Origin of the sequence: Plantactinospora endophytica (genome assembly GCF_016862915.1) — a bacterium.
Classification (GTDB): Bacteria; Actinomycetota; Actinomycetes; order Mycobacteriales; family Micromonosporaceae; genus Plantactinospora; species Plantactinospora endophytica.
Genome location: NZ_BONW01000009.1, coordinates 1 through 57671, shown reverse-complemented (window position 1 = coordinate 57671; position 57671 = coordinate 1). Strand labels below are relative to the sequence as shown.

Below are 57671 nucleotides of genomic sequence, written 5' to 3'. Positions count from 1 at the left end.
ACGTCCGCCACGCAGCCGTCGACCAGCTCGTCGAAGGCGTCCATCGGGATCGGCAGCCGGGCGGCGGCGTCGGCGAGTGCGACCAGCACCGGATCGTCGCCCGCCGCCGGCAGCCGGTGCAGCGCCGCCCGGATCTGGTCGAGCCGGGCCAGCTTGGTCGCGGCGGGCAGGTCGCCGTCGCCGATGTCGTCGATGCGCCGGGCGACGGCGTACACCGCGCAGAGGGCGGCGCGCCGGTCGGGGCGGAGCAGGCGGATGCCGTACGAGAAGTTGCGGGCCTGGCTGCGGGTCACCCGGGCACATTCGCGGTAGGCGCGTTCCAGCCCCGCGTCGGCGGTCATCCCCGCGCTCCGCTCGGGTGCGGGGCGGCCCGGGACGTCCGGTACGACCTGACCCAGGCGGCGGCGATCCCGGCCCGGGTCGGCTTGGGCGGTCCGGGCAGCGGGTCGTATCCGGCCCGGGCCAGTGCGGTGAGCGCCGCCCGGCCACCGGCGACGTAGCCACCGACGGCGATCCTGGCCCAGCCGCGCAGGTCGCCGAGCAGGGGTGCACCGGCGTCGAGCAGGTCGGCCGCCCGCTGCGCCTGGCGCCGGACAACCGTACGCAGCCGCTCGCCGGCCCGGGGCGCGTCGAGGTCCTCTTCGGGTACCCCGGCCGCGGCGAGGTCCTCGGTCGGCAGGTAGATCCGACCCCGGCGCCGGTCCTCGGCGACGTCCTGGAGGTGCTCGACGACCTGCAACGCCGTACAGATCCGGTCGGAGAGCCGGATCCGGTCCGGCGACGCGGCGCCGAAGACGTGCAGCACCAGTTCGCCGACGGGATCGGCGGAGAGGTGGCAGTAGTCGACCAGGGCACCGAAGGTCGGATAGCGCGACACCGTCTGGTCGCGCCGGTTCGCCTCGATCAGCCGGAGCAGCGGGTCGATCGGCAACCGGCAGTCGACCACGGTGGGTGCCAGCTTGACCAGCACCGGGTGCCGGGGCAGCCGGCCGTGGTAGAGCGCGCGCACCTCCGCGTCGAACCGGTCCAGCGCGGCGAGCCGGACGGCCGGCGTCTCGTTCCGGCCGCTCCGGTCCGGCTCGTCGCCGAGGTCGTCGACGTGCCGGGCGTACCAGTAGAGGGCGAGCAGGTGCCGGCGGATCCGGGACGGCAGGACACGCAGCGCGACCGGAAAGTTCTCGCCGGCCAGTACGGTGTCCGGCTGCCGGCGCCCACCCGGCCGATCCGTTGACGGATGGTCGGGAGCGTCGTCGGTCAGATCAAGCACGCTGCCGCCTCTCGCGACGTCCAGCCGGCTCAGCGGAGCCGAGCCAGACCGCCGCGCCGGATTGGAAGTAACCCATCGCTCGCGCTAAGTAATCTTCACCGAGCGTACCCAACTTCCCACGCTCGGCGGTGCGGCCTGCCGAATTCCTCTCGGCGTGTTCGATCAGCCGTCGCGCCGTACCCGCCGGTCGGACCAACCGACCGTAAGGATCGACGGAACGGCCTCCGGCGTGTCAGCTTGACCGGGTACGTCGGGCCATGAAGATGCCGGTACTCATCGCTGCCACGGCGACCAGGCCGGCCACCAGCCGCCACCCGTCCAGCGACAGTCTCTCCTCGAAGGCGAAGACCCCGATCAGCACGCTGGCGAACGGGTCGAGCAGGGCGATCGCGGTCAGCGGGGCGGCGATCGGGCCGCCCTGGAAGGCGTTCTGGTTCAGCACCAGTGCGGTGCCCCCGACCACGATCAGGGCGTAGAGGTGCCAGTCCGTGAACACCTGCACCGGGTGGTCCGGCAGCTTCTCGATGACGCTCTTGACCAGGGCGGCGGCCACCGAGTAGAGCAGTCCGGTGGCGATGCCCAGCATCAGTCCCCGGGTCGCGTCCTGGGTACGCCAGGCGACCAGCAGGCAGACCGTGACCAGCGCCCCGATCACGGCGCCGACGCCGATCCAGGCCCACGTCTTCGGTTCCTGCACCCCGCCGCGCGGGTTGGCGGCGAGCAGGAATCCGGTGAGCCCGATGACCCCGACCACCACCACCAGCATGTCCCGGCGGTGCGGCCGGCGCCGCTCGATCGCGGCCTCCAGCGGGATCGCCATGAAGAGCCCGCTCACCAGCAGCGGTTCGACCAGGGCGAGCGCGCCGAAGCGCAGCGCCAGCGCCTGGAGGAAGGTGCCGAGTGCGTCGGGCAGCCAGCCGAGCAGCCACAGCCGCCGGTGCAGCAGCCGGATCAGCAGTCGCGGGTCGATGGTCCGGGTCGGCCGTTCCTGTTTGGCGGCGTGCTGTTCCAGTACCGAACTGACCGCGAAGCAGGCGGCCGAGGCCAGTCCGAGCAGGATGGCGATGCCGTTCACCGGACGGCACCTCCGGGCCGGATCCGCCGCACCGGACCGGCACCCGGCCGCGCCGAACCGATGCCGGGTCGCGCCGGACGAGCGACGAGCCGAACAGAACGAGCGACGAGCCGAATCGGGCCGGTGCCGGGCCGCCCGGCCACCGCCCGCACGAGGGTACGGGCGGCGCGATGTCGAGCCGCCACCTCAGCCTTGCCGGTCCGGACGGTTCACCGGGTGCGTACCGTCGGTCCGGGGCTGGTCGGCACCGATCCGAAGCTTGGCGACCCCCGCGCGCAGTCCCACCCACCGGGTCAGCGTCCGGCGGGCCGGCGCGGCGGCCACCCCCGCCGGCACCTCGGCGGGCACCTCCGGATCAGCCACCGCGTCGTCGACCGGTGTGGACGGCTGCCAACCCCCGATCGGCAGCCCGGTACCCGGTTCGGCCAGCGGGCCGCCCCGGGCCACGTCGGCGACCACCGCCGCCGGATCCGTCTCGAACAGGGCCAGCCCGGCGGCGCGCTGCCGCTGGCCGGGCGTACCGTCGGCGAGCTGGACCAGCGTCGGGCCCAGCTCGGCGGAGTGGCGTACCCAGGTCGCCACCCCGGCCCGGGCCATGGTCGCGGCGTTCGCCCGGCCGTGCCCGGGGATCGGCCGGTAGGTGGCGACCGGCAGGCCGCAGGCCATCGCCTCCAGCGCGGTGAGCCCGCCGGCGTTCTCCACCAGGACGTCGGCGGCGCGCAGCAGTTCCGGCATGTCCTCGACCCAGCCGAAGACGTGGCCGGTGCGCCGCCGGGTCAGCCGGCGGAACAGCGCCTCGTTCCGGCCGCAGACCACCACCGGGACGGCCACCCCGGTACGCGCGATCTCGGCCGCCGTCCGGGCCACCGCGCCGACCCCCCAGGACCCGGCGACCAGCAGGGCCAGCCGGGCGTCCACGGGCAGGCCGAGGCGCTCCCGGGCACGGCGTTTCTCCTCCGCCGACCCGGGACGGAAGCCGGCCGCGACCAGCCGGCCGGCCACCCGGACCTCGCCGGCACCGAGCGCCCGGGCCTCGGCCCGGGTGGTGCGGTGCGCGGCGCAGTGCACGTCGATGCCGGGCGACACCCAGATCGGGTTCACCGCGAAGTCGGTCAGATAGGTGATCACCGGTACGGCGAGCCGCCCCTCCCGGCGCAGCGGCCCGACGATCTGGCTGACAACCGGGTACGTCGACACCACCGCCCTGGTGTCCGGGGGCAGCATCCGCAGCACCCGGGGCCAGACCGGCCGCAGCAGTGCCCGGGTGATCGGGGCGGCCCGGCTGAAGTTCCCGCCGATCGCGAAGAGCAGTCCGTAGATCCACGGCAGCCGGCTCAGCATCCCGTGGTAGGTGCCCCGGAGCAGCCGGCCCAGTCCCCACGGGAAGATGTCGGCCAGGTCCACGCAGTCCGCCTGGAGGCCGCGTTCACGCAGCCGGCCGGCGAGTTCCCGGCTCGCGCCGTCGTGGCCGGCTCCCGCACTGGCGTAGATGATCATCACGCGCGGGCGCCGTCCGCCGACGCCGCCGACGGGCGGCTCGGACGCCTCCTTGCGGTTCGCCTCGTACCGCCCGGATCTGAACGTCATCCGGCCATCTACCCGCAGGAGGTGCGAAGAATCCTCGAAAGGGCGTACCGGCTTCCGGAGCGCGGCAGCGGAGCCCTACCGACGCCACTTCCGCACGCCGGAGGCGTCGGGTCCGGGCGAAGAACCGCTGCCGGCGCCGGTCGGGCCGTAGACTCCGGATACCCCGCGAGACTCCGGATACCCCGCGACGGGCGGCCGACGCGTCGGGCGGCAGCCGGTGCCGCACCCAGAGCAGTGACCGCGTGCCGCCGGTCGATGTCCCCGGCCCACCGGGAGGTCGCCATGCGGGTCCTGATCGTCACCGCCGGCTCCCTCGGTGACGTCGCGCCGTACACCGGGCTCGGTGCCCGGCTGCGGGACGCCGGTCACCGGGTGGCGGTCGCCGCCCCGGGCCCGTACGCCGACCTGGTCTCCGGGGCCGGCCTGGAGTTCCGGCCGATCGCCGGTGACCTGTCCGCGCTCCGCGCCGCCACCGCCGGGCGGCACCGGTCCTGGCCCGTACCGGGCGCCCCGGGGCTGGTCGACTTCGTCCGGCTCGGCGGCCGGTTCGTCGGCGACCTCGGCACCGGCATCGCCACCGCCGCCGGGGCGGGCACCGACGTACTGTTGCTGTCCAGCACGACCGCGCCGCTGGGGTACTCGGTGGCGCAGTACCACCGCATCCCGAGCCTCGGGGTCTTCCTCCAGCCGACCTCGCCCACCGGGGCGTTCCCGCCGGTCGTGCTCGGTGTGCGGTCGCTGGGCCGGTGGGGAAACCGGCTCGCCGGTCGACTCGGCCGGCTCCTCGCCGACCGGGTGTACGCCGACGCCTCCCGCCGGCTGCGCGACCTGCTCGGACTGCCGCCGGTCGGGCTCGGCAGCCTGCAACGCCGGGCGACGGCCGACGGCTGGGCGGTCCAGCACGGGTTCAGCCCGACGGTGCTGCCCCGGCCGCCGGACTGGCCGGCGGGGCTGGACGTGGTCGGCTACTGGTGGCCGCTGACGGATGCCGGGTGGCGGCCACCCGCCGACCTGGTCGACTTCCTCGCCGCCGGCCCGCCGCCGGTCTACGTCGGTTTCGGCAGCCTCGCCGACACCGGGAACGGGCTGCACCGTCTGGTCGTCGGCGCACTGCGCCGGGCCGGGGTACGCGGCGTGCTCCAAGGGCTCGACGGTGCCGGTGCCGGGGCGGTCCCGGGCGAGGACGGTGCCGGTGCCGGGGTGTTCCAGGGACCGGAGGGTGCCGAGGCCGCAGTGCTCCGGGGGCCGGCGGGTGCAGGTGCCGGGGCGGGCGGGCTCCGGGAGCCGGACGTGTTCACCGTCGGGGACGTACCGCACGACTGGCTCTTTCCCCGGATGGCCGCGCTGGTGCACCACGCCGGTTGCGGCACCACCGCCGCCGGGCTTCGGGCCGGGGTGCCGGCCGTACCGGTGCCGATCCTCGCCGACCAGCCGTTCTGGGCCGCCCGGCTGGCCGCCCTCGGGGTCGGCCCGGCGGTGCTGCCGTTCCGCCGGCTCGACGAAGCCCGGCTGGCCGACGCCATCCGGGCGGCGGTGGCCGGACCGGACTTCCGGCACCGGTCCCGCCGGCTCGCCGACCGACTGTCCACCGAGGACGGTGCCGGCGCGGTGGTGGCCGCGGTCGACCGGCTGGCCCGTTGACCGGCCGACCGCGGCCCGCTCGATCCCGGCCCCTACGGCGGGGTCGGCGCCGCGTCGGTCAGAGCTTCTCGTAACAGGGCCGGTCCAGGTCGTACCCCGTGGCGGTCGGCCCGGCGGTCAACGGCCGGACCTGGATCACCCCGGTCGGGGCGGCCCGGTCCGGCCGGTACACCGCGGTGACCCGGACGGCGCCGTCGTTCGGACCGGCGGCATAGTTGCCGGCGCCGCTCGGCAGCATCCCCTCGTAGTCCACGGTGGACAGCGACTTGACCGCTTTCAGCAGCCCGGCCCGGGTCAGGTCACCGTCGGCCGCCGCCTTGGTCAGCGCGGCCTTCAGCGGGTACGACCACACCCAGCCCGAGGTGTAGCCGTCGTTCGGGGTGATCTGACCCAGTGCCTGGCGCAGCGCCTGGTGGCCCGGGGTGTCGGCGCTGTAGGTGTCCCACGGCGCGGTCTGCTCGTAGCGGGCCAGCAGGGCCGGTGCGGCGGCGCTCTGCAACAGCGCCGGGTTCCAGGTCGGACTGGTGCCGATGAACCGGCCGGTGAAGCCCCGTGCTGCGGCCTGGCCCACGATCGCCGCCGCGTCGGCCGGTCCCATGGTCAGGATCACCAGGTCGGGGCGGCCGGTGAGGATCGCCTGGATCGCGCCGGCCTGCTTGTCCGCGCCCGAGTCGGTCTTCACCGCGTTGAAGGTCATCCCGAGGGACTGTGCGGCGAGCTTGGCGCCGGCCGCCGCGTCGTCGCCGTAGTCACCGGCCAGGTGCACCGCCAGTACCGACTTCACGCCGTGCGCCTGCCTGGCGTAGTCGAGCGCGTTCATCGACTCCAGGCAGTAGTTGGCGCCGGACTCGACGATCACGTCCTCGAAGGCGTACGCCGAGGTCCAGGCGGCCGGCGCCGCGACCACGCTGCTGGCCTTCATGTCGGCCAGGATGGCGGCGGTGGTCGGCGAGCCGAGGGTCTGGGCCAGGGCCAGCACGTTCGGCTTCATCTCCTGGTACACCTGGTTGTGCGTCTGCGGGTTGTACTTGTTGTCCCGGATCCACCGGGTCACGTCGACCTCGTAGTTCCCGATCCCGCCGGCGGTGTTCACCCGCTTCCAGAACGCCTTCTGCGCGTCGGTGATCGGCACCGCCAGCGCCCGGAACGGTCCCTCGGTCAGGTCGGAGATGATGCCGAGGTAGATGCATCCCTTGTTCCGGTCCACCGCCTCCGGGCACGGCTCGGCGGTGACGCCGACGTCGGTCTTCACCCCGGACGCGTCGGTCTCGGTGTCCCCGCCGCGACAGGCGGTGGTCGCGGCGCAGAGCAGCAGGGCGACGGTCGCGGCGGCGATCCGGCGCGGCCCGGTGCCGGACGGTCTGTTCCTTCCCATGGCTACCTCACAGTCCGTTGGAGCAGCTCGACAGGAGAACGCTGTGGTCGGTTCGACGACGGCGGTCAGTAGGAGAACGGCCAGGCCTTCCAGTAGTTGCGGACCCGTACCCAGATCCCGAACAGGCCCCGGGGCTCGAAGATGAGGAAGACGATCAGGAGTACGCCGTAGAGGATCGTCTCCACCTGGAAGACGTTCGGCACCTCGTTCGGCTGGGCGCTGAGGAACGGCACCCACGCCTGCAACTCCCGGGTGAACCGGGGCAGCAGGGTGATGAAGAACGCCCCGGCGATCGCGCCGGAGATGGTGCCCGCACCGCCGATCAGCACCATCGCGATGTACTGCACCGACAGCAGCAGGCTGAACGAGCTCGGGTCGAAGAATCCGGTGATCGTGTAGAGCAGTGCGCCGGCGCAGCCGGCGTACGCCGACGAGACGGCGAAGGCGATCGTCTTGTACCGGGCCAGGTTCACCCCGATCACCCCGGCCGCGATGTCGCGGTCCCGGATCGCGGTGAACGCCCGCCCCACCTTCGAGCGGGCCAGGTTGGCGGCGGCGAGCGCGAAGCCGAGCAGGAGCAGCAGCATCAGCCAGTAGAGCTTCTGGTCCCGGGTGCCGAGCGGGCCGGTGGCGGCGATCGGCTGCCCGAAGAACTCCAGGGTGGCCGCCGGCCGGCCGACCCCGGCCCCGCCGGTCAACGCCGACCACTCGCTGAACACGTGCTGGCCGATGAAGACCAGGCCGAGGGTGACGATCGCCAGGTAGAGGCCCCGCAGCCGGGTGGCGAGCGGGGCGACGAGCACCCCGGCCAGCCCGGCCAGCAGGCCGGCGGCGGGCAGCCAGACCGCGATGTTGGTGATCCCGAAGCCGATCACCCGGCCGTCCGGGTCGCCGCTGATCACCGCCGCCGTGTACGCGCCGACGGCGAGGAAGAACGCGTGCCCCAGCGAGACCTGCCCGGCGTACCCGGTGACCAGTCCCAGCCCGATCGCCCCGATCGCCGCCACGCAGCAGACCGCCAGCAGTTGCAGCACCTCGTCGGTGAGCAGGAAGGGCAGCGCGAGCGCGACGACCAGCAGCCCGGCCACCGCCACCCGCTTGGCCCGGGTGTCGAAGAGGGTCAACTCCTGCGCGTACGAGGTGTGCAGGTCGGGACGTCCGCGCAGTCGGGTACGCCGTCCGGTGGTGTTCACACCCGTTCCACCTCCCTCGTGCCGAACAGCCCGTACGGGCGGACCAGCAGGACCAGCAGCATCAGCACGTACGGGGTGATCACCGAGACGTTGCCGCCGAGCCAGGGCGCGTGCTGCTGGTAGGTGGCGGTGAGTTCCTGGATCGTTCCGACGGCGAGTCCGCCGACCACCGCGCCGGGCAGCGAGTCGAGTCCACCCAGGATGATCACCGGCAGGGCGGTCAGCGCGATCAGCCAGAGCGCCGCGTCGACGCTCGCCCCGGCGGCGGCGAAGGTGCCGGCCACCGCCGCCAGCCCACCGGCCAGTCCCCAGGACAGCGCGAAGACGGCACCGACCGAGACGCCCATGGCCAGTGCTGCCTCCTGGTCGTACGCGGCGGCCCGCATCGCCAGCCCCATCCGGGTGTAGCGGAAGAAGGCGAACATCCCGCCGATCAGCACGGTGGTGGCGAGCAGCGCGGCGAGGTGCCGCTGTTGCAGGTCGATCCCGGTACCGGGAATCGTCACCGTACGCAGCCCCCACGGGTCACCGACGTGCCGGACGTCCAGCCCGATGAATCCGTTGACCACCACCCGGACGGCGACGTCCACCCCGAGGGTGATGATCGCGACCACGAACGCCGGCCGACCGACCATCGGGCGTACCGCCACCCGTTCCACCCCGAGCGCCAGCCCCGCGGTGAGCACGGCGGCGACCGGCACCGCCACCCAGAAGCCGAGCGGCCCGGCCAGGTAGGTGACGAGTACCGCGCCGGCCAGCATGAAGGCGGGCTGGGCGAAGCTGATCACCCGGGTCGCCTTGTAGACGATGACGAAGCCGAGGGCGAGCAGGGCGTAGACGCTGCCGGTGCCCAGGCCGCGCAGCAGGCTCTCGACCAGCTCGGTCATCCCGCCGCCCCCGCCCCGGGCTCCCCGGCTCCGGCCCGCGCCCCGGACTCTGCCGCTCCGCCCATCGCCCCGACTTCCCCTGCTCCGGACCTCGCCGACCGGCGGGTGTACAGGTCGTCGATCAGCTCGGCGAAGCGATCCGCGACGGCGGCCCGGCGTACCTTCTGGGTGGCGGTCAGCTCGCCGTCGTCGTGGTCGAGTTCCTTGGGCAGCAGCGCGAACCGTTTGACCTGCTCGACCGGGGCGCGTCCGGCGTTCACCGCCGCGACCAGCGTCTCGACCAGGGCCCGGACCTCGGGCTTCTCGGCCAGGTCCCGGTAGGTCGTGTACGCCAGCCCGCGCCGCTGCGCCCACTCCCCCACGGTCTCCAACTCGATCCCGACCAGCGCGGTCAGGTACGGCCGGCGGTCGCCGACCAGGATCGCCTCCTTGACGTACGGCGACGCCTTCAGCGCGTTCTCGATCTCGGACGGGGCGACGTTCTTGCCACCGGCAGTGATCATGATGTCCTTGGCCCGGTCGGTGATCCGCACGTACGTGCCGTCGACCCACTCGCCGACGTCGCCGGTACGCAGCCACCCGTCCGCGTCGACGGCGGCCTCGGTCGCCGCCGGGTCCCGGTAGTAGCCGGCGAAGACACCTCCGTGCCGGGTCAGGATCTCCCCGGTCTGCTCGTCGATCCGCAACTCCACCCCGGGGTGCGGTTCGCCGACGGTGCCGAGCCGGACCCGGCCCGGCCGGTTGCCGGTGGCGACGGCGGTGTTCTCGGTCATCCCGTACACCTCGTGCATGGGCACGCCGATGCCCATGAAGAAGCGCAGCACGTCCGGGGCGATCGGGGCAGCACCGGAGGCGGCGTACCGGACCCGTCGCATCCCGATCCGCACCCGCAGCGCGCGGTAGCAGAACAGCCAGCCGATCCCGTACGCCAGCCGGGTGCCGGCGGTGTGCCGACCGCCGTTCCGGACCAAGGTGCCGGCGATCCGGTCGGCGACGCCGAGCCAGATCCGGGCGTTCCACCGTTTGACCGCCGAGGCGTTGGCCAGCCGGATCGTCACGCCTGCGAGGATCTTCTCCCAGATCCGGGGTACCCCGAACAGGATGCTCGGCTGCACCTCGCGCAGGTTCGCCTGCACGGTGTCGATCGACTCGGCGAACGCGACCTGCACCCCGGCGCCGGCGTTGAACCAGGTGGTGAAGATCCGTTCCGCCACATGGCACAACGGCAGGTACGACAGCAGCAGGTCGGACGGCCCGGGCGGCGGATCGGTGAACCCGCCACCGTCGACCAGTACCCGGATCGCGAAGTCCACGTTGGCGACGGTCAGCATCGCGCCCTTGGCCGGGCCGGTGGTGCCGGAGGTGTAGATCAGCGTGGCGACGTCGTCGGCGGTCGCCGCCGCCATCCGGGCGGCCACCGCCTCTGGCTCGGCGGCCCGGTGCTCGGCGCCGAGGGCCAGCAGTTCGTCCCAGCCGAGCAGGGCGGGGTGCCGGTAGCGGTGCCGGATGCCGCGCGGTTCGAGGTAGACGATCCGCTCCAGGTCCGGGCAGTCGTCGATCACCTCCAGCGCCTTGTCGACCTGCTCCTGGTCCTCGGCGACCAGCACCCGGGCCCCGGAGTGCGAGAGCAGGTAGCCGACCTCCGGCGGCGGGTTGGTCGGATAGAGCCCGACCGTCATCGCCCGCAGCGCCACCGTCGCCACGTCGGCGATCAGCCACTCCCGGCGGTTCTCCGCGTGGATCGCCACCCGGTCCCCGGGCTGCACCCCGAGCGCCAGCAGCCCGTGCGCCACCGTCTGCACGGTGTCCCAGTAGCCGGCCCAGGTCACCTCCTGCCAGATCCCCCGGTCCTTGCCCCGCATCGCCACCGCGTCCGGGGTGGCGAGGGCACGGTCGCGGACGCGTACCGCGATCGTGCCGGCCGGGCCGACGCCGGCCGGCGTTCCCGCCGAAGAGGTGGTGGTCGCGGCTGCTTCGGTGGCGGCCGGGATCTCGGGTGGAACGGTCTCGGCGGAGGGCTCGGTCACGTCGCCTCCCCCGGTCGCGCGTCGTCGCCGCCGCGCGCCGACGGACCACGCGGGGCGGGAACGGCCTGCGCCCCGGCCGGCGCGGAAAGGTCGCTGTCGCCGGCCACGCCGGGAAGACCACCGCGCTCGGCCGGGCCGGAATGGCCGCTCTGTTCGCCCGCGCCGGGATGGCCGCCCTGTTCGGCCGGGCCGGGCGGTGCGCCGCCGAGGTAGGCGCGCACGACGTCCGGGTGGTGGGGGATCTCCGCCGGGCTGCCGGTCGCGACGACCTGGCCGAAGTCGACCACCAGCACCCGGTCGGCCAAGTCCATCACCAGACCCATGTCGTGTTCGACCAGCACGATCGGGATGTCCAGCTCGTCGCGGATGTCGAGGACGAACCGGGCCATGTCCTCGGTCTCCTCCAGGTTCATCCCGGCGACCGGCTCGTCCAGCAGCAGCAGTTTGGGTTCCATCGCCAGGGCCCGGCCCAACTCGACCCGCTTCTGCACCCCGTACGGCAGCAGCCCGACCGGCATCCGCCGCCAGCGTTCCAGTTCGAGGAAGTCCACGATCTCCTCGACCGCCGCCCGGTTGGCGATCTCGGCGCGACGGGCCCGGCCCAGCCAGCCGATCGCGGCGAGCGGGCCGTAGCCGATGTGGTTGTGCCGGCCGAGCAGCAGGTTGTCCAGCACGGTGAGGTTGCCGAACAGTTCGACGTTCTGGAAGGTCCTGGCCATGCCCAGCCCCGCGATGGTGTGCGGGCGGCGGCCGACCAGGTCCACCCCGTCGAAGACGACCCGGCCGGTCTGCGGCCGGTAGACCCCGGAGAGGACGTTGAAGATGGAGGTCTTGCCCGAGCCGTTCGGGCCGATGATGGCGAAGAGTTCGTGCCGGCCGACCGTGAACGTCACCCCGTCGATGGCCCGTACGCCGGCGAAGTGCAGCCGGACGTCCTCGAACCGCAGGATCGGGTCGGCCTCGACCGGGACGGCCCTCGCCGACTCCGGCCCGACCGGGACGGCCGTCGTCGGTTCGGTCTCGACCGGGTCCGCCGGTGGCTGTCCCGGCACGGCCGTCACGACAGCCACCGCTTGCGCCGTCGGTAGTGCTTGACCTCTCGGAACGACCGCCGGCCAGCCCCGGCCGTGGCGCCGAGGCCGAGATAGAACTCCCGGATGTCGTCGTCGGCCAGCAACTGCTCGGCCGGCTTGTCCAGCACCACCTGCCCGGTCTCCAGTACGTAGCCGTGGGTGGCCAGCGAGAGGGCCATGGTGGCGTTCTGCTCGACCAGCAGTACTCCGGCGCCGGTCGCGTTGATCGCCACGATCAGTTCCCGGACCTGCTCGACCAGTCGGGGGGCGAGGCCGAGGCTGGGCTCGTCCAGCAGCAGGTAGCGGGGCTGCGCCATCAGTGCCCGGCCCATCGCGAGCATCTGCTGCTCGCCGCCGGAGAGATAGCCGGCGGTGTGCCGGCGACGCCGGGCCAGCGCCGGGAAGAGTCCGAAGACCTGCTCCAGCCGGGTGGGGATCTGCCGGTACGCGGTGTGGCCGCCGAGCCGCAGGTTCTCCTCCACGGTCAGCTCGGCGAAGATCCGCCGGCCTTCCATCACCTGACAGACGCCCCGGCGGACCACCGCGGCCGGCCGGAGCCGGTGGATCGGCTGCCCGTCGAGCGTGACGGTGCCCTTGGTGACCGCACCGTCGTGCACGTCGAGCAGGCCGCTGATCGCCCGGAGCAGGGTGGTCTTGCCGGCGCCGTTCGCGCCGAGCAGCGCGACGATCCCACCCGGCGGTACGGCGAGGCTCACCCCGCGCAGCACCAGCATGACGTCGTCGTAGACGACCTCCAGATTGCGCACCTGCAGCATCCGGGAACCCCCGGTTCTCGGTTGTGGCGCGGGTCACAAAGTTACCGGACATTAACCACGGCGCAACGTCACGTCAAGAGCATCGTGGCAACGCCTGTCGATTTCACCGGATCGACAGAGGTCACACCGGACGGACCACCGTCGCTTGTGGACTCGTTCCCGGCAGACGCCGGACGGACCTGCTCCGGGCGAACGCACCCGGTCCCGGGCAGGCTTACGCGGTGACCCTTCCGGAGCGGTGAAGGCTTGAGCGGTGACGGTGGGGTGACGGTTCAGTGCCGGTGGCGTCCGAGCTGTGCTCGGATCTCCCCGCCCGGATAGAGCGAACTGTGCACGTTGACGTACGTGGCACCGGCCCGTACCGCCGCGACCAGCTCGTCGAACTGTCCGGCGGTGATGCCCTGGGCCGTCGGCCCGATCACGTCGACCGGTCGAATCGTGCCGGTGACCGTGGCCGGTGCGGCCGGACACGCCTGGGTACCCGCCGGTCCGTTGCCGAGGTTGGTGCAGATGAAGGCGCTGATCCCGCCGCTCTGCGCCCGACCGCCGACGTGGACGTGCGCCTGGGTGACGTTGCCCTCCAGCCCCTCGTAGCTGAGCTGGTAGGTCAGTTCCTGCTCGTCCTCGTCGATCCCGAGGCTGAGCCGGCCGGTGCCACTGGTCGAGATGGCCAGCGGATCTTCCTGGTAGCCGGTCAGTCGCTCGCGTACCACACCCCAGCGGTCCCGCTCGTCGTCGTTGCGGTCGGCGGTCCCGTACGCGATCCGGACCGTTCCGGCCCCGGCCGCCAGCAGGGCGGCCACGGAGGCCACCGCGCCGTACCATCGTCGGATCATCATTGCCACGCCTCCCCGGTCCAGCCAATGGTCGTCACCCTGCTCAACGGGCCGGATGCCGACCAGGAGACAGCGCCGGTGTGACGGATCAAAGACAGAGAGTGACGGCTACCGTGCGCCGCGACACAGCCGGCCGGACCGATCACGATTCGAGAAGCCAGGCCCGCCGAGCCACGGCTAGCGTGGCCGCCATGGACGCGGGCGGTGTGATCGGTGCGGGCAACACCCGCAAGGCGGTAACCCCGGTCAGATCGCGGTGCCCCCGTCGGCCCGCAGCCCGACCACCGCAACCGGGTTCGGGACACCGGCGCAGGCCAGTGGCGGCGAGCCGCCGGCCGCACCAGGTGGCACAGCGGCGGCACGGCAGGCTCGCCACGTCGCCGAAAATCCGGCACGCGCCAGCAGACCTCACGATCCTGACAGAGCCACAGATGGAGACACGATGAGCAAGGCCACGAGGACGGAGACCCGATCGCCCGCGCGGCCCGCCGCCGGCGGCCACGATCTGATCCGGGTACACGGCGCGCGCGTGAACAACCTCAAGGACGTCAGCGTCGAGATCCCGAAGCGGCTGCTGACCGTCTTCACCGGCGTCTCCGGCTCGGGCAAGAGTTCACTGGTGTTCGGCACGATCGCTGCCGAGTCGCAGCGGCTGATCAACGAGACCTACAGCACCTTCGTCCAGGGCTTCATGCCGACCCTGGCCCGGCCCGAGGTCGACGTACTCGAAGGGCTGACCACCGCGATCATCGTCGACCAGCAGCGGATGGGTGCCGATCCCCGCTCCACGGTCGGCACCGCCACCGACGCACACGCGATGCTGCGCATCCTGTTCAGCCGGCTCGGGCAGCCGCACGTCGGCTCTCCCGCCGCGTTCTCGTTCAACGTCGCCTCGGTACGGGCCAGCGGCTCGATCACGGTCGAGCGCGGCGAGGGCAAGACCAAGGCCGTACGGCAGACCTTCACCCGGACCGGCGGCATGTGTACCCGCTGCGAGGGCCGGGGCAACGTCTCCGACATCGACCTCAGCCAGCTCTACGACGACTCCAAGTCGCTCGCCGAAGGCGCCTTCACCATCCCCGGCTGGAAGTCGGACAGCTTCTGGACCGTACGGGTCTACGCCGAGTCGGGCTTCGTCGACCCGGACAAGCCGATCCGGAAGTACACGAAGAAGGAGATGCAGGACTTCCTCTACAAGGAGCCGGTGAAGGTCAAGGTCGACGGCGTCAACCTCACCTACGAGGGGCTGATCCCCAAGATCCAGAAGTCCTTCCTGAGCAAGGACCCCGAGGCGATGCAGCCGCACATCCGGGCGTTCGTGGAGCGGGCGGTCACCTTCACCACCTGCCCCGAATGCGGCGGCAGCCGGCTCAGCGAGGCGGCCCGATCGTCGAAGATCAACGGGGTCAACATCGCCGACGTCTGCGCGATGCAGATCAGCGACCTCGCCGAATGGGTACGCAACCTCGACGAGCCGTCGGTCGCGCCGCTGCTCGCGTCACTGCGGGACACTCTCGACTCGTTCGTGGAGATCGGGCTCGGCTACCTCTCCCTCGACCGGCCATCCGGCACGCTCTCCGGCGGCGAGGCCCAGCGGACCAAGATGATCCGCCACCTCGGCTCCTCGCTCACCGACGTGACCTACGTGTTCGACGAGCCGACCATCGGGCTGCACCCGCACGACATCCAGCGGATGAACAACCTGCTGCTGCGGCTGCGCGACAAGGGCAACACGGTGCTGGTCGTCGAGCACAAGCCGGAGACGATCACGATCGCGGACCACGTCGTCGACCTCGGCCCCGGCGCCGGCACCGCCGGTGGCCAGGTGATGTTCGAGGGTACCGTCGACGGGCTGCGGGCCAGCGGCACCGTCACCGGCCGGCATTTCGACGACCGGGCCACCCTCAAGGACAAGGTACGGACGCCGTCCGGCGCGTTGGAGATCCGGGGCGCCAGCACCAACAACCTGCGCGACGTCGACGTCGACATCCCGCTCGGGGTGCTCTGCGTGGTCACCGGCGTAGCCGGCTCCGGCAAGAGCTCGCTCCTGCACGGGTCGATCCCGGCCAGCGCGGGGGTGGTCTCGATCGACCAGGGCGCGATCCGTGGCTCGCGGCGGAGCAACCCGGCGACGTACACCGGACTGCTCGACCCGATCCGCAAGGCGTTCGCGAAGGCCAACGGGGTGAAGCCGGCGCTGTTCAGCGCCAACTCCGAGGGCGCCTGCCCCAACTGCAACGGTTCCGGCGTCGTCTACACCGACCTGGCGATGATGGCCAGCGTCGCCACCACCTGCGAGGAGTGCGAGGGCAGGCGGTTCGACGCCTCGGTGCTGGAATACCACCTCGGCGGTCGGGACATCAGCGAGGTACTCGCGATGTCGGTGACCGAGGCCGAGGAGTTCTTCGGCACCGGCGAGGCGCGTACCCCGGCCGCGAACGCCATCCTCGGGCGACTCGCCGACGTCGGACTCGGCTACCTCAGTCTCGGCCAGCCGCTCACCACGCTGTCCGGCGGCGAGCGTCAGCGGCTCAAGCTGGCCAGCCACATGGCCGAGAAGGGCGGCGTCTACGTCCTCGACGAGCCGACCACCGGCCTGCACCTCGCCGACGTCGAGCAACTGCTCGGCCTGCTGGACCGGCTCGTCGACGCCGGCAAGTCGGTCGTCGTCATCGAGCACCACCAGGCGGTGATGGCACACGCCGACTGGATCATCGACCTCGGTCCCGGTGCCGGCCACGACGGTGGACGGATCGTCTTCGAGGGCACGCCCGCCGACCTCGTCGCCGCCCGCTCCACCCTCACCGGCGAACACCTGGCGGACTACGTCGGCGCCTGACCGGAGCCGCACGACGCGCGGCCCGGGCGAGCCCGGGCCGCGCGACCGTCGCAGTACCCGGCGTCAGTCGCGGAGCCGGGCGAGGTGCCGCATCTTGTTCATCGCGTCCAACGCAGCGACCTTGTACGCCTCGGCCAGCGTCGGATAGTTGAAGACCGCGTCGACCAGGTAGTCGACGGTACCCTGGCAGCCCATCACCGCCTGCCCGATGTGCACGAGTTCGGTGGCCCCGGTGCCGAAGATGTGCACCCCGAGCAGGTGGCCGGTGTCCGGGGCGACCAGCAGTTTCAGCATCCCGTACGAGTCGCCGCTGATCGCGCCCCGGGCGAGTTCCCGGTAGCGGGAGATACCGACCTCGAACGGGACCTTGTCCCGGGTGAGTTCGTCCTCGGTCCGGCCGATGAAGCTGATCTCCGGAATCGTGTAGATACCGATCGGCTGTGCGGCCGACAGGGCTCGGGCCGGTTCGCCACAGGCGTGGTGCGCGGCCAGCCGACCCTGCTCCATCGAGGTGGAGGCGAGCGCGGGAAAGCCGATGACGTCCCCGACCGCGTAGATGTGCGGCACCGCCGTCCGGAACTCCGCGTCGACCTCGATCCGGCCCCGTGTGTCGGCGGCGAGCCCGGCGTTCTCCAGGTCGAGTTCGCTGCCCAGTCCCTGCCGTCCGGCCGAGTACATCACGGTGTCGGCGGCGATCCGCTTGCCGCTCTCCAGCACCGCGATGGCGCCCCGGGCGTGCCGTTCCACCGCCGCCACCGCCTCGCTGAACCGGAAGGTCACCGCCAGGTCCCGGAGGTGGTACTTCAGCGCCTCCACGATCTCCAGGTCGCAGAACTCCAGCATCCGGTCCCGCCGCTCGACCACCGTGACCTTGGTGCCGAGCGCGGCGAACATCGAGGCGTACTCGATGCCGATCACCCCGGCGCCGACCACCACCATCGAACTCGGCACCCGTTCGAGGTTGATGATGCCGTCCGAGTCGATGATCGTCCGCTCGTCGAAGTCCACACTGGCCGGTCGGGCCGGGCGGGTACCGACGGCGACGATGACCTTCTCGGCGGTCACCTTCGACTCCCGGCCGACCGGGTCGGTCACGCTGACGGTGTGCGGATCGGCGAACCGGGCGGTGCCGGTGATCAGGCGTACGTGGTTACGCGCCAACTGGCTACGCACCACGTCGATCTCCCGGCCGATGACATGCTGGGTACGCGCCGTCAGGTCGGCCACCGTGATCTCGTCCTTGAGCCGGTAGCTCTGGCCGTACACCTCCCGCTGGCTCAGCCCGGTCAGATAGAGCACCGCCTCGCGGAGCGTCTTCGACGGGACGGTGCCGGTGTTGATGCACACCCCGCCGACCATGTGCTGCCGTTCCACCACCGCCACCCGGCGCCCCAGCTTGGCCGCCGCGATCGCGGCCTTCTGACCGCCCGGCCCCGAACCCACCACGAGCACGTCGAAGTCATGCACACCTACAGTCTTGCAGGCGGGTGATCGGAACGCTCCGGGCCGATCGGCCGGTTACCCCGGCGCGGCGGCAGGTTCACCGCCAACCGTCGATCAACCGGCGCAGCCCGCAGGCGCGGCGCGTGTCCGCCCAGTCCCGGCACCCACCGTCGGTACGTCGACAGCTCCCGCCGGTAGCGCTCCGGGTCGACGTGCCCTTTCACGTACCAGGTCGTACCGGTGTCGTCCCGGATTTCCAGTACGGCCGAGACGCCGTGCTGCCAGGAGCGGTCCGCGACGATCTGCCCAGAGCCGAGCACCCGGCGCGCGTAGCCGGCCAGTTCGCCCCGCACGGTGTCACCTCCTCGGCGGTTCAGGACCGGGACGGCAACCTGTGCAGTACGACGTTGTCGAGCCGGCCGTCGGATATCTCGGCGGTCAGATAGGTGGCGTACGGCTGGCGGCGCCGGTCGGTCGGCGAGCCGGGGTTGAGCAGCCGCAGCCCGCCCGGCGCCACGCTGTCCCACGGGATGTGCGAGTGCCCGAAGACCAGCAGGTCACGGTCGCCGAACCGGTCCGCACAGCGGCGCTCCCGTCCACCGGCCGGGCCGGTCTCGTGCACCACGGCGACCCGTAGCCCGGCCAGCTCGACCCGGGCGATCTCCGGCAGCCGGGCCCGCAGTTCCGGGCCGTCGTTGTTGCCGTGGACTCCGACCAGCCGGGCGGCGCGGGACGCCAGTGCGTCGAGCAGCGGCTCGTGCACCCAGTCCCCGGCGTGGATGACCACGTCCGCCTCGTCGACCGCCGTCCAGAGTTGCGGCGGCAGGTCCCGGGCCCGCTTCGGGACGTGGGTGTCCGCCATCAGCAGCAGGCGCACGCCCCCACCCTATATCGACGGCGGATGGCGCGGCACCGGAGCGGTTCAGAGGGTGATCGCGATCCCGACCCTGCGGTCGCGCCGGCCGAGGAACCATTCCGCCAGGAACGCGAACCGGGCGATGGCGTACCGGCGGGACAGCACCCGGCGTACCCGGGCGGTTTCGAGCTGGTCCAGCACCCGGGCCCGGCCGGTCGCGGTCGGCGCGCCCTCGGCGACCCGGCCGCTCATGTCGCAGGGTGCCACCCGGACGGCGGCGTTGTTGCGGATCCGCTTGACCTTTCCGCTGTCGCGCTGGGTCAGCACCAGCAGTTCGTCGCCGTCGACGGCATGGCCCACCGGCGTGGGAACCGGCCGCCCGTCCCGGCGGAACGTGGTGACGCTGACGTACCGGGCCGTTCTGATCTCCTCGGGGATGCTCATGCCGGCCTCGTCGCGGTGCGGCGGTCCCGCCACGAAGCGACACCGATGGCGGCGGCGCCGAGCGCTTCCCAGAGCGCGGCACCGAAAAAGGACCGGGGCGCCCGACCGGTGGCGGCGAGTCCGGCCAGGCCGCCGGCCATCAGCAGCCGACGTCCCAGCACGTACCCGGGGAAGCCCGGCCACGCGTTGGCCGCGCCCACCAGGTAGGCGGCGCCCTCCCCGATCGCGGCTACCGAACTGCTGCCCAGCACGGCCGGTGTGTGGTCGGCGGCCGCCCGCTCGGCGGGGTCGGCGAACCCGGACAGCCGCAGTTGGCGGCGTGGGCTGAGCACGCCGAGGACGCCGACGGCGCCGCCGAGCACGCCGAGCGTGGTCAGGGTCCAGTAGGTTGCGCTGCCAGTGCTGGGCTTCATCCGCCGCTCCCGTTTTGTCCGTCCCGTCGAGGCCGCATTCCCGTTTCGCGGCGGCACGTTCACGACCTGCCTGCCGGAACCGCGAGGCTGATACCGGTCAACTCCTCCGACATCGCCCAGAGGCGGGCCGCCAACGCCGGATCCGTATCGATCTCGGGCGGCGGAACGGGCACCGGATCGCCGACGCCCCGACGCGCCGGTCCGTAGTACTGCCCGCCGTCGGCCTCCGGGTCGACCGCCGCCCGTACGGCGACCCGGGCCGCCCGGTGCTTGCCCTGCGCGACGCGCGAGAGCAGACGCCCGGAGATCCTGGCCAGCGGCGACGGTTCGTTGATTCCGGGGCGGCGTGGGCTCGCGCTGTCGAGGCCGAGCCCGGGGTGCAGCACGATCGACCTGACGTCCGCTCCGGCGTCCCGCAGTCGGCGGTCGAGGGCGAAGCCGAACATCTGCACGGCGTGCTTGGACCGCACGTACGCCTGCCGGGGCGCGTACGACCGCTCGCTCAGCAGGTCGTCCAGGTCGAAGCCGGTCTTCCTGGTCATGATGCTGCCGACCGGCACGACCCGGCTGCCCGGTGTCGCCGTCAGGACCGGCAGGGTGAGCGCGGTGAGGGCGAAGTGCCCGAGATGGTTGGTCCCCACCGCGAGTTCGAAGCCCTGCCGGGTGGTCGTGCGCTGTCGGCCCGGCGAACTGACGCCGGCGTTCTCGATCAGCGCGTCGAGCCGGTCCAGCCTGGTCAGGGCGGCGGCGGTCGACGCCACCGAGTCCAGGTCGGCCAGGTCCAGCCGGATCGTGCCGAGGTCGGCCGCCGGGACCTGCCGGCGGATCGCCTCGACCGCCGCGCGCATCCGCTCCTGACTCCGGCCGAGGATCACCACCCGGCCTCCGGCGGCGGCGAGCTGCTCGGTGACGAAGTAGCCGATCCCGGCGTTGCCGCCGGTGACCGCGTACGTCCGGCCGGTCAGGTCGGGCAGGGCCTCGGGATTCCATGTCTCGGGATTCCAGGACACGACACCTCCAGGGCGAAACGGTAGTAGCACTTCCGTTTTCTACGGTAGCGCTAAAGTGGGAGTATCGCCACCACTTCGATCGGAGGGCCGAGGATGCCGGAGCCGAGGGCACCCCGCCGGGACCAGCTCCGCAACCGGCAGCGACTGTTGGTCGCGGCCCGGGAGGCGTTCGCCGAGCACGGTCCGGAGATCGCCCTGGAGGAGGTCGCCCGCCGGGCCGGCGTCGGCCCCACCACGCTCTACCGGCACTTCCCCGCCAAGGAGGACCTGGTCGAGGCGGTCCTCGACGACCTGGTGACAGCGGTCCGGGCCAACGCCGAACGCGTACTGGAGACCGCCGACCCGGTGCAGGGCTTCCGGGCGGTCTTCACGCAGAGCTGCGACATGTCCGAGCAGGAGGTGGCGACGTTCGCCCGGCTGGCCGGCGCCGGCGACCGGGCCGACGAGCACGCCCAACGCCTGATCACTGCGGTGGTGAGCCCGGCGACCGAGCGGCTGCGCGCGGCCGGGCGGCTGCGCGCCGACATCACCGCCGAGGACATCGCCACCTTCGTCCGGATGACCCTCACCGCGTACAGCGACGAGGCCCGGGCGAAGGCCATCGACGTGCTGCTCGACGGCCTGATAACTCCCGAGCGTGCCGCCCCGGCGTGATCGCCGCGACCTGATCAGCCCGTTCTGATCGGTCCGGTCTGATCAGCCCGTTTTGATCGGTCCGCGATCGGCGCCCGGCCTGATCGACCCCGGGTCCGATCGCCGGCCGAACGCTCGGGCCGCCGCGCCAGTCGGTCCCGGTCGGTCGTGTCCCGGTCGGTTCCGGTCGGTCCCGATCGGCGCCGGTCCCGGTCGGCGCACGGCGGCCGAGCCGAGCCGGTTCGCCCCGGGCGCGACAGGCTCCTTTTTGTTGACACCCCAAACTATTGACAAGCACCATCCAGCGGTGTGAATCTCTGTCCAGGGACACCGCCGCCGGAGCCGGGTGGATGGTGCGGGAGCACCGGGCAGCCTCCCGCGTACTCGCTCGTGCAATCGACGTCTGGGGATCCCATGTCTACACTCGCCCAACCTCCGAATCCGGCCCGACGCCGCGCCCCGATGGTCCTGCGGATCCTCGCGCTCGCGGCGACCGCGGTCGTCCTCCTCGCCTCGGCCATGGCAGTCACCCGGGACACCGCCAGCGCCCACGGCTCCACGATCAACCCCGCGTCACGCAACTACGGCTGCTGGAAGCGCTGGGGCAACGACTTCCAGAACCCGACTATGGCCACCCAGGACCCGATGTGCTGGCAGGCCTGGCAGGCCGACCCGAACGCCATGTGGAACTGGAACGGCCTCTACCGGGAGGGCGTGAACGGTAACCACCAGGCCGCTGTGCCGAGTGGCCAACTGTGCAGTGCCGGCGAGACCGGCGGCGTCCGGTACGCCGCGCTGGACAATCCGGGCAACTGGCAGGCCGTCAACGTCAGCACCAACTTCAACGTCACGATCCACGACCAGGCGCTGCACGGGGCGGACTACTTCCTGATCTACGTGAGCCGGCAGGGGTACAACCCGCTGACCCAGCGGCTGGGCTGGAGCAACCTCGAACTGGTCCGGGAAACCGGCCGGTACGCCCCGGGCGCGGGCACCCGGGAGAACGGCGACCCGGTACTCAACGGCGTCTCCAACACGATCAGCGTCAGCGCGCCCGGTCGCACCGGTCGGCACATCGTCTTCGTGATCTGGAAGGCCAGCCACGCGGACCAGAACTACTACTGGTGCAGCGACGTCAACTTCGGTGGCGGCAGCAACCCCCAGCCGACCGCCACGCCGACCCGGACGCCCACCCCGACCCCGACCCGGACCACCCCGCCGCCGACGCCCACGCCGACCCGTACTCCGCCGCCCGGCTCGGCGGGTAGCTGCTCGGCGACGTACACGGTCACCGGCACCTGGTCGGGCGGCTTCCAGGCCGACGTACGCGTCACCGCCGGCACCGCCGCGATCAGCGGGTGGACGGTGACCTGGACGTTCGCCAACGGGCAGACCGTCAGCAACTCCTGGGGCGCGACGATCACCGCCAGCGGATCCAGCGTCACCGCCCGGAACTCCGCCTACAACGGCAGTCTCGCCGCCGGCGCGAGTACCACCTTCGGGTTCCTCGCCTCGCAGAACGGCAGCAACGCGGTACCGACCCTGGCCTGCACCGCCGCCTGACATCCCGTCCTGCGGCGACCAGGCGCCGGGCCGGGTCCGTGTCGGCGCGGACCCGGCCCGGTTCGTCGACGTCCCCGCGTTCGACTTCCGCGACCCCATCGGCAGCCTGATCTCCGGGGGCGGCGGACGCCGTGATCACCGGCGCGACAGCGGCCGGCCCCGCCAGCGGCTCCGCCTCCACCGGCGTCGGTGCCCCGGTCGGGAGCGGGAGGAGCGCGGACAGGAGCGGCGCCAGCCGGGCAGCAGGTGAGCCGCAGAGGTCAGTCGAACGAGACGTGGTCGAAGGCGTACGGGTTGGTCAGCTCGTCCCGGCGGCGGCGCAGGGCGTCGAGCTCGTCGGCCAGCTGCTCCCGCCCGGTCAGCGGCAACCCGACGGTCTCGCGCAACCGGAGCCGCTCCCCCACCGCCATGGTGGCCAGATCTTCGGCGAGCCGGCCCGGCTCGATGCCGCAGGAGAAGCGGTGCTGCCAGATCCGCACCCGCTCGAAGAGGTACTCCCCGGGCCGCACCTGGAGCCAGGCCCAACCCTCGGCCGGCCCGTCCTTCCAGTCCAGTTGCAGGCTGCGCAGGATCGGGTCGACCAGTTCCCGGTTGACGTACGCGTCCACGGCGATGGTCCGGGCCACCGCGCCGAGGTCGTTGACGTGCCCGCTGTTGCCGTCCGGCAGCCGGCCGACGATGTCGCGGTAACTGCGCGGTGCGTCCGGGGCGAGTTCGGCGTACTCGGCCGGGTCGCCGGTCGCCTCGCGGAAGGCGCGCGCGTCGATGACGTACTCGACGATCCGCCGGCCGTGCGTGGCCGGCTGCATCGTCGCGGACTCGATCCGCAGCAGCTCCAGCCCGACGGCGTCGCAGACGGCGTGCTTCATCCGGTCGTCCCGCTGCGTCTGCGCGGTCTGCGCGCTGGCGTCGACGAACTCGACGGCGAAGGGGGCCGACCGCCCCTCCGGGTCGGAGACCACGTAGTCGAAGAGGCCCCGGCTGGCCGCGTTCCACTGGTTGCCGGTGATCCCCTCCGGGCGGCGTGGCACGAGCTGACCGAGCCGCTGCCGGGGTCGGGCCACCCGACCGGCCCGCTCGATGATCCCGCCGGCCGCCGCCGGGTCGGCGGGCAGTCGGGTGGATCGCGCCGACGGGCGTATGTCGCTACCGGTCTCTGCCATCTGTCCCTTGATCCGTAACCTCGGCTCGCCGCCTCCCACCCGGTCGGGCGGTAGGTCCCCACAATGCTAGGAACCTCCCCCCGACCACGTGCCGCCGGTCCGGGTTCCGTACGCCGGCCGTACGGACGATCCGCCCGACGGGTGCGCGACCCATGCCGCACCGCGACTGTCGGGTCCGGGCCGCCCGGATCAGGCCGCTGTCGCGTCCACCCTGGCGAGGAACTGGAGCACCCGCTCGGTGAGCAGCGTCGCGGCCGGTGCGTCGTACGACGGCAGGCTGTGGTCGGCGAAGAGGTGCCTGTCGCCGGGGTAGAGGAACAGCTCGGCGTCGGGAACCGACTCGACCAGGGCCCGGGCCGCGTCCAGGTCCCCCTCGTCGGCGAAGAGCGGATCGCCCGCCATACCGTGGACCTGGACCGGCACGCCCTGCGGCCACGTCCCGAACTCCTGCACCGGCAGGCAGGAGTGGAAGAACAGGCCACCCTTCGCACCGGCCCTGGTCTGGGTGAGCAACTGCGCCGGCATCACGCCGAGGGAGAAGCCGGCGTAGACCAGTCCGTCAGGCAGCCCGTCGGCAGCCGACCGTCCGCGTTCCAGCAGCACGTCGAAGCCGACCTTCCGGGCGTGTTCGACACCCTCGTCGAAGTCGTCGAAGACCCGCCCGTCGTAGAGGTCGGGCAGGTGCACGGCGTGCCCGGCGGCACCGAGTCGGTCGGCGAACTCCCGGACCCCGGGCGTCAGCCCCTGGATGTGGTGGAACAGCAAGACCTCGGCCATAACACTCTCCGCATTCTGCGGCGCCGACCGGCCCCGCCGCGCCGAGTATCGCCCGGACCCCCGACATGTTTCCGCCCGCCGCACCTTCTCCATCCCGTCAGACCTGCCGCCCCGCCGGACCTGCCGCCCGCCGAACCTTCCGCTGCGGCCTGACCGGGAGCGGGCGCGGTCAGCCGGGCCGGGACATGACGAGCAGGCCGAGACACATCTCGTCGCTGGTCCCCTCGCCCCAGACGACGTACCGGGGCGGCAGGTTGCGCAGTTGGGGCAGCCGCTGCCGCAGCGTCACGTCGTGGGTGCAGGTGACCCGGTAGACGTCGCCGGGCTTGACCGCGACCGCGCGCGGCAGCGGCCGGTTGGCCTGCTGGTCGAAGTCGTACGTCGGGATGTCGAGCAGCGTCCGCGCCGCCGGAGTGCCGGGGTTGAGTTCCAGCTTGATCGCGCTGCCGAGCAGGTGCATGTGCCCGGCGACCGCGTGCACCAGGCCACCCTCGGTGACCCGGTGGTCGCAGTGCTGGGTGCTGCCGGCGGCCGGCGCCCGCCCCCGGTTGCAGTACTCGTTGAGCTGTTCCGCCTGCCCACCGGCCTCGGCACCGAACCGCCGCGCCACGTCGCGCACGGCGGCCTCGCGCTCGCACAGCTCGCCGCGCTCACCGGCCGCGCAGGGCAGCTCGACCGGGGCCGGCAGCAGCTCGGTGACCAGCGGATCCACCTTCTCGGTGCCGGCGACGAGGCGGAGCCGGATGCCGGACCGGTCGGTGTCCTCGCCCGGCCGGGCGTCGATCAGGTTGTAGTGCACCTGCATCACGAGCTGGCTGCCCGGCGGCATCGGATAGCCGAGGCCCGGCGCGAGCAGTGTCTCGTTCGCCCCCGGCGCCCAGTGCGCCACCCAGGCCGCGTCGCCGATCCCGGCGTCGCCGAAGCAGGTCCAACCGTCGCCGGGAGTGTCCGCGTCGAGCTTGCGGGCCGCCGACGCCTCCGCCGGCGCGAGCCGGAAGAAGATGGCGTGGTGCACCAGGGCGCCGTTCTGCGGCAGGAACTGGCTGCCGGTCAGGAACGCCGACTCGGTCAGCCCCGGGTCGACCAGGAAGCAGCGGTACTCGTCGGTGCCGCCGTTCGGTGCCGCCGGCCGGTACGGCTGGGCCATCGTCAGGTTGACGAACCGCTCACCGGTACGCAGCGGTGCGGCCGGTGGAATCTCGACGCTGCCGTGCAGACCGTCGTGCGAGGCGGCGGAGCTGACCGGCGCCGCCGGGGTCCCCGGCTCCGGATCGGCGCCGCCGCAGGACGTGACGAGCAGGACGGCGGCCAGCGAGACGGCCACGGAAACGAGAGGTTGTCTGCGTGGGTGCACGTAATTCATAACGTCGGGCCTCCGCTCAGGATCCGGCGCGTGCGGTGACTGTCATCCGACTGGCAACTGTCAGACTCCGGCGGACTGTCGGCTCCCACAGGCGGCCATCCGTGCCAAGTCGGATGTTTCGGAGGATAGCTCGTAACCTGCCGAACAGCGGCCCCGGACGGGCGGCGTAACATACCGGCCCGTTGGTTGAACCTTTTCCGCTCCACAGCCGAACTACCAGGAGTATCGGCCGGACGAAGGGACTTCACTGTGCGTCACAGGGCATTGTGCTGGCTGGTCGGCCTGGCCACCGCCGCGGTCGCGGGTACCACTCTCGGCGCCGGACCGGCTACCGCCGACGTGACCATGACGCCGGGTGAGGCCGTACAGGGCGACGCGGCGAAGCTGACCTTCCGGGTGACCGAGGACCGGGCTCCGGCGTACACCACGAAGGTCGAGTTGCTGATGCCGGAGTCGGCGCCGGTCGCCGAGACGTACCCGATGTCCGACCCGAACTGGGCACCCCGGATGACGATGCGCAAGGTCGACCAGACGCTCGGCGGGATCCACCACGGGCAGGTCGACGAGGTGGTGGCGAGCATCGTCTGGACCCGGGCCGGGGCACCTGCGGCGGGCAGCGGCCCGGCCGAGCTGGTCGTCTCGCTCGGCCCGATGCCGCAGACCGACCAGATGACGTTCGCCCTGGTGCAGACGTACTCGGACGGTCACGTGACGAACTGGAACCAGCCACCCTCGGCCGAGGTACCGCGACCGGACTTCCCCGCGCCGGTGCTGACCCTGGCGCCGCCGGCGGCAGCGCCCGGCCAGCCGGCGCCCGGCGCGCCCGGGGCGCAGGCGCCGGACAGCGGCGCGGCGGTCGAGGAGGACCCGGACCAGGGCGTCGGCTCGCTGACCGTCGGCCTGGTCGTCGGGCTGGTACTCGGGCTCACCGTCGCCGCCTGGCTGTACCTCCGTCGTCCCCGGCCCGACGCCGACGACGCCGACGACCCGGCGGCCGGATCGGGCCCCGACCCGGAGCCGGCGGCCGATGCGGCCGGCGACTCGACGCCGACCGACGCACCGCCGACCGACGGCGAGCGGGCCGGCAGCGGCGGACGGGCCTGGCGACTGCGGGAGTGACCGGCCGCCCGGCGAGTGCGGGAGTGATCGGCCGTCCGACGAGTGGCCGGGGCTGGCCGCCCGGCCGGCGGCGGCCCGCCGCCGGGTCAGCCGGCGGTGTCGGCCGCCTCGCCCTCCTCGACGTCCTCGTCGGGCTGCGGACTGTCGCCGCGCCGGAGCACCGCCTCGGGGGCGGACAGCACGGTCACCCGGTAGGAGAGGCCGAGGTTGGAGAAGATCTGACCGCGCAGGCCGAGGCAGAGCCCCACCCCCGGCAGCCCCTCGGGGTGCTCGAAGAACTCGACCACCGGCTCGGCGACGGTGCCGACCAGCCCCTGGGTCCGCATCGCGGTGCCGGCCACCTGGAGCAGACCGACGCTGACCTGCACTTCGACGTCGTCCAGCCCGTCCACGTCGTACCAGTGGGTGTCGGGCAGGAAGAGTTGCGAGTCCACGGCCCGCTGCCGGTAGTCGGGGCCAAGTTGGCCGCTCTCGTCGTCCGGACGGTCGCCGATCCAGGCCATTCCGGCGTAGTCGCTGCGCAGCCGCCGTGCGTCGGTGGAGAACTCCGTCACGACGGTGTCGAGGCGCGGCTGGGCGACGAGGTGCACATCTGCGTCGGTCACCCGGGGCACCCTAGCACCGCCGGCCCTGGCCGCCGTCCCGGCCACCCCGCCGTCACCAGGGGCGTTTCCGTCCCGGCTGGACGGTTCGCCCCGCGCGCTACCCTGGGGTCCCCGCTGGACGCATCCGTCGCCCGGAGACCAAAATGTGCTGTGGGTCGAGCGACGGCGGTCGACGGCAGGCCCGGCGAGGGACACGGTTCGGGAGCGGGGACGGCAGCTCGGGGGATGGGACGCCACCGGTCGGCAGGCTGACCGGTGCGGGACGCTGATCGGGGACACACATGGGCATCATGGGGCAGATGCAGCGGGCGCACGCGCAGCAGGTGCACGCCCAGCAACGCGCGTCGACCACCCCCTACCAGCAGCACCAGCAGATGCTCTGGGAGGCCGAGCACGCCCGGCGGGCCGCCGAGCGGGCCGCGGAGTCGGACGAGCGGGAGCGGCGGCGGCTCTACGTGGAGGCCCGGACGGCCAGGGTCAAATCCGCCAACGCCAGTCTCCAGTCCCAGTTGGACGAGCTGGACAACCTGCTCAGGACCACCCTGGCCATCGACGACCACATCGACCTCGAACGGCTGAAGAAGCAGGCCAGCTATCCGGAGTTCCGGCCCGGTGAGCTGGGCACGCCGCTGCGGGAGCCGGACTGGCGGCGGTTCGCCCCGCCGGAGCCGAACGCGCTCGGCAAGATGTTCGGCGGCGAGGGCCGCTACCAGCAACTGCTGAACGAGGCCGAGCAGGCGTTCGAGAAGGCCAAGGCCAAGCACACGGCTGGTGAGGCGGCCCGGCAGCAGCGGTTGGCCCAGGCCCGGCGCAAGTACGACCAGCACTGTCAGCAACTCGACGCCCAGGTCGCCAGCCACAACGCCGAGATCGACAAGTTCGGCACCGCGCTCGCCGCCGCCGAGCCGAACGCCGTGGTGAAGTACTTCGGGCTGGTGCTCGGCAACTCGGTCTATCCGGAGGACTTTCCGCAGCGCTACCGGCTCGCCTACGTACCGGACTCCCGACTGATCGTCGTGGAGTACCTGCTGCCGACCGTCGCGGTCGTGCCGAAGGTCCGGGAGTACCGCTACGTCAAGGCCAGCGACGAGGTGCAGACCGTGCCCCGCCCGGCGGAGGACACCCACCAGCGGTACGCGGACGTGATCACGCAGGTGGCACTGCGTACCGTGCACGAGCTGTTCGAGGCCGACCGGACCCGGCTGGTGGAGACCATCGTCTTCAACGGCATCGTCGAGACCACCCACCCCGGCACCGGGCAGGCGGTCCGGCCCTGCCTGGTGACCCTGCGGACCAGCCGGGACGCGTTCACCGCGATCAACCTGGCCAAGGTCGACCCGGCGGCCTGCCTGCGCCACCTGCGGGCCACCCTGTCGTCCCGGCCGGAGGATCTGGTCGAGGTACGCCCGGTGCTGGAGTTCGACGTGGTCGACAAGCGTTTCGTCGACGAGGTGGACGTGCTGGCCGACCTGGACCAGCGCCCCAACCTGCACAAGCTGAGCCGGACCGAGTTCGAGGACCTGATCCGCAATCTCTTCGGCCGGCTCGGCCTGGAGACCCGGACGACCCGGGCCGCGCCGGACGGCGGCGTCGACTGCGTGTCCTTCGACCCACGGCCGATCTTCGGCGGCAAGGTGGTGATCCAGGCTCGGCGCAACCGCGGCACCATGGACGTCTCGGCGGTACGGGACCTGTTCGGCACGGTACTCGGCGAGGGGGCGACCAAGGGCATCCTCGTGACGACCAGCGGCTACGGCCCGGACTCGTTCGAGTTCGCCTCCGGCAAGCCGCTGGAGCTGATCGACGGCTCCAACCTGCTGCACCTGCTGGCCGAGCACGCCGAGGTACGCGCCCGGATCGACCCGAACGAACGCTGACCCGAACAGACTTGATCTGGTCGGGACCGAGCGTCAGTCCGTGTTCGCGGTGCGGCGGTCGTACGCCTCTCGGGCGGCGGCGATCGCCCGTCGGTGCCGTTCCGCCCAGCCGGTGAGTACCAGCAGGGACTCGTAGAGCTCCCGGGCCATCTCGGTGGCGACGTACTCCACCCGGGGTGGGACGGTGGGGTAGGTGGTCCGGACCAGCAGCCCGTCACGTTCCAGGTTGCGCAGAGTGAGGGTGAGCATCCGGCGGCTGATCCCCTCGACCGATCGTTCCAGTTCGGTGAAGCGGATCGGTCCCCGGCTCGCCTCGATGATGATCCCGATGCTCCACTTACCGCCCACCCGGTCCAGTACCTCACGAACGGTACAGGCCTGGACGTGGTCACCCGGGCAGGACGCCGGCCCGTCGTCGACCACCGGATCCGGGCCCGCCTCCGGGTTCCGCTCGGTCATGGTGCGCCTCCTTGGTCCGCCGGCAATGGTCACACGTCGACAGAACCGCCGACAAACTCGTACCCCCTGGTTACCCGCCCTGGTGCCGACCGTGCGAAACACGGCCGGCACCAGCAGCGGGCTGGATCGACGGACCGGTCGGGAAGAACCCGGCCGGCACCAGGGGCCGGACGGACCGGGCTGGACGGTCAGCCGGTGATGGCCAGGTCGGCGTCGCTGAAGATCGGGTGTCCGGGGTTCACGTCCGCCTCGCCGCCCCGACCGTCGCAGCGGCGTTCCGGGGCGAACATCAGGTACGTGCCCGCGCCGCACGCCACCGACGGCTCGGCGTCACCGCCGACCACCACGTTGCCGCTCAGGTTCGCGCCGGCCTGCACCAGGGCGTTCTGCCGGACGATCGCGTTGCCGCCGACCGTGGCGCCCTCGTTGACCCAGGCCAGGTCCTCGATCCGGGCGTTGCCGTTGACCGTGGCGCGGCCGTAGACGGCGGCCCGGGGGCCGACGTACGCGCTGGCCGCGACGGTGGCCCGGCTGTCGACCCAGCCGCCGCCGTTGCTGTGCCAGCGTCCGCCGCCCGGTGCGGCCGGCCGGACGTACCCGGGTTCGAAGCCGGACGGCGTGGCGCCGGAGAGCCGGAACTGGTACGGGTACCGGTAGTTGCGCGGGTACCCGTCCAGGAAGGCGTACTTGTGCACGGTGCCCGGGGTGCCGGTCACCACCAGGTACACCTCCCGCTCCCCCGGCTGGGTCTGGAAGCTGAGCTGCCCGTCGGTGCTGGTCAGCAGCGGGCCGTAGCGCGGGGCGCCGTTGCGTACCGCGACGAACCCGAAGGTCCAGCCGGACTGGGCGGCCGAGTTGACGTGCCCGCGCAGCCGGACCCGGACCAGCGCCCCGTCCGAGTTCGTCACCAGCCTGATCTTGTTGTACCCGTAGTCGGACGGCGCGATCGCGTCGGAGATCCGGAAGTGCCCGGCCGCCACGTTCACCGCCTCCACCGCCACCCCGTTGTACGCGGTGACGAAGGGGTACAGCCGGTTGACGAAGGGCATGAGGTTGGCCCGGTTCGAGTAGTCCCAGGTGACGTTCCGCTGGGCGTACTCGCCCATCCGGCGGTTCAGTTCGGCCTGGCTGATCCCGGTGATCCGCCGGTACACCTCCAGTGGGTGTTCGGTGTTCCGGGCCTCGTTCCAGATCCGGTTGAACATCGCCAGCCCGTCCCGGTCCTTGATGTACTGCAACAGCATCCAGGCGCCGTAGTGGTGCCGGCTGCTGCTGTACGCCAGGTTCTCGGTCCGGATGAACCGGGTCAGGTCGCCGGCACTGCCGGTCGGGTAGACCTGCATGGCCATGAACTCGGCGCTGGCCTCCCAGAACGTGCCGGCGCTGGCGTGCGTCAGCCCGGCGCCCGAGCGGCCGAGGAAGGTGTAGCACTGGAACACGTGCGCGAGTTCGTGCGCCAGCCCCCAGGAGCCGGGCGCGGCGGCGGCCGGGGCGATGTTGATCACGCCGACCCGGTTGTCCACCGAGCCGCCGGTGGCCCAGGCGTCCAGCGGCACCGTCGACCAGGTACGGGTGACGATGACGATGATCTTGTGTTGGGCCAGCAGTCCGGTCTCCGGGGTGAACCGCATGGTGTTCACATAGAACGAGTACAGGCTCTCCAACTGGCCGAGGATGTTGTCCGGGTCGAACCGGTACGCGCTCGGCGCGTTACGCGGATCGGTGCCGGACCGGTCGCCCCAGAGCAGGATGAAATTCGTCGACTCCCGGGTGCGGCTCTGGGTCCACGGCACCTCGCCGTTCGCCCAGCGGGCCGGGATGTAGACGGTCTTGGCGGCGGCGACCGCCTGTGCCGCGCCGGCCGGGGCCGCACCGCCGGCCGCGCCGGATCCGCCGGTCGGTGCGGCGGCGGCAGGTGCGGCGGCGGAGGCCAGCAGCGCCAGGATGGCCGCTACGCCGACGGCGCCGCGACGCCATCGTCTCGGAGTGGTCATTTCGGAGTCTCCCCAGGATTCGTCGGGACGGCGGACGGGGGTGGTACGCGAGCGGTGGTGCGTCGCGGGTGGTGCATCGCACGGTGCGGTCCCGGTCGCGGGCCGCCCGGACGCCCTGGTCGAGCGTCCGGGCGGCCCTGTGCGGGGCCGGACCGGGTACGGCCGGGATCAGGGACTGAAGGCCTTCACCTCCAGCAGTCCCACCGAGCCCTGGCCGCTGGTCAGCGCCACCCGCAGCCGAGTGGTGCCGAGGCTGGGGAAGGTCACCCGGTTGTACTGGTTGAGCGCGGCCGGGTAACCGCTGGCCCCGGGTACGTCGGCGTACGCGCTACCGGTCCAGTACTGGAGCTTCCAGGAGGCCGGTACCCGTACCCCGCCGTTGTCGTCGAAGAAGTAGACCTCGGCGGCGTTCAGGGTCCGGCTGGTCGGCCAGGTCAGCTCGGCCCACTGGGCGCCGGTGTTCGGCCAGGTACCCCAGCGCGGGTTGACGGTGTCGTTGGAGCTCGGCGGGTCGATCCCGTCGTTGAGCGCTGCCACCGACTCCCAGGACGAGGTGTACGACGCCGACGGCGTCGCCGCCCCCGCCACGTTGCCGCCCGGCTCGGGATCAGGGTCCGGATCGGGATCCGGATTGGTGCCGCCCCGGTTGTAGACCTTGATCTCGGTCAGCCCGGTCTTCGCCGACCCCGAGGCGTGGGTGAACTGCACCCGCAGCCGGGCGGTGCTGACGGCGGTGAAGGTGACCCGGTTGTAGTTGGACTGCGGGGTGCCCGGGGACTTCGCCTGGGACGCCGCGTTGACCCAGGCACTGCCGTTCCAGTACTGCACGTTGTACGAGGCCGGCGGCCGGTACCGGTTCGTCGCCCGGTCGTTGCGAAACCAGAGCCGTACCTCGTCCACGGCCCGGGCCTGGCCGAAGTTCAGCTCGTACGAGTCGGTGGCGTTCGGCGAGCCGTAGGCGCCCCAGATCGGTTCGTTGATCGGGAAGCCGTCGATCGCCGCCCCGGTGGACGTGCCAGAGGCGGTGTACGACGCGGTCGCCGTCGACCCGGAGGCCAGGTTCGGCGTGGTCGAGGTGAGGTCGGCGCCGGCCTTGGCGAAGATGTCCACCATCCGGGCGCTGTTCTGCACCACCTGCTGCGGCAGTTGCAGTCCGGCGACGGCGGTGCTGAAGCTGGTGCTGCCGCCGGCCGGCAACGTCACCGCCCCGGTCGCCGGGTTGTAGAGCACCCGGGTGATCCGGTCCACGGTGAACGCCCGGGTGCCGTTGAGGTAGACCGAGTAGCCCTGCGGGACGCCGGAATACCTGGTCACCCCGTCGGCCGGGTCGTCCCAGACCACGCTGAGGTTCATGTTGCGGTAGCGCAGGTTGTTCACCGCGAAGTGCGACCAGTTGATGTTGATCGGGGACAGTTCGATGGTGTTGTCGCTGCGCGGGCGGAGTCCGGCGACGTCCTCGACCACTGTCCAGTTGCTGCTGCCCAGGATGTTGTGGTGGATCCAGGACCGGTAGGCGATGGTCCGGGACGAGCCGTTCCAGTCCGCCCAGAACTCGTTCGCGTCCGGCCACTGGGTGTTGCCGCCGACGTACTGCGCCCAGGCGTTCCAGTAGAGGAGCTGCTTGTAGTTCTCGGCCGTCATCCACTGGTTCGGATAGTTGCGCAGCACCGAGGAGTAGAGCCGGAACTGCACCGTCGAGTTGATGGTGGAGAAGTTGTTGCTGCCCGGCTGGCCGGCCGCCGCCGCCGCGGCCTTGTCGCGCTGGTTGGCGGTGAAGAACGGGAAGATCGGGTACTCCGCCGGGTCGTCGTAGAGGCGCAGCGCCTGCCGGTACTGGTCGGTGTTCGGCATCAGCCCGACCGAGTACGGGTAGTAGTTGTTGATTTCCTTCCACGGCACGTGCGTGTTGGTCGAGACGTGCCGGTGCTCCAGGAGCTGCCGGGACGGGTTCCACAGCGTGTTGACGATGCCGTTGCGGATCCGGTCGGCGATCGTCTGCATCTCGTTCGCCTTGGCCGTGTTGCCCAGCATCGTGTACGCCTGCACCGCCGCCATCGCGTTGCTCCAGACGTACGCGCCCTCGGCCCGGTCCAGGTTGCCGGAACGCCAGTGGAACGACACCGCGTCGGCGTCGTTGCCGGTCATCGCGCCCCAGTCGTACTCGATCACGCCGTTGTTGTTGGTGTCGTAGGTGGCGAGCTGCCCCTTGACGTCCTGCTCGGCGTAACGGGCCAGGTTCGCCGCGATCGCCGGCTGGCCGCCGTGGATCTGGTAGCTGCGCCAGGCCGCCTCGGAGACGTACTGGGTGTAGGAGTTCGACCAGTTCTCCGGGTCACCGGGGTTGTCCATGAACCGGCCGTTCCGGGAGACCTGCCCGATCGACGTCCACGGCCCGTACGAGTAGATCGGGTTGCGCAGGTACTTCAGGTCGTCGATGTGCATCGGCTGCGTCAGCACGATCGCGTTGTTGTAGCCGAGCGCGCCCTCGACCGAGGTCGGGAACTGGAAGTCCTGACCGGGGATGTCCACGTCCAGGTGGTTGAAGCGCATCAGCCACCAGCGGTAGTAGATGTTCTTCTTGATCGCCGCGTCCGGCACGTCGATGTACGGGATGTTCTCCGCCCACCACCGGTTGTACGCCCGCACGTGCGTGGCGAACGCCGTCGCCGGGGTGTACCCCCGGTAGGCGTTGTATTCGGTCAGCGACTCCGGCAACTCGTTCGCCACGAATCCGAGCTGCACCTTGGTGCTGACCGACTGACCGGCGGCCAGCGTCACCGACCGGTTCAGCCCGCCCGAGCTGACCGTGAAGCCGTCCCCCGACAGCCGGGGGTAGAGCGTGGTCAGGTTGTTCTTCACCGCCCTGGTCCCGGTCAGCTCGCTGCCGCTGCCCGAGGTGGCGTACGGCGAGGTGGCCCGCAGTTGCAGGGTCACCGAACCGGAGCCGTTGTTCACCACGTTCAGGTTGGTCACCGCGACGTTCTGCGCGGTGATGAACTTCGACACCTCGACCCGGACCGAGCCGCTGGTGTAGACGCCCCGCCAGTGGCTCGGCGACTGCCACCGGCTGGAGACCTGCTCGGTGAAGGTGCCCGGGGTGACCGCGACGGTGTACGCGGCCTGGCTGCTGATGTTGTCCCAGTACGCGGCGTTGCCGGCGAAGCCGATCTGGGCCGGGTTGTGGGTGTACATGAACATGCCCCGGCCCCGGGTCATCAGCCAGGTACCGGCCGGGTCGTTGCCGGGCCGGGCCAGCAGCCGGTCCAGCCAGAAGTCGGTGCCGCCGCTCTCGGCGTCGTAGATCGCCTGCATGGTGTTGCCGGTGTTGTAGCCGAGCGGCGGGGCCGGGATGGCCGGCCCGGAGAACGTGGGATAGCCGATGGTCTGGGCGGCCGTGGCCGGCGTGCCCGGTGCCACCAGGGCGCCGGTGGCCAGTACGACCGCGAGCCCGGCGGCCCAGGCTCTCCGCTTCCTACCCGGTGCGAAACGCATCGGGTCACCTCCAGAGGGGGTTCGGTGGTGGGGGTTGGACCGGCCCGTCGCGGGGCGGAGGGGGTCTGCCCCGCGACGGGCCGGGGTCGTCACGGCTGGTAGGCGAGCCACTCCAGCAGGCCGGTGGAGAAGCCGGACCGGGAGGTGATGTTCAGCCGCAGCCGTGTGGTGCTGACGGAGTTGAACGTCGTGACGTTGTAGGTGTTGCCGGCGACGCCACAGCTCGACTGGCCGGGCACGTTCGCGTACGCGCTGCCGGTCCAGTACTGCACCTGGCAGGAGGCGGGCAGGTCGATGCCCTGGTCGTCGTCGAACCAGTAGGTGGCGATCCGGTTCACGTTCCGGGCCGACGGCCAGGTGTACTCGACCCACTGGGTGCCCTGCTGCGGCCAGTTGCCGTACGCCAGGTTGCTCCGGTCGGCCGAGTTCGCCGGTACGCCGCCGTTGTTCAGCGCCGCGACGGTCTCCCAGGACGAGACGTACGAGGTGGTGGCGGTCGCCGAGGTGGCCAGGTTGGTGCCGGCGGGTGGTCCGCCCGGACCGGGGCCAGGGCCGGGGCCGGGACCGGTGCTGGTCTGCACCACCCGCTGCATCGTGCCGTCGGCGTTGAAGTAGAGCCGGTCGACCGCGACCGAGCGGCGGAAGTTACCGCCGCCGGGGGCGTTGGCGGTGTGGTAGACCATGTACCAGTTGCCGTTCAGCTCCACCACCCCCGCGTGGTTGGTGGTCGAGGAGACCTGCCCGAGCACGATCCCCCGATGCGTCCACGGTCCCATCGGATTGGTGGCGGTGGCGTACCGCTGGCAGGCGTAGCTGGACGAGGTGACGCAGCCGTTCGTGTCGTTGGCGGCGTACATCATGTAGTAGAGGCCGTTGCGCTTGAACATCCACGGGGCCTCCCAGAAGTTGCTCAGCCCCTGCGGGGTGACCACCGCACCGTCCAGCTCGATCATGTTCGACTTCAGCCGGGCCGCCCGGGCACCCCAGTACCCGCCCCAGTAGATGTACGCCTGCCCGTCGTCGTCGACGAAGACCGTCGGGTCGATGTTCAGCCCCGACGAGTTCGGCGTGCTGTCGCTGATCAGCGGCCCGCCCTTGGCATCGGTGAACGGGCCGAGCGGGCTGTCCGCGACCGCGACCCCGATGTCCATCCAGCCGGCGCCCCGGCCGTTGACCGAGGTGTACCAGTAGTAGCGGCCGTTGCGGGGCTCGACCTCGCTGGCCCAGGCGTCCGCACCGGCCCACGGGAAGGTGGCGATCGACGCCCGCGCGCCGTGGTGGGTCCAGGTGTTGGCGTCGGTCGAGGAGAGGACGTGCCACTCCCGCATCCGGAAGTTGTTGTCCCCGGTCGGCGCCTCGTCCCGCCCGGCGTAGACGTACATGGTGTTGCCGACCACCAGCGGCGCCGGGTCGGCGGTGTAGATGCTGGTGATGATGGGGTTGGCCGCCGAGGCGGGGCCGGCCGGGATCGCCAGGCCCACGCCGGCCAGCAATCCGGCGACCCCACCGGCCGCGACCCGGAACCATCGTCTGCTGCGCATCTGTCTGCTCTCCTGTTCCTCGGGGGTTGGTGGTGGTCAGGCGGACCGCAGCGGGGTCACTGGCCGGTCGAGTTCAGCTCGGCGACCTCGGCCGCGCTCAGCGCCCGGGCGTAGACCCGGAAGCCGTCCACCGCGCCGGTCAGGTACGGGTCGCCGGAGTACTGCGACCGGCCGATCCAGTTGTTGGTGGTCGAGCCGAGCGCGGAGGGCCGGGTGGTCATCGCCGTGTTCCGGGCCACCTCGACGCCGTTCACGTAGAGCACTCCGGTGTTGCCGGTCTGGGTGACGGCGACGTGCGTCCAGGTGTTCACCGGGATCGCGGCCGGCCCGTTGAGCTGCTGTTCCGACCCTGCTCCCCCGCTGGTGACGGCGAACCGGACCGTCCCGGCGCTGCTCTGCGGGGTGAGGAAGAGGTACGCCCCGGTCCCGGTGCCGAAGTCGAAGACCCGGGCCCAGGCCGTGGCGGCGGTCCGGCGTACCCAGGTGGCGATGGTGAACGCGGTCGCGCCGGAGAGCAGCCCGGCCGGCAGGCTGACGTGCGCGCCGGTGCCGCCCAGGTTGACGGCGTTGCCGGTCCGGCCGGCGGTCCAGCCGGCGCCGCCGGTCAGCGTGCCGGTCCTGCCGTTGCCGGTGGCGTCGGCGGCGGAGGTGCCGGCGGTCTCGTCGAACCGGTAGTGCGCGACGAACGGGGCCGGCGGCGCCCCGGTCACCGTCCAGTAGACGGTGTAGCGCTGCCCGTGCATCTTGTAGAACGGCAGCAGGGTCACCGTGCCGGTGCTGGCGGTCGCGGTGTACTGCATCGGCGTCGAGGTCGGCGTGATGGTGGCCGGGTTCAGCGTCGGCAGCGCCGAGAGGTTCGTGCTGCCGTACGCCCCCGCGAGCACGATCGGCCCGTGCTTGACCGCCTGCACGGTGGAGTTGTCCGGGGTGGCCTCCCGGGTCAGCGCCATCGGCAGGCTGATCTCGACCACGTCGCCGGAGGACCAGGTCCGGTTGATCCGGGCGAAACTGCCGGCGGTGACGCCGGACTGCACGGTGCCGTTCAGCCGCACCTGCGCACCGCTGGCCCAGCCGGGGATCCGGATCCGCAGGTCGATCGCGCCGGAGCCGGTGACGGTGAGCCGGCTCGTCGAGGTCTCCGGGAACGTGGTGTCCTGCTGCACCGTGATGCCCCGGCCCGGCCAGACCAGCCGGGAGGCGGCGAAGAGGTTGACGTAGAGGATGTCGCCGTTGTGGAAGTAGATGCTGTCGGCGAGCTTGGTGTGTGTCTCCATCCCGGTGCCGTGGCAGCAGGTGAAGTTGCTGTAGTCGTTGCTGTACGTCTTGATGCCGCCGGCCCGCAGCGGCACGTAGTAGCAGTGGAAGCCATGCGACGAGCTGGGATTCTGCGCTCCGATCAGGTGGTTCCAGAGCGCCTTCTCGTAGTAGTCGAGATAGTCGAGCCGGCTCGGGTTGGTGAAGAAGAGCTGCCGGGTCAGCTTCAGCATGTTGTACGTGTTGCAGCACTCGCAGGTGCTGTCGGACAGCTCGCTGGCGATCCGGTTCGGCGCCTTGAAGTACTCGCCGTTGGAGTTGCCGCCGATCGCGTAGCTGTGCCGGTTGACCACGATGTCCCAGAAGTTGACTGCGATGTCGCGGTATCTCGTGGTACCGGTGGCGTGGTATTCGCGGATCGCGCCGAGGATCTTCGGGATCTGGGTGTTGGCGTGGTAGTTGTTCAGCGCGTCGGTGTTCGCGGCCAGCGGGTCGAAGATCTCCGCGTGGTCGAAGTAGCGGGCCGTGGTCAGGTGGTCCGGGTTCTCGGTGAGCTGGTAGAGGTTGGTCAGCACCTCGTTCATCCCGCCGAACTCGGTGTCCAGCATGTTCTGCCGCTGGGTCTGGCTCAGCCGGTCGTTGCGGAACTTGACCCAGGCCGCCATCCGGGTGAGCACGTCCAGCGCCTGGGCGTTGCCGGCCAGCAGGTGCATGTCGAGCAGCCCGGCCATGATCTTGTGCAGCGTGTAGTACGGCGCCCAGACCTGCTGCCGGGCCTCGACGCGGTCGATGAAGCTCTCCGGGTACGCGGACAGGTAGCCGGTGTTGTAGCCGGCGGCGGTGGCCCGGCTCTGGCAGATCGCCAACTGCGCCACCAGGTAGTCGCCCTTGGTTCTGAAGGCCGCCTGCCCGGTGTTCGCGTACGCCTGGGCCAGTGCGGTGAGCACGTGTCCGGTCGAGTGGCCGCGCAGTTCGGTCGTCGGCGACTCCCAGCCGCCGCAGGCGGTCGCCGAGGAGGAGAGCCCGTAGTTGAGCCGGAAGGTGTGCAGCAGCCGGTCGGCGTCGATGAAGTTCAGGTAGGACTGGGTACGGCCGGCGTTCGCCAGGAACGGGCCGCTGAGCAGGGTGACGGCGGTCAGCGGGAAGGCGTACGCGGAGACGCCGACGTCGGTCCGGGCGGCGGCGGCCGGTACGGCCGGCAGCGCTCCCGCGACCGCGGTGCCGACCGCGACGGCGGCGCCGGTCTGCAACAGGGCTCGGCGGGACAGTGCGGGTTGGTCCATGGGGTGGTCACCTCCGGGGGCGGGGGGTCGCCCGGCGACGTGGCCGGGCGACCCCGGATGGGGGTTCGAGCGACCAGGCGTCAGTAGCCGTAGCGGCTCTTCAGGTGCCGCCACCAGTCCCGGAACATCCAGCGGTCGAACTCGGTGATCGAGCTCGCGCTGCCGGCCTTCATGATGAAGCTGCTCACGCCGGTCGGGGTCCAGTCGTAGAAGTCGTCCAACCCGTAGGTGTGGCCGATCTCGTGCAGCAGGATGGTCATGTTCTCCGCGTTGATGCTGTTCATGAAGTACTCGCGGCCCATCCGTTGACCCCAGTCACCGCCGGCACCGCCGCCGAAGCCGTCGGTCAGCCAGAGCGACTGGTCGTAGTGCCGGGCCGCCCCGCCGGGACAGTTCGGGTACTGGCCGTTCTGGTTGAAGAACCGGCCGCACGGTGCCGCGCACTGCGGGGCGTTCTCCCGGATGTCGTTCACGTAGATGTCGACCGAGGTGTCCGACCACTGGAGCTGGGACCGGTTGCGTACCGCCCAACCGACCACCCGGATCGGCACGTCGGTGTACGGGAACGCGTTGTGCCCGACCATCACGTCCATCCACTTCTTGTGCTGCCGGGCCAGGGCGGCGTGGATCTGGTCCCGCTGCGCGGTGGTGACGTTGGCCGAGGAGTCCCAGCGGACGCAGTAGTTGACGTAGCCCCGGTTGGCGAACAGTTGGTCCCAGCCGTAGTTGCGGAAGCCGTACAGGTTGCCGTTGTTGTAGGTCTGCTCCTGGTGGCGCCAGACCTCGTCCAGCGGGGTGACCAGGTTGGACGGCGGGTTCCAGCCGGAGGACGGCGGCGTGGTCGGCGGGTTGGTCGGGCCGGTGCCGGGCGGCTGGGCGTGCGCCTTGACCTCCAGCAGTCCCACCGAGCCGGCGCCGCTGGCCAACAGCACCCGCAGCCGCAGCGTGCTGACCGCGTTGAAGGTGACCAGGTTGTAGCGGTTGGCCGCGACCGGGTAGCCGCTGGCTCCGGCGACGTCGACGTAGCCGCTGCCGTTCCAGCTCTGCACCCGCCAGGACGCCGGGACGCGTACCCCGCCGTTGTCGTCGAAGAAGTAGACCTCGGCGGCCCGGATGGTCTGCGGGGAGGTCCAGGTGAGCAGCACCCACTGCTCACCGGTGTTGGGCCAGGTGCCCCAGCGCGGGTTCTGGGTGTCGTTCGAGGTGGTCGGGTCGATCCCGTCGCGGATCGCCCCGACGCTCTCCCAGGGTGAGGTGTAGGACGCGCTCGCCGTCGCCGTCCAGGCCAGGTTGTCACCGGGCGCGGCCTTCGCCACCCCCATCCCGGTGAACACCAGGCCCAGCGCCAGCAACGGCGCGAGGGCCGGCCACCATCGCCTCATCGGACTGCCTCCTTCGCTCAAGTGATTGATGATGATCAATTTCTTGGCGCCGGGTCCGCCGGGTTCGGCAGGGCGGTGGGTATCGGCGTTCAGCACACGATGGCCTACGAAAAGGTTTTCGGCAAGATGTTGCGCGTATTACGAGGACGTAACGCCACGGTGGAGCAATCGCCTGTAACAGCGGTTGATCTTTACGGATGCTCCGAAAAGGTTCTCGAAACGATTTCGGAAAGGTCGGATCGGCAGGTAGGCGGGCGTGGATCCGTCCGGGCGGGGTAACGCCGTTCCCAACGGCGGCGGCACCGTCCCGGGACGACGTTCCCGGAACGAGACGACGGTGGGCGGACGGACGGGAACGGACGAGACGACGGCGGGCGCACCACGGAAGACGGTGGACATGTCGCGGGAACGGACGGAGGGCACGGATGCCGGACGGGACTGACGGGTCCGGGGCCCGGCCGCCGGTCGTACTGACCGTGAACGCCGGGTCGTCCAGCCTCCGGCTCGACTACGTCCGGGCCGGCGAGACCGCCGACGACCTGCACCGGACCGAGCCGCCCGGCTCGGACGCGGCGGACCGGGCGGTACGCGACTTCGTCGCCGCACACGACCCGCCCGACGCGGTCGGCCACCGGCTGGTGCACGGCGGCGACCTGGTCCACAGCCCGACCGTCGTCGACGACGCGCTCCGGTCCCGGCTCGACGGGCTGGCCACGCTGGCCCCGCTGCACCTGCCGCCCGCCCTGCACCTGCTGGACAGCCTCCGGGAGCGGCTACCCGACGTGCCGCAGGTACTCTGCCCGGACACCGCCTTCCACGCCCACCTGCCGGCCGCCGCCGCCACCTATCCGCTGCCCGCGCGCTGGCGCCGCCGCTGGGGACTGCGCCGCTACGGCTTCCACGGCCTGTCCTACGCGTACGCGCTGCGCCGCACCGCCGAACTGCTCGGCCGACCGGCCGACGGGCTCCAGGTCCTGCTGGCCCACCTCGGCGGCGGCGCCTCGGTCTGCGCGGTCCGGGACGGGCGCAGCGTGGACACCTCGATGGGCTTCACCCCGCTGGACGGCGTCCCGATGTCGAAACGGTCGGGTGCGGTCGACCCCGGCATGCTGCTCTGGCTGCTCGACGACGACCGGCTCAGCCTGGCCGAGCTGGCCGAGGGCCTCAACTCCCAGGCCGGCCTGCTCGGCCTCTCCGACGGTCGCTCCTCCGACACCCGCGACCTGGTCGCCGCCGCCGGAGACGACCCGGTCGCGGCGCTGGCGCTGGCGGTCTACGCCCACCGGGTACGCCGCGAGCTGGCCGCCGCCGCCACCAGCCTGGACCGGCTGGACGCACTGGTCTTCACCGGCGAGATCGGCTGGGACCAGCCCGAGGTACGCCACGACGTCTGCGCCGGCCTCGGCCTGCTCGGCGTGCGCCCGCCGCCAGGCGGCAACCCGGAGACCGACGCGGTGGTCTCGGCTACCGGCGCTCAGGTGCCGGTACTGGTCGTCGAGCCCCGGGAGGACCTCCAGGTCGCCGCCGAGACGCTGGCGGCACTGGGCTGAGCCGACCTCGCCCGCGCCGACGCGATCAGGTTGGACGTCACCCGCGTCAGTTGCCGCTCGCAGGTCACGGGGTGTCTGTCCCGGACCCGCCCATGCCGGTGATCCGACGCAACTCCTCGGGTGTCGGAGTCGACCGCAGGATCCTCACCGAGTCCGGCACCGCGTCGTCGCCGACGACTTCGAGCCAGGTGCCAGCGAGCTGGATCCGACCACACCACACGGCCGACAGCCGTCCACGGTGCGGGGCCAGTGCGCGATCATCACCTGCCGAGCCACCACGGTGACGAGCGGCCGGCGGTCGACGGGGATGATCCGGTCGGTGATGACGACCCACAGCGACCACTCGGCGGTCGGACACCAGATACCCCGACAACCGTTGCAGTGCCGGCCCTCGGCGTGGTTCGTGATCGTGGCCCACGCCCAGTCGGCAGCCAGACCCGGCGCGCTCTCGTGGCCGTTCACCGCAGCCGGTCCAACGCCGCGCGAACGTCCCCGGCGGTCACCTCGGCTGGCAGAGTACCGCCGAGCAGCACCCGGACCGCATGCTCCCGACGGTGCATCTCGGTCGCCCACCACCACAGCGGGCAGCCGTCCGGGCCACACCAGCCACACCCTCGCAGCGCGTGCCGACCGAGGACCAGGCGGGCGAACACCCGATCGACCGGCATCGGCCACTCGGCAGCCAGCCAGCGCCGCACCAGCCGGATCACCACGACGGCCCGCCCAGAATCGAATCTGCCGTCGTCTCTCGCTCGACCCGGCGGCGAACGGCAGCGAGCAGCGCCACACAGCCACCCCGGGGTCCGCACTCCGCGCACCGGCCGCCATCCAGGTGCCGCCGCTCGATCAACAGGTCCAACTGCCAGCGCGCGAACTGGTCCACGCCACGTCACCTCCCGGGTTCGTGGCGCCCCGGATCCCCGATCGCGAAGCGCCACTCTCAACCTGAACCGGCGCCGGTCCGGGGCGTCCGGGGGGACGGAGCCTCGGACCGGCCGGGACGCTCGGCTGCGACCGGTGGCGGACCACACGGGCCGGACGTCCCAGGTGCAGCCTGACCGCAGGTGTGGCGGCAAGGCGTAACAGGCTGTTAAGTCGCGTCGGTGTCTGGGTCGAGCGGGTCGATTCCCATCCGCCCCGCCAGCTCGCGCAGTTCAGCGGAGCCGTGGCGGCGCGCGTCGCGAACCATCTGCCCGACGATCTCCTGTACCGCCGGGCGAGAGCGTAGCTCCTGGCTGCTGATCTCGTCTGCGGCGAGGAACTGGCGAACGGCCTGGTCGGGCCGGCCCGCCAGGAACAAGCCCCGGCCGGCGTCGATGTGCAACCGAGTCCGACGCTGGACGTTCCGCAATGCCGACCGGTCGACCCGGCGCGCGTACTCGGGTGCCCGCTCCGGCTCGCCGTTCTCCAGTGCGATCGCAACCCGCCACGTCGCGACGTTCGCGGGAGTGAACTCCATCCGCCACCGGTCCGGCCCGTTCGCGCGCGGCAGCGCGGTCCGCGCCTCGGCGTAGTGCGTTGCCGCGTCGTCGGCGCGACCGAGCGACGCCGCCGAGATCGACGCGTGTAGGTGCAACATGCCGTACCACGTGGCCAGGTCGCCGGTGTGGGTATCGCCGAGAGCGTGGGCGGCAGCGGTCGCGGTGGACAGCGAGCGGCGCTGCGCCCCTCCCGTGAGCGCCACCTGGGCGAGGGCGAATGTGGCCGCCGCCGTCTCGTCCGGCTCGCCGAGTTGCACCGCAGCGATCTGGGCTCGCTCGGCGAGCCGCATCGACAGGTCGATGTGGCCCATCGACTTGAGCCCGGTCGCGGCGTAGAACGCCACCCGGACGAACATCGCCAGGCCGGCGCGCTCGGTGGCCGGTGCGGTCGCGAGCAGGCGGGTCTGCGCGACGAGATCCGGGAGCAGGCCGGCCATGGTGGTGTAGTCGCACGCCATCCGGGCTCGGCCCGCCTCGTTCAGCCGCCGCGCGACATCGTCGGGGTCGGGTATCGGTCCGTCGGGGTCGTCGTCAAGCGCCCGACGGATGCCCGGAGCTGCTGAGTACGCCGCGAGTTCGGCCCGATCACGTGGTCGGCGAGGCTGGGCGGTGAGGTCTTCGACACGTATGCCGAGCGCCGACGCCAAGGCGATGATGAGGGCCCGTTTCGTGACCGCACGCCGACCGTTCTCGATCATCGAGATGTAGGCGTGGCTGACGCCTACCCGGTCAGCCAGCTCCTGCTGGGTCATTCCGGCGATGTCGCGCCACGACGCGACGCGCAAGCCGATCCAGTCGCGCACGGTGCCTCTCCCCCCAGGTAGCGGTCGGGGCGGCGGGCTGCCGGCCGCTGCTCCGGCGGGCCGCCATCTTGGACGGTACACCGCTGATCGGTCCGGAGATCGCCGCTGCTTGCCGGCGTGGCCGACCGGCACGGATCTGGGGTGAGAGCTATGCCGAACGACGCGCTGTGCGCGGCGATCGCCGATGCGAAGACGACGGATGGACGGCGCCTGTTCGACCAGTACGCCGCCCACGTGGAGCATCTTTGGGCCGCCGGGCTGGCTGTCGGCGAGTAGCTGTCGACGGGTCGACCCACCCGGAGGGTCAGTCGGTCGGGTCGGCGTCCCGCCAGCCGTGGCGGGTCTCGAAGCCGAGCAGCCGGCGCGCGGCGGAACTGTCCAACGGGGAGTCGACGCCGCCGAGCGGCGCCCGGACCCGGGTGTCCGGATGGAACCGGGTCAGCAGCTCGGCCGTGGGCACCGTCGTCGAGGTGTCCGGCGCGGCGACGTTGAAGACGTGGTGCCCGGTCAGCCCCGAGGTCAGCGCGGCGTGCACGGCCCGGGCCGCGTCCCGGGTGTCGAGCCAGCTCCACAGCTCCCGCCGGTTGACAGCCACGTCGCCACGGATCCGGGCCAGGTGGCCGGCCAGCCGGTCGCCGTCGCCGACGAACGGAAAGCGCAGCAGAATCGTCGGCATCCCCCACCGCCGGGTGGCGAACGCGCCGACCTGCTCGGTCATCGTCTTCGACAGCCCGTACGAGTCGATCGCCACCGACGGCTGCGCCTCGTCCACCGGCACGTACGGCGGGGACAGGTCCCGCTCCGCCCAGGCGTACCCGTACGCGGCGACGCTGGACGCCGCGACCGCGCAGCGTACGCCGGCCCGGCCGGCACCGTCGAGGACGAGGTAGGCGCCCCGGACGTTCTGCGCCAGGGTCTCGTCCTCGGGCACCTGCCCCGGTGCGGGGATCGCGGCGAGGTGCACGACGGCGTCGACCGGTCCTCCGAACGGACGCAGGCTCTCCGCCACGAAGTCCCGGTCCAGTACGTCGCCGACCAGCACCCGCTCGGCCTTGGGGCTGGCGAACGGCGCCCGGTCCACCGCCACCACCCGCAGCCCCGAGTCGGCCAGGTACGGCACGACGACGTTGCCGATCACCCCGGCCGCGCCGGTGACCAGCACCACCGCGTCGGCGTCCGGACGCCATCCTCCGGTCCCCTGTTGGGACATGTTCGCTCTCCCTACTTCCCGGTCAGCCCTTGATCGCCCCGGTGAGGCCGTTCACGAAGTACCGCTGGGCGGCGAGGAAGAGAATGATCACCGGGATGACCACGATCAGCGCACCGGCCATCAGCGAGTTGTACTGCACCACCTGTGACGACTTCAGCGCCTGGAGCGCGATCGGCAGGGTGTAGGTGGCGGGGTCGTTGAGCGAGACCCGGGTCAGCAGGTACTCGTTCCAGGTCGGGATCGCGGTCAGCAGCGCGATCGTGACCAGCGCCGGGCGGGCCAGCGGCAGGTACACCCGGGTGAAGATGCGCAGCTCGCCGGCACCGTCGACCCGGGCCGAGTCGCGCAGTTCGGACGGCACCGCCCGGAACGCGTTGGTCAGCAGCAGTACGGCGAACGGGGCGGTGCCGTTGACGAACGGCAGGACCAGTCCGAGGTGCGTACCGAGGATCGCGAGGCGGTTCTCCAGCAGGACGACCGGGAGCAGCGTGACGACGCCGGGTACGAATAGCAGCGCGACGAAGAGCCGGTACAGCGCGCGGCGGCCGGGGAAGTGCAGCGCGGCGAAGGCGTACGAGGCGGCGGAGTAGATCACCACCACGCCGATCGTGGTGGCCCCGGTGACCTTGAGACTGTTCACGAAGTAGTCGAAGAAGTGCAGCCGGTTCCAGGTGTCGACCAGGGTGCTCAGCGTCGGGTCGCGCGGGACGAGGTGACCGCCCGCGATGACCTCCTGCTGGGTCTTGAAGGCCGCCGAGACCATCCAGAGGAACGGATAGAGGCTGACCACGGCGTACCCGGCGAGCAGCAGGCCGATGACCGTGCGGGCGAGGACGACCCGGGCCGGCCAGCGGCGCGCTCGGCGCGGTACGGCGGTGGGCGGAGCGGTGGCCTCGGTCGCGGCCGGCGCGGTACGGATAGCCATCACCGCTCCCGGGTGACGCGCAGGTTGACGAACGCCACCACCACGGCGGCGACGAAGAGCATCCAGCCCAGTGCACTGGCCAGACCCAGCGTCGGGGCGAGTTCCGACTGGAACGCGAGCCGGTAGGTCTGTAGACCGAGCACGTTGGTGTGGTCGCCCGGACCGCCGTCGGTCATGATCAGGAAAATCTGGAAGCCCTGTAGCGCGTCCCGCAGGTTGAGCAGCAGAATCACTGCGGTGATGCCGCGCAGCAGTGGCCAGACCACGCTGAGGTTCACCCGCCACCAGCTCGCGCCGTCGATCTGGGCGGCCTCGGTCAGCGCGGGGTCGATGGTCTGCAATCCGGTCAGGTAGAGCAGCGTGGCGACCGGTACGGCGGACCAGACCATGATCACGATCAGCGTGGGCAGCGCGGTGTCCGGGTTGCCGAGCCAGCCCTGCGGCTGGGACAGCGAGCCGAGCCCGAGCGCGCCGAGCAGCGTGTTGATCGCCCCGTTCGGCTCCAGCACGTACTGCCAGGCGAGATAGACCGCGATGCCGGTGGTGATGTACGGGACGAAGTAGACCGAGCGGAGCAGCCCGACGAACCGGCGGGCCCGGTTGAGCGCCAGGGCCAGCGGGAACGAGATCGCGACGGTGAGCAGCGGTGCCGCGATCATTACCCAGACGGTGTTCAGCGCGGCGGCGCGTACCGGTGGGGAGAAGACCGGGCTGGCCCAGAGCAGGTCGGTGTAGTTGCGCAGGCCGACCCAGAGCCAGGTCGGGGTGAGCCCGTTCCACTGCACGAAGGAGAGTTGCAGCCCCCAGAAGAGCGTGTAGACGCCCATCACGGCGAAGAGCACGATGGCCGGGGCGACGAAGGCGTACGCCCAGGCAACCTCCCGCCCCTGGTAACGCCGCCGGTGCCCGCGACCCCGGCCGGTGCGGCCACGGGTGACCGTGGCCGCACCGAGCGACGTGGGAACGTCGGTGGTCATTTCCCTGACCAGTAACCGTCGATGATCTTCTGGACCCCGGCCGCCGCAGTCGGCACGTCGGCCTTCTTCAACGGGGTCAGCTCCATCAGCGACCGGGCCACCACCGCCGCGTCGTACGACGGCGGCTGGTGCGTGGTGTCACCCGGGTTGTACGCGTCGGCGCCGGAGCCGAACGAGCCGATCATCGCGCCGAGCACCGGGCCCAGGTTGCCGGTCGGGTCGCCGCCGAGGTCGACCGGCGGGATGTCCAGGGCGTCCTTGGCGAACTGGCTGGCCACGTCGGTCTGGGCCAGGTGCTCCAGCCACTTGACCGCGCCGTCCTTGTTCTTCGTCGTCGCGGAGACCGACAGCCCGGTCAGGGCGAACGGCGCCAGGCTCAACTCCGGTACGGCGCCGCCCTTCGGCGAGGGCACCGGGAAGGTCACGATGTTCTCCGTGTTCATCCCGTTCTGGGACAGGAACGCCAGCGTGAAGGTGCCGCCGACGACGAACGAGGAGCGGCCCTGTGCGAACGCCAGGTCCGCGTCGTCGATGGTCAGCGTCTGGGTGCCCGGCATCCAGTACGGCGTCACCTGGTTGTAGCTGTCCAGCACGGAGCGGCCGTTGGCCGAGGTCCAGTTCCGGGCCGGGTCGTTGGAGAAGAGTCCGGTGAAGCCGGCCTTGCCCAGCTTGCCGTACGCCATCGGCTGCATCAGCCACTCCATGCCGGTGGTCGGCGCCTGGAAGCCGATGCTCAGCCCGCCGTCCTGCGGTCGCGCCTTCTGCACCGCCGCGAGGGCGGCGACGAAGTCCTCCCAGGTCTTCGGCGACTCGGTGATGCCGGCCGCCGTCAGCCGCTCCTTGTTCGCGTAGACGATCCCGAAGGTGCCGATCGTCAGCGGTACGCTGAACCGCTGGTTGAGCTTGATGCCCGCGCTCTTGGCACCCTTCTCCTGGGACTGCTTGAAGTACCGCTCGGTGACGGTCCCCTCGGCCGCCACCGACGGCAGGTAGCGGTCGGTCCAGGTGGCCTCCTCGGTGAGGTCCTCCAGCAGACCGGCCGCACCGAAGGTGAAGTCGTCGCCGTTGGTGTGCACCTCGAAGACGTCGGGCAGGCTCCGGGTCTGCGCGGCGGCCTGGGTCCGGGCGATGAAGGCGTCGTCCGGGGTGATCGCCTCGACGGTCACGCCGATCCCGGTCTTCTGCTTGAAGCTTTCGGCGGCCTTCTGTAGCGCCGCGACGTGGGACTGCTTGAACGTCCACATCGTCAGGTTCTTTCCGTCGCCCGAGTCGCCGCCGCCACCCGGGCCGCAGCCGGTGACGGCGCCGGTGAGCGCGAGGATCGTGGCGAGTGCGAGGTAGGTGCGGGCTGATCGAGGTAAGTATCGGTTCACGCTGCGCCTCTTCCATCCCTATGGTGGGGTTGCTGGTCAGGGGGGCTTGCTGGTCGCGCCGACGAAACAGAACGTAAATCAATTTGATATATAGTGTCAACACGTCGTCGAGTCCGTCCGTCAGCCGAAAGAGGGCACCCCGATGCCAGCGCCTCCGCCAGCGGAATCCCCGGTCCAGACGCCGGCCCGGACGCCAGCCCACGCACCGGACGAGGCGCCGGTCCTCGCCCCCGCACCGTGGACCGCGCCCGGCGGCGTCCGGGTCACCCGGGTACGCACCTTCCTCTGCGCCCCGCAGGGCTGCCCGTACGTCATCACCCGGGTCGAGACCGACCAGCCCGGACTGTACGGCCTCGGCTGCGCCAGCGATCCACAGCGGACCCTCGCCATCCGGTCCGTCGTCGACGACTACCTCGGTCCGATGCTGCTCGGCCGGGACCCGGCGGACATCGAGGACCTGCACCGGCTGCTGCTGAACAGCGGTTACTGGCGTGGCGGCTCGATCGCCAACAACGCGCTCGCCTCGGTCGACGTCGCGCTCTGGGACATCAAGGGCAAGGTGGCCGGCCTCCCCCTGCACCAACTGCTCGGCGGCCGGGCCCGGGAGTACGCGGAGGCGTACACCCACGTCGACGGGGCGGACGTCGGCCAGGTGGTGGAGCTGGTGCTCGCCGCCCGCGAGCGCGGGTACCGACACGTCCGGGTGCAGGTGGCGGTACCCGGAACGGACACCTACGGTACGGCGCCCACCGACGAGCGGCAGGCCGCGGACCGGCGGCTGCGGCGGGAGTCCTGGGACAGCCTGGCCTACCTGCGGCACGTGCCCCCGGCGCTGGTCCGGATCCGTGAGCAGGTCGGCGCGGACGTCGAACTGCTGCACGACGTGCACGAACGGCTGACGCCGGCCCAGGCCCGGCAGTTCGTCCGGGCCGTCGAGGACGCCGGACTCTACTTCCTGGAGGACGCGCTGGCACCGGAGGACGCCGCGCACTTCCCCGGGCTGCGCGCGGCCGGCAGCACCCCGCTGGCCGTCGGCGAACTCTACGCGGACGTCACCCAGTACCTTCCGCTGCTGGAGCAGCGGGTGATCGACTATGCCCGGATCCGGATCCCCACTCTTGGCGGGCTGACCCCGACCCGCAAGCTGGTCGCCGCGTGCGAGCTGTTCGGGGTACGCACCGCGCCGCACGGGCCGGGCGACGTGAGCCCGGTCGGGCAGGCGGCGAACGTCGCCCTCGACGTCTCCTCCCCCGCGTTCGGGGTGCAGGAGGCGGCGACCTTCCGAGACGCCACCCGGGAGGTCTTCCCCGGTGCTCCGGTGCCGGTCGCCGGCCGGTTCCATCCGTCCGGAGCGCCCGGCCTGGGCGTCGACTTCGACGAGGTGGCGGCCCGCCGGTACCCGGTCACCGCCCCGCTGGAGCACGACCGCTGGGCCCTGCTGCGGGCCACCGACGGCAGCGCACACCGCCCGTGACCCGAGCGCCCGGTCCGGCGTGACCCGAGCGCCCGGTCCGACGTGACCCGAGCGTCCCGTCCGGCGTGACCCGAGCGGTCCCGGCCCGTCCGGCCGGCGCATGGAACAGGCCGGGAACGGCTACGCGAGCAGCAGGGACTGGGGGCGGGCCGACAGCGTCTGGTCGAGTACGAGGCAGGCGGCGCCGACCGCGCCCACGTCGTCGCCGAGGGCCGTACCGGTGACCGCCGTCTCGTGCATCTTCCCGACGAACGGCGACGCGGCGACGATGGGGTTGATCACCGGCAGGAAGAGCCGGCCCAGGTGCGGCCAGATCGGGCCGCCGAAGACGATCAGTTCCGAGTCGACCAGCGTGGCGGCGGCGCTCACCCCGAGCCCCACCCGGCGGGCCCAGCCGTCGATGATGCTCCGCGCGCTGGAGTCACCGGCATCGGCGAGCGCCACGAGGTCGAGCAGGCTCCGCTCCGCCTCGCCGGGCCCGACCGGCGCCTTCTCCCGGCCCAGTACGCCCCGCTCGATCGCCTCCTCGACCAGCGCGTACGTCGTGCAGTTGGCGTCCAGCCCGCCGATCTCGCCCGCGTTGCCCGAGACTCCACGCAGGACGACGTCGTTGACCACCACGCCCATCCCGGAGCCGGTGCCGAGGTAAAAGAAGAGGAAGTTCCCGGAGTGTACGGCGGCGCCCGCCCACCGTTCGGCGATGGCCGCCGCGATGACGTCCTTGTCCATCACCACCGGCCACCCGGTGGCCAGCGACAGTTGGTCCCGCAGTGGAACCCGTTCCCAGCCGGCCAACTGCGGCGGCTCGACCACCGCACCGGCCACCGGGTCGATCGGCCCGGGCACGGCGACGCCCAGCCCCAGGATGCGTTCGCGCGGGATGCCGGACTCGTCGACCAGCCGTTGCACCGCCGTACTCATGTCGGCCAGCGTCTCGGCCTGGTCCACGACCTGCGGCGTCGGCTGCCGCATGCTGTGCACCACCCCGCCGATCAGGTCGAGCACCACATAGGTCACCACGGCCGGATCGAGGTGTACGCCGATCGCGAAGCTGCCGCCCGGGCTCACCTGTAGCACCGTGCGGGGCTTGCCGACCCGCCCGCCCTTCTTGCCCGCCTCGACCACCAGCCCACGGTCGAGCAGCCGGCGGCAGATGTTGGAGACGGTCTGCGCCGACAGGCCGGTGGCGGCGGCGAGTTCGACCCGGCTCAACCCGTCGGGTGCGCGCCGGATCGCGTCGAGCACGACCGACTCGTTGAAGTCACCCACCCGGGGAAGATTGGTCCCGCGCCGAACAGTCGGTTGGTCGATCGTCACGCCCGTTCTCCCGGCTCGGGTCTGGGGTGCCTTGAGCGTAGCCGGACGGCAACCGTCCCGGGCCACGCGCCCGGCCGGGCGGATCCCCGCTTCACGCGACCTGCCGGACCGGCACGGCGCTCCTCCGGGGCCTCCGAGGCTTCTGTAGCCACCCGGGCCGCCAGGGCCGCCGGGGCGGCACGCCGATCGCCGTCGCGGAGGACGGTAGGGCAATCGCTTCCGCCACGGGGACGTCCTCCAGGGGTCGGCTGAAGGACCATTCTAAATCAAACTGATGTACTTATCACCATCCCGCCTCCGACGGCCCGGGTTCGCCCGGCCCGGGCACGGGTCGGGCCGTCGGGCGGCTCAGGAGGTTCAGGCCATCAGGCGGGTCAGGAAGTCGCCGATCCCCTGAGCGATCGCCATCAGCACCGCCCCGATCGTCTCGACCAGGTCGGCGGCACCGTCCGGCCGGAACGCGACGAAGAAGATCAGGAAACCCACGAAAAGCCAGGTCAGGACCTTCTTGGCAAGTACGGGCATCTCTCCTCCGCTGGGGCCTCCCCCGTCGTGTGCCGACATCGGGAGTCTCGGTGTCACGAGAGCTGACGCACGCCCTCCGGCGAGTGCTTCGCATCCCCGTCCGGACCGGCCCGCAAACGACCCCGACGCCTGCGCCCCGACGCCACCGGTCGACTCGGCCGCAGGACGGGCTTCCGTCCGGTGCACGTCGCTCGCCTGATACCGGGTATTACAGCATTGGTCGGCGATAAGATGTTGATTATCCCTCGTTATCCGCTTGGCCCCGTTATCGGCGGGCCGAACGATTCCGGTGGAGGCAGGTTGACCAGCCCTGGCGGCCGACCGGACGTGCTGCGCGGGCCGGAGGACGGCCGGGTCACCACCATCGAGCTCTTCTTCGACGTGGTCTACGTGCTGGCCGTGACCCAGGTGACCGAGTTGCTGCTGCACCGGTTGGATCCGGCCGGCGCCATCGGGGCCGCGGTACTGGTCCTGGCCGTCTGGTGGGCCTGGGTCGACACCGCCTGGATCACCAACTGGTTCGACCCGGACCAGCCCCGGGTACGGGTACTGCTGATCGCGCTGATGGGGATCAGCCTGGTGATGTCCTCGGCGCTGCCCGACGCGTACGGGCAGCACGGGCTCTGGTTCGCCGTGGCGTACGTGGCACTGTCGGTGGGCCGCTCGCTCTTCGTCGCCTCGGCCCTGGCCCGCCGGTCCGACCTGCACCGCAACTTCCAGCGGCTGCTGGCCTGGCGGACGGCCTCCGCGCCGCTCTGGCTGGCCGGCGGATTCGTCTCCGGCCCGGTTCGGCTGGGCCTCTGGGCCACGGCGGTGGCGATCGACACCTCGGCGGCGGCCTGCGGTTTCTGGGTACCGACGATGGGCCGGTCCACCCCGGTGGAATGGGCGATCAACGGGGCGCACATGGCCGAGCGGGCCCGGCTCTTCGTGATCATCGCGCTCGGCGAGTCCATCCTGGTCACCGGCACGGTCTTCGGCGAACTCCGCCGGGACTGGAGCACCCTCGCCGCCCTGGCCACCGCCTTCGTCGGCAGCGTGGCGCTGTGGTGGATCTATTTCGACCGCAGCGCCGAGGCGGCCCGGAACGCGATCGTCGAGGCGGAGGAGCCGGGCCGGCTCGGCCGGTCGGCGTACACCTACCTGCACATTCCGATGGTGGCCGGCGTCATCGTCACCGCGGTCGGGGACGACCTCACGCTGCACCATCCGACCGGTACGGCCGATCCGGCCGTGGTCGCCACCGCGCTGGGCGGCCCGGTGCTGTTCCTGACCGGTTTCCTGCTGTTCAAGCGGGCGATCCTCGGCATCTGGTCCGTCACCTACCTCGTCGCGGTCGCCGTACTGGTCGCGCTCGCCCCGCTCGGCTGGGTACTGGGCCCGCTGGCGCTCTCCGCCCTGGGCACGCTGGTGGTCGTGGCGGCGGCGGCCCGGAGCACGGTGGTGGCGGCACGGGCGGGGCACCGGCCCCGGTGACACCGATGCCGGCGCGCTTCGGACTCAGGGGTCATCCTCGAAAACTTTCGGAACTCCACGTCCCGCAGCGAGCGGCGCTGGTCCGGAACGACACCGCTCCACGCCGTTGGGGTTCTCGAATCCGCAGATCAGGAGCTAGGCCCGAATCTGTTCGGGAGCCGAAGGACGCCGGAACGTTTCCGGAACCTGTTGACCCTCGACGATCTCCGATGCGAGACTATGCATCCATTCAGGTCGATTGACGCCATCCCGTCCGGCACCGCTCGAATCCGGCGGATCGGTGGTCCCTCGACCGTTCCACACCGTGACGTCCGGACGGCCCACCACCCTGCGCCCGTCCGGCCATCCGCCAGAAGGGGCAGAGATGATCAGGAACTCCACCGGCGGCGCCAGAGACCCGAGAACGCGGTTCCGCACCCGGTTCGCGCTCGTCGTCGGCGCGGTCGGCATCCTCGCGACCGTCGGTGCCGTCGTACTGCCCAGCACCGCCAGCGCCGCGAGCACCCTCGGCGCCTCCGCCGCAGAGCGGGGCGGGCGCTACTTCGGCACCGCCGTGGCGGCGAGCAGGCTCGGCGACAGCGCGTACACCACGATCCTGAACCGCGAGTTCAACCAGGTGACGCCCGAGAACGAAATGAAGATCGACGCGACCGAGCCGCAGCAGGGCCAGTTCTCGTACGGCAACGCGGACCGGATCGTGCAGCACGCCCGCAGCCGCGGCATGCAGGTACGCGGACACACCCTGGCCTGGCACTCACAACAGCCCGGCTGGATGCAGAACATGTCCGGCAGCGCGCTGCGTTCCGCCATGCTCAACCACGTCACCCAGGTCGCCACCCACTTCCGGGGCCAGGTCGCCTGGTGGGACGTGGTCAACGAGGCGTTCGCCGACGGCAGCAGCGGCGCCCGCCGCGACTCCAACCTCCAGCGCACCGGCAACGACTGGATCGAGGCCGCCTTCCGGGCCGCCGACGCCGCCGATCCGAACGCCCAGCTCTGCTACAACGACTACAACATCGACAACTGGAGCGACGCCAAGACCCAGGCCGTCTACCGGATGGTCCAGGACTTCAGGTCCCGTGGCGTACCGATCGACTGCGTCGGCCTCCAGTCCCACTTCACCGGCGGCTCCAACTACCCGAGCAACTACCGCACCACCCTGTCCAGCTTCGCCGCCCTCGGTGTCGACGTACACATCACCGAGCTGGACATCCGCAACGCGCCGTCCGACGCGTACCGCAACGTGACCAACGACTGCCTCGCGGTGTCCCGGTGCAGGGGCATCACCGTGTGGGGCATCCGCGACTCGGACTCGTGGCGCTCGGGCGAGAGCCCGCTGCTGTTCAACGGCAGCGGCCAGAAGAAGGCGGCGTACGACGCGGTGCTCACCGCGCTGAACAACGGCAACCCGCCCGGCGGCAACCCCACCACCCCGCCCGGCGGCAACCCGACCACCCCGCCGCCGGGTGGCGGTGGCTGCACGACCTCGGTGACCGCCGGCACGGTCTGGGGCGACCGCTACAACACCTCGGTGACGGTCAGCGGCGCCAGCAGTTGGACCGTGGTGGTGGCCGTCACCTCACCGCAGTCGATCAGCACCACCTGGAGCGGCAGTGCCAGCCTGAGCAGCAACAACACCGTGCTGACGATGCGCTCCAACGGCAGCGGCAACACCTTCGGCTTCACCACCATGATGAACGGCAACTCCAGCGCCCGACCGCAGGTCAGGTCCTGCACCGCCGGCTGACCGAACCGAGCGTCTCCTCGCCGGCCGTGCGGCCACCACCGCACGGCCGGCGGCACGTCACGGCGGACCGGCATACTGCGGCAACACCACCTCGGGCGCCAGGCAGGGAATCCCGTCCGGGTCGTGCCGGACGATCTCTCCGCGTACGGGCCGGACGATTTCGCCTACGGGCCGGACGATTTCCGCGTACGGGCGGCTGATCCGCTCGTACCGCCGGAGGAGCCGGGGCGGTCGGTTCAGGCGGACCTGCGGCGTACCAGGTGGGTGTCCAGGAAGATGGCCGGCGAGGGGATCTCGACGCCACTGATCTGCGCGACCAGCAGCCGGGCCATCTCCCGGCCCATCGTGATGACCGGCTGGTGCACCGAGGTCAGCGGCGGATTGGCGTGCAGCGCCAGCGAGGAGTCCTCGTAACCGACCACCGCCACGTCGGCCGGGATGCGCCGGCCGGCCTCGTGCAGCACCTGCATCGCCCCGAGCGCCATCAGGTCCGAGGCGGCGAAGACGGCGTCCAGGTCGGGGCGCCGGGCCAACAGCCGGCGCATCGCGTCGAGGCCGCTGTCGGCGCTGAAGTCGCCGTACTCGATGAGGTCCTCGGAGACCGGCCGACCGTGTGCGGCGAGCGCCTGGCGGTAGCCGGCCAGTCGGGTCACTCCGGCGCCCATGTCCTGCGGCCCGGCGACGGTGGCCACCGTGCGACGGCCGATCCCGATCAGGTACTCGACCGCCTGCCGGGCGCCGCCCGCGTTGTCCACGTCCACGAAGTACGCGGGCTGGGCGTCCGGGTTGAGCATCCGGGCCGGCCGTCCACCGATGACGGTCGGCAGGCCGCGTTCCATCAGCAGTCCCGGCAACGGATCCGCGTCGTGCAGGGAGATCAGCATCACCCCGTCGACGTGCTGGTCGGTGAGCTGGTGCTCCATCTTCTCACCGCCGCCGGGCGACTGGATCCAGGACAGCCACAGTTGCAACGGGGTGTCGGCCAGTCCGGCGCTGACTCCCCGGGCGATGCCGGCGAAGAACGGCTCGCCGAACGCCCGCTCGCCGGACTCGGAGATGACCAGCGCCACCGAGTCGGTCCGCTGCGTGACCAGGGCTCGGGCGGCGCGGTTCGGCACGTACCCGAGTTCTCGGACGGCCGCCCACACGGCGGCCCGGACCGTCGGACTGACCTGTGAGGAGTTGTTGACCACCCGGGATGCGGTGCCACGCCCGACGCCCGCCCGCGCCGCGACCTCGCTCAGCGTGGGCCTTCCGGGGTCGCGGCGATGGGATCTCATGATGTGCTCCCGGAACGTGCGTCGATCAATGGTGGCGTCATGATGGACGGCTGCCGAACCGGCCGCCGTACCCGACCGGTGCACCGCGCGGACGCGCCGCTCACCGAGGTCCTTACATCGATGATGATATGGTTTCCGCCCGGCTTTCGACCCCGGCCGTCCGGTCCGTCCCGTCACCGGTTCGACCACCGGCGGCGGGGCCCGTCGGTGCCACGCGCGGGCCACCGGCAGGGCTGGTCGGCGCCACGCGCAGGCCACCGGCAGGGCTGTGCGTTAGCCACCGCCA

The 57671-nt window shown here is 71.6% G+C and carries 48 protein-coding genes (1 of these 48 running past the window's edge); 11 read left to right on the top strand and 37 right to left on the bottom strand.

The genetic code is table 11. The features are described from left to right. The 4 genes from hpnD to Pen02_RS10825 form a co-directional block, all read right to left on the bottom strand. A protein-coding gene (hpnD, locus tag Pen02_RS10840) for a presqualene diphosphate synthase HpnD (protein WP_203865835.1) crosses the window boundary here: on the bottom strand, positions 1-341 show its 5' portion. The gene continues 538 nt to the left of window position 1, outside the view; the window shows 341 of its 879 coding nt (coding positions 1-341); its start codon is at positions 339-341; its stop codon lies off the left edge, out of view. Next, positions 338-1267 (bottom strand): squalene synthase HpnC, encoded by a 930-nt coding sequence (gene hpnC / locus Pen02_RS10835; RefSeq protein WP_203865834.1) that lies wholly within the window; start codon positions 1265-1267, stop codon positions 338-340. Before hpnC ends, hpnD begins: the two co-directional genes overlap by 4 nt. 232 nt (positions 1268-1499) lie before the next feature. Further along, positions 1500-2342 carry a DMT family transporter gene (locus Pen02_RS10830; protein WP_203865833.1) on the bottom strand — a complete coding sequence of 281 codons (843 nt, stop codon included), beginning with the start codon at positions 2340-2342 and terminating at the stop codon, positions 1500-1502. Positions 2343-2528: 186 nt separating this feature from the next. Continuing rightward, positions 2529-3929, bottom strand: coding sequence for a glycosyltransferase (locus tag Pen02_RS10825; protein WP_203865832.1), 1401 nt, complete (start codon positions 3927-3929; stop codon positions 2529-2531). Positions 3930-4211: 282 nt separating this feature from the next. Between Pen02_RS10825 and Pen02_RS10820 the strand changes: the two genes are divergently transcribed. After that, positions 4212-5570, top strand: a complete 1359-nt coding sequence (locus Pen02_RS10820; RefSeq protein WP_203865831.1) for a glycosyltransferase — start codon at positions 4212-4214, stop codon at positions 5568-5570. A 58-nt stretch (positions 5571-5628) separates the two neighbouring features. Here the strand turns inward: Pen02_RS10820 and Pen02_RS10815 are convergent, their stop codons facing one another. From Pen02_RS10815 to Pen02_RS10785, 7 genes are all read right to left on the bottom strand, one after another. Beyond that, on the bottom strand, positions 5629-6945 hold the full coding sequence (locus Pen02_RS10815; RefSeq protein ID WP_203865830.1) for an ABC transporter substrate-binding protein: 1317 nt from the start codon (positions 6943-6945) through the stop codon (positions 5629-5631). A gap of 65 nt (positions 6946-7010) precedes the next feature. Beyond that, positions 7011-8138, bottom strand: a complete 1128-nt coding sequence (locus Pen02_RS10810; protein WP_239140459.1) for a branched-chain amino acid ABC transporter permease — start codon at positions 8136-8138, stop codon at positions 7011-7013. Further along, complete coding sequence (locus Pen02_RS10805; protein ID WP_203865829.1) at positions 8135-9025, bottom strand: branched-chain amino acid ABC transporter permease; 891 nt, start codon at positions 9023-9025, stop codon at positions 8135-8137. Before Pen02_RS10805 ends, Pen02_RS10810 begins: the two co-directional genes overlap by 4 nt. After that, positions 9022-11052 carry an AMP-dependent synthetase/ligase gene (locus Pen02_RS10800; RefSeq protein WP_239140458.1) on the bottom strand — a complete coding sequence of 677 codons (2031 nt, stop codon included), beginning with the start codon at positions 11050-11052 and terminating at the stop codon, positions 9022-9024. The genes Pen02_RS10805 and Pen02_RS10800 overlap by 4 nt, the downstream gene beginning before the upstream one ends. Beyond that, positions 11049-12122 carry an ABC transporter ATP-binding protein gene (locus Pen02_RS10795; protein ID WP_239140457.1) on the bottom strand — a complete coding sequence of 358 codons (1074 nt, stop codon included), beginning with the start codon at positions 12120-12122 and terminating at the stop codon, positions 11049-11051. Before Pen02_RS10795 ends, Pen02_RS10800 begins: the two co-directional genes overlap by 4 nt. Continuing rightward, complete coding sequence (locus tag Pen02_RS10790; protein ID WP_203865828.1) at positions 12110-12901, bottom strand: ABC transporter ATP-binding protein; 792 nt, start codon at positions 12899-12901, stop codon at positions 12110-12112. Before Pen02_RS10790 ends, Pen02_RS10795 begins: the two co-directional genes overlap by 13 nt. 272 nt (positions 12902-13173) lie before the next feature. Beyond that, positions 13174-13740: a CHRD domain-containing protein gene (locus Pen02_RS10785; protein ID WP_203865827.1), complete on the bottom strand. Its 567-nt coding sequence runs from the start codon at positions 13738-13740 to the stop codon at positions 13174-13176. Positions 13741-14179: 439 nt separating this feature from the next. Between Pen02_RS10785 and Pen02_RS10780 the strand changes: the two genes are divergently transcribed. Further along, a complete protein-coding gene (locus tag Pen02_RS10780) occupies positions 14180-16576 on the top strand; it encodes an ATP-binding cassette domain-containing protein (protein WP_203865826.1) in 2397 nt (798 codons plus the stop codon). A 63-nt stretch (positions 16577-16639) separates the two neighbouring features. Here Pen02_RS10780 and sthA read toward each other — a convergent pair whose 3' ends face one another. The 6 genes from sthA to Pen02_RS10750 are packed head-to-tail and all read right to left on the bottom strand — an operon-like array spanning position 16640 to position 20742. Continuing rightward, a complete protein-coding gene (gene sthA, locus Pen02_RS10775; protein ID WP_203865825.1) occupies positions 16640-18043 on the bottom strand; it encodes a Si-specific NAD(P)(+) transhydrogenase in 1404 nt (467 codons plus the stop codon). Positions 18044-18045: 2 nt separating this feature from the next. Further along, positions 18046-18372 (bottom strand): hypothetical protein, encoded by a 327-nt coding sequence (locus Pen02_RS10770; protein WP_203865824.1) that lies wholly within the window; start codon positions 18370-18372, stop codon positions 18046-18048. 20 nt (positions 18373-18392) lie between these two features. Continuing rightward, positions 18393-18896: a metallophosphoesterase family protein gene (locus Pen02_RS10765; RefSeq protein WP_203865823.1), complete on the bottom strand. Its 504-nt coding sequence runs from the start codon at positions 18894-18896 to the stop codon at positions 18393-18395. A 45-nt stretch (positions 18897-18941) separates the two neighbouring features. Continuing rightward, positions 18942-19319: a PPOX class F420-dependent oxidoreductase gene (locus tag Pen02_RS10760; protein ID WP_203865822.1), complete on the bottom strand. Its 378-nt coding sequence runs from the start codon at positions 19317-19319 to the stop codon at positions 18942-18944. Then, the gene (locus tag Pen02_RS10755) at positions 19316-19732 is read right to left on the bottom strand and encodes a hypothetical protein (protein ID WP_203865821.1); all 417 of its coding nucleotides are present in this window, start codon (positions 19730-19732) and stop codon (positions 19316-19318) included. Before Pen02_RS10755 ends, Pen02_RS10760 begins: the two co-directional genes overlap by 4 nt. 59 nt (positions 19733-19791) lie before the next feature. Continuing rightward, positions 19792-20742, bottom strand: coding sequence for an SDR family NAD(P)-dependent oxidoreductase (locus tag Pen02_RS10750; RefSeq protein ID WP_203865820.1), 951 nt, complete (start codon positions 20740-20742; stop codon positions 19792-19794). A 93-nt stretch (positions 20743-20835) separates the two neighbouring features. On the opposite strand from Pen02_RS10750, the gene Pen02_RS10745 reads away from it, so the two are divergent. Next, the gene (locus Pen02_RS10745) at positions 20836-21396 is read left to right on the top strand and encodes a TetR/AcrR family transcriptional regulator (protein WP_203865819.1); all 561 of its coding nucleotides are present in this window, start codon (positions 20836-20838) and stop codon (positions 21394-21396) included. Positions 21397-21789: 393 nt separating this feature from the next. Further along, entirely contained in the window at positions 21790-22938 is a 1149-nt protein-coding gene (locus tag Pen02_RS10740; protein WP_239140456.1) for a lytic polysaccharide monooxygenase auxiliary activity family 9 protein, read from the top strand. 260 nt (positions 22939-23198) lie between these two features. Here Pen02_RS10740 and Pen02_RS10735 read toward each other — a convergent pair whose 3' ends face one another. The 3 genes from Pen02_RS10735 to Pen02_RS10725 all read right to left on the bottom strand — a co-directional run bounded on the left by Pen02_RS10735 (position 23199) and on the right by Pen02_RS10725 (position 26202). Further along, positions 23199-24101 (bottom strand): DUF2726 domain-containing protein, encoded by a 903-nt coding sequence (locus tag Pen02_RS10735; protein ID WP_203865818.1) that lies wholly within the window; start codon positions 24099-24101, stop codon positions 23199-23201. Positions 24102-24290: 189 nt separating this feature from the next. Further along, positions 24291-24878: a dienelactone hydrolase family protein gene (locus Pen02_RS10730; protein WP_203865817.1), complete on the bottom strand. Its 588-nt coding sequence runs from the start codon at positions 24876-24878 to the stop codon at positions 24291-24293. Between the two features lie 169 nt (positions 24879-25047). Further along, positions 25048-26202: a monooxygenase gene (locus tag Pen02_RS10725; protein ID WP_239140455.1), complete on the bottom strand. Its 1155-nt coding sequence runs from the start codon at positions 26200-26202 to the stop codon at positions 25048-25050. Between the two features lie 288 nt (positions 26203-26490). On the opposite strand from Pen02_RS10725, the gene Pen02_RS10720 reads away from it, so the two are divergent. After that, on the top strand, positions 26491-27360 hold the full coding sequence (locus tag Pen02_RS10720) for a YcnI family copper-binding membrane protein (protein WP_203865815.1): 870 nt from the start codon (positions 26491-26493) through the stop codon (positions 27358-27360). An 86-nt stretch (positions 27361-27446) separates the two neighbouring features. On the opposite strand, the gene Pen02_RS10715 is transcribed toward Pen02_RS10720, so the two are convergent. Continuing rightward, positions 27447-27965 (bottom strand): hypothetical protein, encoded by a 519-nt coding sequence (locus tag Pen02_RS10715; protein ID WP_203865814.1) that lies wholly within the window; start codon positions 27963-27965, stop codon positions 27447-27449. Between the two features lie 299 nt (positions 27966-28264). Between Pen02_RS10715 and Pen02_RS10710 the strand changes: the two genes are divergently transcribed. Next, on the top strand, positions 28265-29842 hold the full coding sequence (locus tag Pen02_RS10710; RefSeq protein ID WP_203865813.1) for a restriction endonuclease: 1578 nt from the start codon (positions 28265-28267) through the stop codon (positions 29840-29842). A 33-nt stretch (positions 29843-29875) separates the two neighbouring features. Here Pen02_RS10710 and Pen02_RS10705 read toward each other — a convergent pair whose 3' ends face one another. From Pen02_RS10705 to Pen02_RS41715, 6 genes are all read right to left on the bottom strand, one after another. Then, positions 29876-30301 carry a winged helix-turn-helix transcriptional regulator gene (locus tag Pen02_RS10705; protein WP_203865812.1) on the bottom strand — a complete coding sequence of 142 codons (426 nt, stop codon included), beginning with the start codon at positions 30299-30301 and terminating at the stop codon, positions 29876-29878. Positions 30302-30489: 188 nt separating this feature from the next. Further along, a complete protein-coding gene (locus tag Pen02_RS10700) occupies positions 30490-32295 on the bottom strand; it encodes a DUF6055 domain-containing protein (RefSeq protein WP_203865811.1) in 1806 nt (601 codons plus the stop codon). Positions 32296-32463: 168 nt separating this feature from the next. Continuing rightward, a complete protein-coding gene (locus tag Pen02_RS10695) occupies positions 32464-35787 on the bottom strand; it encodes a discoidin domain-containing protein (RefSeq protein WP_203865810.1) in 3324 nt (1107 codons plus the stop codon). A gap of 89 nt (positions 35788-35876) precedes the next feature. Continuing rightward, positions 35877-37328, bottom strand: a complete 1452-nt coding sequence (locus tag Pen02_RS10690) for a glycoside hydrolase family 43 protein (RefSeq protein WP_203865809.1) — start codon at positions 37326-37328, stop codon at positions 35877-35879. A gap of 56 nt (positions 37329-37384) precedes the next feature. Beyond that, positions 37385-39865 carry a glycoside hydrolase family 127 protein gene (locus Pen02_RS10685; protein ID WP_203865808.1) on the bottom strand — a complete coding sequence of 827 codons (2481 nt, stop codon included), beginning with the start codon at positions 39863-39865 and terminating at the stop codon, positions 37385-37387. A gap of 80 nt (positions 39866-39945) precedes the next feature. Next, positions 39946-41247, bottom strand: a complete 1302-nt coding sequence (locus tag Pen02_RS41715; protein ID WP_239140453.1) for a cellulose-binding protein — start codon at positions 41245-41247, stop codon at positions 39946-39948. A 425-nt stretch (positions 41248-41672) separates the two neighbouring features. Between Pen02_RS41715 and Pen02_RS10675 the strand changes: the two genes are divergently transcribed. After that, positions 41673-42797 (top strand): acetate/propionate family kinase, encoded by a 1125-nt coding sequence (locus Pen02_RS10675; protein ID WP_203865807.1) that lies wholly within the window; start codon positions 41673-41675, stop codon positions 42795-42797. Between the two features lie 458 nt (positions 42798-43255). Here Pen02_RS10675 and Pen02_RS10670 read toward each other — a convergent pair whose 3' ends face one another. From Pen02_RS10670 to Pen02_RS10660, 3 genes are all read right to left on the bottom strand, one after another. Beyond that, positions 43256-43510: a hypothetical protein gene (locus Pen02_RS10670; protein WP_203865806.1), complete on the bottom strand. Its 255-nt coding sequence runs from the start codon at positions 43508-43510 to the stop codon at positions 43256-43258. Next, positions 43504-43680, bottom strand: coding sequence for a hypothetical protein (locus tag Pen02_RS10665; protein ID WP_203865805.1), 177 nt, complete (start codon positions 43678-43680; stop codon positions 43504-43506). Before Pen02_RS10665 ends, Pen02_RS10670 begins: the two co-directional genes overlap by 7 nt. A gap of 207 nt (positions 43681-43887) precedes the next feature. Continuing rightward, entirely contained in the window at positions 43888-45081 is a 1194-nt protein-coding gene (locus Pen02_RS10660) for a helix-turn-helix transcriptional regulator (RefSeq protein ID WP_239140451.1), read from the bottom strand. Between the two features lie 150 nt (positions 45082-45231). Between Pen02_RS10660 and Pen02_RS42515 the strand changes: the two genes are divergently transcribed. Next, entirely contained in the window at positions 45232-45357 is a 126-nt protein-coding gene (locus tag Pen02_RS42515; RefSeq protein WP_275413566.1) for a hypothetical protein, read from the top strand. A 28-nt stretch (positions 45358-45385) separates the two neighbouring features. On the opposite strand, the gene Pen02_RS10655 is transcribed toward Pen02_RS42515, so the two are convergent. Genes Pen02_RS10655 through Pen02_RS10640 form a run of 4 tightly spaced genes read right to left on the bottom strand, consistent with a single transcriptional unit; the run spans position 45386 to position 49566 of the window. Then, positions 45386-46291 carry an NAD-dependent epimerase/dehydratase family protein gene (locus Pen02_RS10655; RefSeq protein WP_203865803.1) on the bottom strand — a complete coding sequence of 302 codons (906 nt, stop codon included), beginning with the start codon at positions 46289-46291 and terminating at the stop codon, positions 45386-45388. Between the two features lie 22 nt (positions 46292-46313). Continuing rightward, positions 46314-47216, bottom strand: a complete 903-nt coding sequence (locus Pen02_RS10650; protein ID WP_203865802.1) for a carbohydrate ABC transporter permease — start codon at positions 47214-47216, stop codon at positions 46314-46316. Beyond that, on the bottom strand, positions 47216-48193 hold the full coding sequence (locus Pen02_RS10645; protein WP_203865801.1) for a carbohydrate ABC transporter permease: 978 nt from the start codon (positions 48191-48193) through the stop codon (positions 47216-47218). Before Pen02_RS10645 ends, Pen02_RS10650 begins: the two co-directional genes overlap by 1 nt. Beyond that, on the bottom strand, positions 48190-49566 hold the full coding sequence (locus Pen02_RS10640) for an ABC transporter substrate-binding protein (protein WP_203865800.1): 1377 nt from the start codon (positions 49564-49566) through the stop codon (positions 48190-48192). Before Pen02_RS10640 ends, Pen02_RS10645 begins: the two co-directional genes overlap by 4 nt. 142 nt (positions 49567-49708) lie before the next feature. Between Pen02_RS10640 and Pen02_RS10635 the strand changes: the two genes are divergently transcribed. Beyond that, a complete protein-coding gene (locus tag Pen02_RS10635; protein ID WP_203865799.1) occupies positions 49709-51040 on the top strand; it encodes an enolase C-terminal domain-like protein in 1332 nt (443 codons plus the stop codon). Positions 51041-51160: 120 nt separating this feature from the next. Here Pen02_RS10635 and Pen02_RS10630 read toward each other — a convergent pair whose 3' ends face one another. Beyond that, positions 51161-52357 carry an ROK family transcriptional regulator gene (locus tag Pen02_RS10630; RefSeq protein ID WP_203865798.1) on the bottom strand — a complete coding sequence of 399 codons (1197 nt, stop codon included), beginning with the start codon at positions 52355-52357 and terminating at the stop codon, positions 51161-51163. Between the two features lie 357 nt (positions 52358-52714). Continuing rightward, on the bottom strand, positions 52715-52882 hold the full coding sequence (locus tag Pen02_RS10625; protein ID WP_203856468.1) for a hypothetical protein: 168 nt from the start codon (positions 52880-52882) through the stop codon (positions 52715-52717). 300 nt (positions 52883-53182) lie between these two features. Between Pen02_RS10625 and Pen02_RS10620 the strand changes: the two genes are divergently transcribed. Continuing rightward, the gene (locus tag Pen02_RS10620) at positions 53183-54358 is read left to right on the top strand and encodes a low temperature requirement protein A (RefSeq protein ID WP_203865797.1); all 1176 of its coding nucleotides are present in this window, start codon (positions 53183-53185) and stop codon (positions 54356-54358) included. Positions 54359-54722: 364 nt separating this feature from the next. After that, positions 54723-56105, top strand: a complete 1383-nt coding sequence (locus Pen02_RS10615) for a glycoside hydrolase family 10 protein (RefSeq protein ID WP_203865796.1) — start codon at positions 54723-54725, stop codon at positions 56103-56105. Between the two features lie 236 nt (positions 56106-56341). Here Pen02_RS10615 and Pen02_RS10610 read toward each other — a convergent pair whose 3' ends face one another. Continuing rightward, positions 56342-57385 carry a LacI family DNA-binding transcriptional regulator gene (locus Pen02_RS10610; RefSeq protein WP_203865795.1) on the bottom strand — a complete coding sequence of 348 codons (1044 nt, stop codon included), beginning with the start codon at positions 57383-57385 and terminating at the stop codon, positions 56342-56344. Between the last annotated feature and the right edge of the window lie 286 nt (positions 57386-57671).

What these genes read in the sequence shown, in the direction of transcription:
- Pen02_RS10825 (WP_203865832.1), bottom strand. Translation starts at nt 3,929, where the DNA reads ATGACGTTCAGATCCGGGCGGTACGAGGCGAACCGCAAGGAGGCGTCC.
- Pen02_RS10820 (WP_203865831.1), top strand. Translation starts at nt 4,212, where the DNA reads ATGCGGGTCCTGATCGTCACCGCCGGCTCCCTCGGTGACGTCGCGCCG.
- Pen02_RS10815 (WP_203865830.1), bottom strand. Translation starts at nt 6,945, where the DNA reads ATGGGAAGGAACAGACCGTCCGGCACCGGGCCGCGCCGGATCGCCGCC.
- Pen02_RS10805 (WP_203865829.1), bottom strand. Translation starts at nt 9,025, where the DNA reads ATGACCGAGCTGGTCGAGAGCCTGCTGCGCGGCCTGGGCACCGGCAGC.
- Pen02_RS10790 (WP_203865828.1), bottom strand. Translation starts at nt 12,901, where the DNA reads ATGCTGCAGGTGCGCAATCTGGAGGTCGTCTACGACGACGTCATGCTG.
- Pen02_RS10785 (WP_203865827.1), bottom strand. Translation starts at nt 13,740, where the DNA reads ATGATGATCCGACGATGGTACGGCGCGGTGGCCTCCGTGGCCGCCCTG.
- Pen02_RS10780 (WP_203865826.1), top strand. Translation starts at nt 14,180, where the DNA reads ATGAGCAAGGCCACGAGGACGGAGACCCGATCGCCCGCGCGGCCCGCC.
- Pen02_RS10760 (WP_203865822.1), bottom strand. Translation starts at nt 19,319, where the DNA reads ATGAGCATCCCCGAGGAGATCAGAACGGCCCGGTACGTCAGCGTCACC.
- Pen02_RS10755 (WP_203865821.1), bottom strand. Translation starts at nt 19,732, where the DNA reads ATGAAGCCCAGCACTGGCAGCGCAACCTACTGGACCCTGACCACGCTC.
- Pen02_RS10745 (WP_203865819.1), top strand. Translation starts at nt 20,836, where the DNA reads ATGCCGGAGCCGAGGGCACCCCGCCGGGACCAGCTCCGCAACCGGCAG.
- Pen02_RS10740 (WP_239140456.1), top strand. Translation starts at nt 21,790, where the DNA reads ATGTCTACACTCGCCCAACCTCCGAATCCGGCCCGACGCCGCGCCCCG.
- Pen02_RS10735 (WP_203865818.1), bottom strand. Translation starts at nt 24,101, where the DNA reads ATGGCAGAGACCGGTAGCGACATACGCCCGTCGGCGCGATCCACCCGA.
- Pen02_RS10730 (WP_203865817.1), bottom strand. Translation starts at nt 24,878, where the DNA reads ATGGCCGAGGTCTTGCTGTTCCACCACATCCAGGGGCTGACGCCCGGG.
- Pen02_RS10710 (WP_203865813.1), top strand. Translation starts at nt 28,265, where the DNA reads ATGCAGCGGGCGCACGCGCAGCAGGTGCACGCCCAGCAACGCGCGTCG.
- Pen02_RS10705 (WP_203865812.1), bottom strand. Translation starts at nt 30,301, where the DNA reads ATGACCGAGCGGAACCCGGAGGCGGGCCCGGATCCGGTGGTCGACGAC.
- Pen02_RS10700 (WP_203865811.1), bottom strand. Translation starts at nt 32,295, where the DNA reads ATGACCACTCCGAGACGATGGCGTCGCGGCGCCGTCGGCGTAGCGGCC.
- Pen02_RS10695 (WP_203865810.1), bottom strand. Translation starts at nt 35,787, where the DNA reads ATGCGTTTCGCACCGGGTAGGAAGCGGAGAGCCTGGGCCGCCGGGCTC.
- Pen02_RS10690 (WP_203865809.1), bottom strand. Translation starts at nt 37,328, where the DNA reads ATGCGCAGCAGACGATGGTTCCGGGTCGCGGCCGGTGGGGTCGCCGGA.
- Pen02_RS10685 (WP_203865808.1), bottom strand. Translation starts at nt 39,865, where the DNA reads ATGGACCAACCCGCACTGTCCCGCCGAGCCCTGTTGCAGACCGGCGCC.
- Pen02_RS41715 (WP_239140453.1), bottom strand. Translation starts at nt 41,247, where the DNA reads ATGAGGCGATGGTGGCCGGCCCTCGCGCCGTTGCTGGCGCTGGGCCTG.
- Pen02_RS10675 (WP_203865807.1), top strand. Translation starts at nt 41,673, where the DNA reads ATGCCGGACGGGACTGACGGGTCCGGGGCCCGGCCGCCGGTCGTACTG.
- Pen02_RS42515 (WP_275413566.1), top strand. Translation starts at nt 45,232, where the DNA reads ATGCCGAACGACGCGCTGTGCGCGGCGATCGCCGATGCGAAGACGACG.
- Pen02_RS10655 (WP_203865803.1), bottom strand. Translation starts at nt 46,291, where the DNA reads ATGTCCCAACAGGGGACCGGAGGATGGCGTCCGGACGCCGACGCGGTG.
- Pen02_RS10650 (WP_203865802.1), bottom strand. Translation starts at nt 47,216, where the DNA reads ATGGCTATCCGTACCGCGCCGGCCGCGACCGAGGCCACCGCTCCGCCC.
- Pen02_RS10645 (WP_203865801.1), bottom strand. Translation starts at nt 48,193, where the DNA reads ATGACCACCGACGTTCCCACGTCGCTCGGTGCGGCCACGGTCACCCGT.
- Pen02_RS10635 (WP_203865799.1), top strand. Translation starts at nt 49,709, where the DNA reads ATGCCAGCGCCTCCGCCAGCGGAATCCCCGGTCCAGACGCCGGCCCGG.
- Pen02_RS10625 (WP_203856468.1), bottom strand. Translation starts at nt 52,882, where the DNA reads ATGCCCGTACTTGCCAAGAAGGTCCTGACCTGGCTTTTCGTGGGTTTC.
- Pen02_RS10615 (WP_203865796.1), top strand. Translation starts at nt 54,723, where the DNA reads ATGATCAGGAACTCCACCGGCGGCGCCAGAGACCCGAGAACGCGGTTC.
- Pen02_RS10610 (WP_203865795.1), bottom strand. Translation starts at nt 57,385, where the DNA reads ATGAGATCCCATCGCCGCGACCCCGGAAGGCCCACGCTGAGCGAGGTC.